Origin of the sequence: Streptomyces sp. NPDC096046, assembly GCF_040303285.1 — a bacterium.
GTDB lineage: Bacteria > Actinomycetota > Actinomycetes > Streptomycetales > Streptomycetaceae > Streptomyces.
On sequence record NZ_JBEOSZ010000044.1, the window covers coordinates 1 to 47,663 of the forward strand.

A 47,663-nucleotide genomic window follows, 5' to 3' on the forward strand; every position below is an offset into this window, starting at 1 on the left:
GCACGTGGTCTGGTGCCGTGCATCGCAAGGCGCCGGGAAGCCCTCGTAGCGGAGCTACTAGGGCGTTTCGGCAACGCGGCGAGGTGCGGTGCCAGACCACGCGACCCGGACGGGCATAGTGAAAGGACCCCTTAGGCTGCGGATGTGCGCCTGCTCCTCATGTCCGATACTCACCTGCCCAAGCGGGCCCGGGAACTGCCCGCCCCCCTGCTGTCCGAACTGCCGCAGGCCGACGTCGTGTTCCACGCCGGGGACTGGGTCGACACGGCCACGCTCGATCTGCTGGAGGCCCGCTGCCGCAGGCTCGTCGGGGTGTACGGCAACAACGACGGGCCGGACCTGCGCGCCCGGCTGCCCGAGGTGGCCTACGCCGACCTGGGCGGGGTGCGCTTCGGCGTGATCCACGAGACGGGTCCCAGGCAGGGCCGGGAGCAGCGGTGCGCCGCCCGCTTCCCCGACCTGGACGTGCTGGTCTTCGGCCACAGCCACATCCCTTGGGACACCACGGCCCCCACCGGACTGCGTCTGCTGAATCCGGGCTCCCCGACGGACCGCCGCGCACAGCCCCACTGCACCTACATGACCGCCACCGTCGCCGAGGGGCTGCTCTCGGACGTGGAACTGCACCGGCTGGCGCCCCGTCCACGGCGCTGAACGTCCCGTCCGGGCCGTGGCGTGATCCCCGGCTGGACCAGGACGAGGGGTACCTCCTGGACAACCGGCAGGACGAGGCCGGTACGCGCTTCGACGCGCTGTCGGCCCTCTTCGACGCCTCGACGTTCCGGCACGTCGAGGAGGCCGGGATCGGCGAGGGGTGGCGGTGCTGGGAGGCCGGTGCCGGCGGGCCGGGCGTGGCGGCGTGGCTGCGCGAGCGCGTCGGGCCGGCCGGGCGCGTGCTCGCCACCGACATCGACGTGTCCTGGACCGGGGCGGCCGCCGCCGACGGCGTCGAGGTGCTCCGGCACGACGTCGGCCGCGACGCCCCTCCACCCGGCCCCTTCCATCTGGTCCACGCCCGTCCCGTGCTGGTCTCCACGTCACCGAACGTGACGCCGCGCTGCGCGCCATGATCCGGGCATTGCGCCCCGGCGGGCTGCTGCTGGTCGAGGACGCCGACCCCGCCCTGCAGCCGCTGATCTGCCCCGACGAGTACGGCCCCGGGCAGGGAACGGGCCAACCGGCTCCGGGCCGGCTTCCGCGAACCGCTGCGCCGGCGCGGCGCCGATCTGTCCTACGGGCGCAGACTTCCCCGGCTGCTGCGCGAGGCCGGTCTGGTGGACGTGGAGGCCGACGCCTGCTTCCCGGTCACATCGCCCGCCTGCGACGTCCTGGAGGCGGCCACCGTCCGGCAGGTGCGTGACCAGCTCGTCGCCGCGGGTCTCCCCACGGACGAGGAGATCGAGGGGCACCTCGCCGCCGTCGAGGCGGGACGCCTGGACCTCGCCACCTCACCGATGATCTCGGCCTGGGGCCGCAGACCGTCGGACGAGGGCACGTAGCGACGCATCCGCAGCCGGTCTCATGACGGAGGATCGCCAGCGACACCGACTCCGGCCCTTGACCCGCGGCGCGCGATCCCGTGCCGCGTGGGCCGCCCTCACCTGCCGTGTGTCTCCCCCTCCGCGAAGCCGGTGCTGTAGAAGCCGGACTCCAGTTCCACCCCGGTGGCATTCAGGAAGAACGCCAGCATCTGGTACTGGCCGACCAGCATGACGATCTCGATGAGTTCGGCGTCGCCGAAGTGTCCGGCCAGACCTTCCCAGGTCCCGTCGGACATCGTGGCATCGCCGTGCAGCTCGTCCGCAGCGCGGATCAGGAGCCTCTGGAGGTCCGCCCAGCCGGGTGCCTCAGGCCCTTCGCCGATACGGTCGATGTCCGCGTCCGTCACCCCCGCGGCCCTGGCCAGGGGGAGGTGCCGCCCCCACTCGTACCGCGCGCCGGTGTTCCACGCGGTGCGCAGGATCAGCAACTCGCGCACGTTCCCCGGCAGTCGGCCCCTGGCGAGCAACTGGCCGCCGAACGGCATGAACTGCTCGTAGAGATCGGGATGGCGCACGAGGGTGGTGAAGATGTTCGGGATCCCGCCCCCGGGGTCGTGGGGAGCGACGGCCAGCAGTTCCCGGGTCCGTGGGTCCCACTGTTCCTCGGGGAGCGGCTTCAGTCGCGGACGGGCGGGGCGGGCGGGGTGGGGCTGTGACATGGCGGCCTCCGGTTTCCGGGGGACTCACCCTAGGAGACCGGCCCGGCGCCTGGCAGTGAACGGCCGGGGTCGGTCAGCCCGTCGGGTCGAGAACGATCTTGCGGACGCCGTCGGAGCGGCCCGCGAACAGTTCGTACGCCGCCGGTCCTGCGGAGAGGGCGAAGCGGTGGGAGACCACGACCTCGGGCTTGATCCGTCCGGCACGGGTGAGGGCGAGCAGGGGAGGGAGTTCGTAGTGGACCGAGCACAGCCCGATGGCGAACTCCAGTTCCTTGACCTGCGCCAGTCCCATGTGGAACGGGAAGGCCCTGCTCTGGCTGACCCCGACGACACTGACCCGGCCGGCCTGCCGGACGGCCTTGAGGGCGAGCTCGATGGTGGCGTCGGAGCCCACGGCCTCCACTACGGCGTCCGGCCCGCGACCGGCGGTCATGTCCCGGACGGCGGTCCGTGCGTCGTCGCCCTCGACCGGCTCTACGCCCAGGCCGGCGGCGAAGGCGCGGCGCTCCGCGACCAGGTCCACGCCCAGCACCCGTGCCGCGCCCATCGCGAAGGCGGACTGCGCGGCCATGAGGCCGACCGGGCCGAGGCCGACGACCAGGACGGTCTCACCGGGCTGGATGCGGGCACGACGGCAGCCGTACCAGGCGGTGGGGGCGTTGTCCGTGAGGACGACGGCGGCCTCGTCGGAGATGTCCTCGGGCAGGTGCACCAGATTGACATCCGCGCAGGGCACCGCCAGGGCCTGGGCCTGGCTGCCGGGGAGCTTCGGGCCGACGCCGTAGCAGAGCTCCGTGCTCGACGTGGCGCGCTCGCATCGGGCGGTGAACCCGGCCGCGCACTGCCGGCACCGCGCACAGCCGACGGAGGCGGGCACCAGGACCCGGTCGCCGGGCTTGAAGCGGGTGACCTGGTCGCCGGTGTCGACGACCACGCCGACGCACTCGTGCCCCGGGGTGTAACCCAGTTCCGGGCTGAACGCGTTGCCGCCGTAGAGGTGCAGGTCGCTGCCGCAGATGCCGGCCGCGGTCACCTGCACCACCGCGTCGGTGGGGCTGGTGACGGCCGGGTCGGGGACGTCCCCGTAGCGGATGTCGTGACGGCCGTGGTAGGTCAGTGCCTTCATCGGATCTCCCCTCCCCTCGGTCCGGTCAGTCCGCGATCTTCAGCACCAGCTTGCCGTGGTTGTCACCACGGAACAGGCGCATCAGGGTCTCCGGGAACGCCGCGACCGAGCCGGACACCACGTCCTCCAAGGACTTCAGCCGCCCCTCCGCCCGCCAGGCGGCCATCCGCGCCATGCCCTCCCCGTACCGTTCGGCGTAGTCGAACACCACGATGCCCGTCATGGAGGCACGGTTCACCAGCAGCGACAGGTAGTTGGCGGGGCCTTGCGGCTTGGTGCTGTTGTACTGGGAGATCGCGCCGCAGACCACGACGCGGGCGCCGCGCGCCAGCCGCAGCAGCACGGCGTCCAGCACGTCGCCGCCGACGTTGTCGAAGTACACGTCGACGCCGTCGGGAGCGTGCTCGCGCAGAGCCTTGCGCACGTCCTCGCTCTGGTAGTCGATCGCGGCGTCGAACCCGAACTCGTCCACCACCAGGCGGCACTTGGCCTCGCCTCCGGCGATGCCGACGACCCGGCATCCGAGGATCTTGGCGATCTGCCCGACGACGCTGCCGACGGCCCCGGCCGCTCCGGAGACCACGACGGTCTGCCCCGGCTCGGGACGCCCGACCTCGATCAGGCCGAAGTAGGCCGTCAGGCCCGACATGCCGAGCGTGCCGAGGTAGGTCGGCAGGGGAGCAGCCGCGGGGTCGACCTTGGTCACGCCGCGCCCGTCCGACACGCAGTACTCCTGCACGCCGAACGTGCCCGACACATGGTCGCCGACCGCGAACCCGGAATGCCGGGAGGCGACCACCCTCCCCACGGCGCCGGCGCGCATCACCTCGCCGATCTCCACCGGGCGGATGTAGGACCTGCCGGCGTTCATCCAGCCGCGCATCGCCGGGTCGATCGACAGGCAGAGCACCTGTACCAGGAACTCCCCGTCGCCCGGCTGCCCCGCCGGCTCCTCGACATGCTCCCAGTCGGTGGGGCGCGGCTCTCCCACGGGACGTGCGGCCAGGCGTATCTGGCGGTTGATCGTGCTCATCAGCGGCACCTCTCCTCGGCTGCATACCGTCCAGTCGGTACGGCGGTGAGCGTACGGGTGGCCTCCGTCCGAGGCAAGAGCCGGTTCGCCACGACTCACGGCTCACGCACGCGGCCGGTCACGGCTCATGCGAGCGGCCGGCCGCGCGGGCAGCCGCCTTTTCCTGTCCCGGCAGCCACCTATTCCTGTCGCGGCACGGCCATCTCTCCGAGGAGTGACCAGTCGTCCTGCGGGACGTTCGCGTTCACGATGCGCGGCGTCTCGGCCAGATGGGGAGGCAGCGTCTGCTGCGCGGTCTTGAAGTGCGCGGACTGTACGTGCGCGGCTCCGGCCTCGTCGTCGCGGAAGGCCTCGACGAGGACGTACTCCGACGGCTCGTCCACGCTGCGCGACCAGTCGAACCACAGGCAGCCGGGTTCGGCGCGCGTCGCCCGGGTGAAGTCGGCGGCGATCTCGGGCCAGCGGTCGGCGTGCTCGGGGCGGACTCGGAACTTGGCGGTGATGAAGATCATGGGGATTCCCGTCGGCGAGGTGCTGAGGTCGGTTTACGGGACCCGTTGTACCGAGTCCGATGTCCGATGTACTGATGTCCGATGTGCTGCCGGCGACACGTTCGTACGAACCCCGCTCGACGGCGACATCACCGGAGCGCTCCGGTGATCAGGAGGATCGGTGTGGGTGCACCGCCCCCTCCGTCGCGGTGAGCGGCGCACCGGTGCCGCCCCAGCGCAGCGCCACGACCTCGGCGGCCACGGACACCGCCACCTCCTCGGGCGTACGGGCCCCGAGGTCCAGGCCGACCGGTGAGCGCAGCCGGGACAGCTCGCGGTCCGTCAGACCGGCCTCGGCCAGCCGCCGCGCCCGGTCGGTGTGGGTGCGGCGGCTGCCCATCGCCCCGATGTAGGCGGCCGGGCGGCGCAGCGCCTCGGTCAGCAGCGGAACGTCGAACTTGGGATCATGTGTCAGGACGCAGATGACCGTGCGCTCGTCGGTGTCCGTGTTCCGCAGATAGCGGTGCGGCCATTGCGCGACCACCTCGACACCGTCGGGGAAGCGCCGGGGCGTGGCGAAGACCGGGCGGGCGTCGCAGACGGTGACGCGGTAGCCGAGGAAGTCCCCGATGCGGGCCACCGCCGCCGCGTAGTCGATCGCGCCGAAGACCAGCATCCGCGGCGGCGGCGCGAACGACTGCAGGAACACGCTCACGGAGTCCTCGCGGCGCTGCCCCTCGGGCCCGTAGTGCCGCAGGCCGGTGGCGCCGAGAGCGAGTTCGCCGCGGGCGTCGGAGGTCACGGCCGCGTCCAGGCCGCTCGCGCCGAGCGTGCCGGCGGTCCCGTCCGGCCGGACCACGAGCGCCGCGCCGCGCCGGGCCGGGCCGTCGGTGACGGTCGCCAGGATGACCGGCTCGCCCGCCGCGACCGAGTCCACGAGCACGCCGAAACCGGGATCCCGCTCGGGCGTGACCGCGCGCACCAGCAGCGTGATCTCGCCGCCGCAGGTCAGACCGACGGCGAAGGCGTCCTCGTCGCTGTAGCCGAAGGTCTCCAGCCGGGCCTCGCCCTCCGCGGCCGCCTCCTGCGCCAGCTCGAACACCGCGCCCTCGACACAGCCCCCTGACACACTGCCGACGACCTGGTCGTCCGGGCCCACCGCCATCGCCGCGCCCGGGTCGCGCGGCGCGCTGCGGCTGACCTGGACGACGGTCGCGAGACCGAACGGGGCCCCGGCCGCGTACCAGCGGCCCAGCACCGGGAGAACGTCACGCATGAGCCGCTCCCTTCCCTGTACGCGCGCCCCGCCGGGTACCCCGGCGGCGGCTAATTGCGTTGTCACCCTCCGTACCGATCTGCTGCACTGGAGGCGACGTCACCGAATCCGAAGGAGCTCCAGATGCGCGCAACGTCCATGTCCCCCCAGCCAGGAACGGACCTCTCTGTGAAGGACATGACGCTTCGTGCACCTGCTCAACCTTGGAATCCTCGCCCATGTCGACGCGGGTAAGACCAGCCTGACCGAGCGGCTGCTCCATTCGGCCGGGGTGATCGACGAGATCGGCAGCGTCGACGACGGGAACACCCGCACTGACACCCTCGACCTGGAACGGCGGCGCGGCATCACCATCAAGTCCGCCGTCGTCTCGTTCCCGCTCGACGGCGTGACCGTCAACCTCATCGACACTCCCGGCCACCCCGACTTCATCGCCGAGGTCGAGCGGGTGCTCGGCGTGCTGGACGGCGTCGTCCTCGTGATCTCCGCCGTCGAAGGGGTGCAGGCCCAGACGCGCGTGCTGATGCGGGCCCTCCAGCGGCTGCGCATCCCGACCCTGCTCTTCGTCAACAAGATCGACCGGAGCGGAGCACGCCACGATGAGGTGCTGCGGGAGATCTCGGCCCGTCTGACACCGGCGATCGTGCCGATGGGGACCGCCTGCGGTCTCGGCACCCGGTCGGCCCGCTTCGAGCCCCGCACCGCACCGGCCGCCGCCCTCGCCGCCGTCGACGTTCTCGCCGACCACGACGACGACCTGCTGTCCGCGTATGCCGGGAACACCGTTACGGACGCTCTGCTGCGGCGGTCCCTCGTCGCGCGGACCCGGGAGGCGCTCGTCCACCCGGTCTACTTCGGTTCAGCCGCCACGGGCGCGGGCCTGGAAGCGCTCCTGTCAGGCATCGGGGAACTGCTCCCGACGGCCCACGGGGATGCGGACGGGCCGGTGTCCGCCCGTGTGTTCAAGGTCGAGCGGGGGCCGGCGGGGGAGAAGCTCGCCTACGCCCGGATGTTCTCCGGGACCCTGCGCGTCCGCGACCGGGTCCCCTTCGGGGCGGACGGAGCCGAAGGCCGGATCACCGGCATCAGCGTCTTCGGCGACGGCACGGACACCCGCCGGGACACCGTCGCCGCCGGCCGGATCGCCCGCCTCACCGGGCTGGGCGACATCCGGATCGGTGACGCGATCGGCGAACCCCGCAAGGCCTGGGAGCACTTCTTCGCCCCGCCCACCCTGGAGACGGTCGTCGTTCCCGGCCCGGGCGTGCACCGGGGAACGCTCCACCTCGCACTCACCCGGCTCGCCGAACAGGACCCGCTGATCGGCCTGCGTCACGACGAACGCCGCCGGGAGACCTCCGTCTCCCTCTACGGCGAGGTGCAGAAGGAGGTCCTCCAGGCCACCCTCGCCGACGAGTTCGGCGTGGACGTCACCTTCCGCGAGACCACCCCGCTGTGCGTCGAACGGCTCGTCGGGACCGGGCAGGCCGTCGAGTTCGACAAGAAGGACCCGAACCCGTTCCTCGCGACGGTCGGCCTGCGCGTCGAGCCCGCGCCGGTCGGCTCGGGCGTCGCCTTCCGGCTGGAGGTGGAGCTCGGCTCCATGCCGTACGCGTTCTTCAAGGCCGTGGAGGACACCGTGCGCGAGACGCTCCTGCAGGGGCTGCACGGCTGGCAGGTCCCCGACTGCACGGTCACGATGACCCACAGCGGCTACTCGCCCCGTCAGAGCCATGCCCACCAGGGCTTCGACAAGAGCATGTCGAGCACGGGCGCCGACTTCCGCGGCGTGACCCCGCTGGTGCTGATGGAGGCGCTGCGGCGGGCGGGGACGCGCGTCCACGAGCCGATGCACCGTTTCCGCATCGAGGCTCCGGCCGACACGCTCGGCGCCCTGCTGCCGGTCCTCGCCGGGCTCACGGCCGTGCCCGAGACGACACTGAACCGGGACGACCGCTGCGTCCTGGAGGGCACGGTGCCGGCCGCCCGGGTGCACGCCCTCGAACAGCGACTGCCGGGACTCACCCGGGGCGAGGGCGAGCTGGAGAGCTCCTTCGCCCACTACGCGCCGGTCACCCACGGCACGATCCCCGAGCGCCCGCGCACCGATCACAACCCCCTGAACAGGAAGGAGTACATGGTGAACGTGACACGAAGGGTGGGCGGCTGAGGCGCTCACACCGGCCGCACCGAAACTTACTCCGGAGTCAGGGGTGTTGACGGTGTCCTGATATGGCCTGACTGTAGTGGACATGCCGACTATCCGAGCGCGTCTGCTGGTCGTCCTGGCTGTCCTCTTCGGTTCCGTGTCGGTGGCGGGTGTTCCGCCGGCCGCCGCCGAGTCCCCTCCCGGCTCCCTCTGGTTCGACGACCCCACCGTCACCGTGCGGAACGGCCGCTTCACCGATGTTCACGGCCGCGAGGTCGTACTGCGCGGCTACAACGTCTCGGGTGAGACCAAGCTCGCGGAGAACGAGGGCCTGCCCTTCGCCTCGGTCGCCGACGCCCGTACGTCGGCGACCGCGCTGCGCGCCCTCGGCGGCGGCAACACCGTCCGCTTCCTGCTCTCCTGGGCGTACGCCGAGCCCGAGCGCGGCCGGGTGGACACGGCCTACCTGGCCGCCGCCACCGGCCAGATGAAGGCGTTCCTCGACGCCGGCATCCGCGTCTACCCCGACTTCCACCAGGACCTGTACTCGCGCCACCTCTTCGACCACGACAGCTGGTACACCGGCGACGGCGCGCCCAAGTGGGCGGTGGACGCCGGGAACTACCCGGACGAGTCCTGCGGGATCTGCCTCTTCTGGGGGCAGAACATCACCCAGAACGAGGCCGTGAAGCGCGCCACGTACGACTTCTGGCACAACGCGCACGGCGTGCAGGACGCGTTCCTCACCACCGCCGAGAAGGCCATGGCCTACGTGCGGCAGCACCTGAGCGCCGACCAGTTCGAGGGCATCGTGGGTTTCGACCCCTACAACGAGCCGCACGCGGGCAGCTACGACTCCGGGCAGACCAGCCGCGCCTGGGAGAAGGACGTGCTCTGGCCGTTCTACGAGAAGTTCCGGACCCGCATGGACGCGGCCGGGTGGCGCGACAAGCCCGTCTTCGCGGAGCCCAACCTCTTCTGGAACGCCAACCTGGACTTCCAGAAGCAGGAGGGCGGTCTGCTCGACGCCGGGAAACTCGGGCCGCGCTACGTCTTCAACACCCACTTCTACGACCAGAAGGCCATCTCCGGCGTCTTCATGTGGGGCAAGGCGGCCGACGGCCAGTACACGGGCGACTTCCGCACCGTCCGGGACCGGGCCGCCGCCGCGCAGACGGCAGCGGTGGTCAGCGAGTTCGGGCACCCCCTGGCCGGCCACGTCTCCGACAAGGCGCCGACCGTCCTCAAGGCGATGTACCAGGCTCTCGACTCCCGCCTGAAGGGCGCCGACTGGTGGTCCGACCCGGCCGCCTCGGGACCCCCGCTCTCCGGCACGCAGTGGCAGTGGGACATCTACAACGGCCGCCACCGCGAGCTGATGAACGGCAACCCCGACAAGGTCCTCGCCGCCGGTGACGCCTGGAACGACGAGGACCTGTCCGCCGTACGCCTGGACGACGCGGGCAAGCCCGTGCTGCGCCAGGACGCCCGGCTCCTGGACCGCCTCTACCCGAGCGCCACGGCCGGTGAGACCGTCGGCTTCACCTACGAGGACCGCTCCCGGGACGGCTCGACGACCCTGACCTGGAACCCGGTGCCCGGTGCGCTGCCGAACGTGCAACGGCTCGTGGGGTCCGGCCAGTACGGGCTGCTGCTGTGGCGCTCGGACGGCGGCCCGGCCCCCACCGAACTGCACCTCCCGGCGAGCTTCCCGACCGCGTCCACCACGGTCGTCTCCGACCTGGGCACGGTCCACGCCCCGCCGGCCTACACCTCGGCAACCCCGGTCGGCGTGGCCCAGGAGCCCGGCGGCACGGGAAGCCGCCGCCTGCTGCTCCGCGCGCCGGACTCGGGGGTCCTGCACTACGCGCTGGTCACCAACGGGGCGACGGCTCCCTCGGGGGAACTGCTCGCCGCGGCTCGCTCCGAACTGGCGGCGTGGGCGGCGAAGGAGGTCACCTAGCGGACGGGCTCGTCCAGTCGGCCGTCACCTGGCCGAGCCGGACGCGCTGCGGGTGGTCACCCACCGGCACGGACACGACCTTCTTCCCGGTGGCGAAGTCGATGGCCGTGACCTGGTCGGTGCCGCTCTCGGAGACCACGCAGGACCTGCCGTCACCGCTGACCGTGGCCCAGTAGGGCTTGGAGGCGGTGACGAGCGGGCCCTGCTGGAGGGTGGCGCGGTCGACGACGGTGGCGTAGTCGTCCATGGTGCCCGCGACGCACAGCTTGCGTCCGTCCGGGCTCATCGAGATGCCGTGGTGACGCGAGTCGTTGACGAAGGACGTGCGGTCGTCGCTGGTGGCCGCGTTCTTCGGCAGGGTCTTGGTGCGGGTGATCTTTTCGGCTGCCATGTCGTACTCGAAGAAGCCGTTGAAGAACGAGACCTGGAAGTACAGCTTCGACTCGTCCGGGGAGAAGACGGCCGGGCGCACCGCGTCGGAGTGGTCCTTGAGGCCGAGGGCGTCGAGGTGCGGGCGCATGTCGATGACCTTGACCTGCTTGAACGTCGTGGCGTCGACGACGGTGATGCGCCGGTCGCCCTTCGTCCAGTCCAGCCACGGGGCGTCGGTCTGGGTGTTCACGTCGCCGATCGCCATGTTGTAGATGTACTTGCCGTCCTGGCTGAAGATGTTCTCGTGCGGCTTGTCGCCGGTGCCGAACCTGCCCAGTTCCCGGCCGGAGACGATGTCCAGCACGTGCACGGTGTTGGAGGTCGACGCCGACACCGCGACCCGCTTGCCGTCGGGGGAGACCGCCATGTGGTCGGAGCGGTAACCGGACACCGGGAAGCGCCAGTTGATGCGCCCGGACGCGAGGTCGATCGACACGACGTCGGCGAAGCTCGGCCGGGAGACGACCACCGACTTCCCGTCCGGCGTGGAATACATGTCGTCGACGAGCTGGTCGTGTCCCTCGCCGACGCTGTTGCGGATCGTCATGAAGGCGATCCATCTGATCGGATCGGCGTTGATCTCCGCCATCCGCTCGGCCTTGTCGGGGACGACGTCGATACGGCCGATCTTCGCGAAGTCGCCCGTGGAGCGGATGACATCGGCGGTGCCTTCCCAGTTGTTGCCCACGAACAGCACCTCGCGCAAGGCGGCGGAGGAGCCCGGGGAGGCCGCGGTGGCGGCGGTCGTGGGAGCGGTGACGGTCAGGGCGAGAGCTGCGGCTACGGAGCACAGGTGCCGGCGTCGGACGACGGGCATGACTGCTCCCCTCTCTGCTGTGGGGTGAGCTCTGTGAGTGGAACATGCCAAAACTGAGGGCGTGGAATCTGAACACGTGTGATTTCAGACTGAACTTACTGCAAAGTAAGGAAGGGGCGGCCTTCTCCACAAGACCGCGTGCACGACAAAATCAGTGTTCGAACCACGAAGGGAGAGCCGGTGCCGGGCAGACTCAGAGCGCCGACCGGCCGCTACGGCGGTAGAACCGCCGAGGAGCGGCAGGCCGAGCGGCGCCGGCGGTTTCTCGACGCCGCGCTCCGGCTGTTCGGCGACACGCCCGGCTTCCGCTCCACCACGGTCGCGGCGCTCAGCGAGACGGCCGGGCTGTCCACGCGGCAGTTCTACGAGGAGTTCCGGACGATCGAGGACGTGCTGGCCGCCCTGCACCTCGAGGTCAACGGCTGGGCCGAGGCGGCCGTGCTGGAGGCGGCCGCGGACGCCGCGGACCTGCCGCTCGTCGAACGCGTCACGGCGATCTTCGGCGCCTACGCCGGCAGTCTCGCCGCCGATCCGCGCCGGATCCGCATCACCTTCGTCGAGATCATCGGCGTCAGCCCGCGTCTGGAGGAGCAGCGGCTCGCCCGCCGGGCCGGCTGGGTCGACCTCATCTGCGCCGAGGCCGACGCGGCCGCCGCACGCGGAGAGGCCGCGCCCCGCGACTACCGCCTCGCCGCGACGGGCTTCATCGGCAGTGTCAACGGCCTGCTGCACGACTGGAGCGCCGGCTGGGTCGACGCGACACTCGACGAGGTCGTCGACGAACTGGTCCGGCAACTGCTGGGCATCCTGTGGCCACCGGGATGGAAGCCGGAGGCGTGACGGCGGGCGCCGGGTGCGGGGGAGCCCCGCACCCGGGCCCGCATCCGCGCCCCCGTCCGGGCCCGCATCCGCGCCCCCGTCCGGGCCCGCACCCGGGCCCCCATCCGGGCCCGCACCCGGGCCCGCACCCGGGCCCGCACCCGGGCCCTCATCCGGGCCCCCATCCGGGCCCGCACCCGGGCCCGCATCCGCACCCCCATCCGGGCCCGCATCCGGGCCCGGCCCCGGGCCCCGCCCGGGGCCCGGGGCCGGTGATGCGACCGGGAGGGCCCGATCTCCGGGCGTCTGCCGGATCCGGGCGACCAACTGTCCGGGCCCCTCGGGGCGGGACGGGGCGGCTCTCCCGTCGTCTGCGGGACCGGTGGGGCCTGCCTTCCGGTCGTCGGCGGGCCGGTGGGGCCTGCCTTCCGGCCGCCTGAGGGACCGCCTGCTGCCAGGCGCCGGTCTGCCTTCCGGTCGTCTGACGGACCGGCGGGACTGGATCGGACGTGCCCGCCGAGCTGGCGCGACGTCCCGCCTCAGCCGCCCCCGCCGCACGACCCGGCCTGGCTGGGTGCCTGTCTCATGGGGCCCGGTTCGCCGACGCCCGCTGACCATGTCCGAGCGGCTGGACGCCACGGCGACGCTGCCGGACCACTGGACGCTCGGAGCGCGCGAGCGCGCGGCGCATGGCCGCGCCGAGGGGTTGTGACCGGTGGGCGGGGGACCGACCGGCTGGGCCGGGGTGGCCAGGCCCATGTGAACGATGCGCGGGTCTCCACGTGATCATGGACCCGGCCACCGGTGCCGTCCTCGGGCTGGAGAGCACCATCATGGAGCCGGAACCCGCGTTCGGCGTCGAGGAGGGCGGCGTCATGTGACGGGCGGCGGCCCGCACCGCCCGTTCCGGCAGGATGCGACCTGCTACTCGTCCCAGGCCTGGACCAGGGTCTGCTCAGCGATCTTTCCGTCGCGCAGCCCGATCATGGACTCGGACAGGACACGCACCCCGTCCGCGTACTGGCAGCTTTCGCTGTAGGCGGCCTCGTCGCCCTGGATGACGCACTGCTCCAGCTTGTGCGACATGTCGCGGCTGTAGACGTCCTCCAGCATCCGGCCGATCTCGTCCCGGCCGTGCAGGACCTTGGGATGGCTGGGCTGGGTCGTGCGGTCCACGATGCGCAGCTCGGCATCGTCGGCATACAGGGAGAGAAGGATGTCCGGATTCTGTCCTTCCACGGCCTGGCGCAGGGTCTCTCGGTCGAAGGCGGGGTCTGCCGCGGTTCCCATGATGACCTCCTTCGAAGGGCCGCGGCCCGGCGGACGCGAGCCGCGGACGGCCTCTCCTGTCGAGCGTCCCCCCGCCGGGCGGACTCGGCAAGCGCAACCGGAACGCTGGGCCTGACGGGTGAGCGGCACCGCCCGCCGGTGTCCGCCGGGGACTCGTTCGCGTTGCGCCAGGCCTGATCTCAACACGGCGTATCGTCGCCGCCGTTGGTCTCGCCGCCGGGGTCACCGGACTCGCCGCGCCGATGGCGAACGCGGCCGACGCGGAAGCCAAGAGCCCGCTCAGCCCGATGGCCATGCTCGACTCGCTGACCGTCAGCGACATCCCCGCCGAGCACAAGGACGGGATCCCGCGGCCCTCTTCGCGACTGGCCGGGCTCAACCGCCTCAACGGCCTCGACCGGCTGGACCAGGTCGTCGGCCTGGTCTCCCCGGTCTTCGGCTTCCTTCCGAACGTGCGCTGACCCGGCTGCGTGAGCGTGAGGGCCGCCCGGATCAGGGCGGCCCTCCGCGTCGTGCCCGGGCTCAGTCCGCCGTCGCCAGGAACTGCGTCGCCGCCAGCTCGGCGTAGAGCGGGTCGGTCGTCACGAGTTCACGATGGGTGCCGACGGCCCGGACCCGTCCCGCGTCCATCACCACGATCCGGTCCGCCATCGTCACCGTGGACAGCCGGTGCGCCACGACGAGCACCGTCGTCGTCCGGGCCACGTCCGCGACGGTGTCGCGCAGTGCCGCCTCGTTCACCGCGTCCAGCTGCGAGGTCGCCTCGTCGAGCAGCAGCAGCCGGGGGCGGCGCAGCAGCGCGCGGGCGATGGCGACGCGCTGCCGCTCACCGCCCGACAGCTTGGTGCCGCGGTGCCCGACGAGCGTGTCGAGGCCACCGGGCAACCTGGAGATCAGGTCGTCGAGACGGGTCGTCTTGAGCACCCGGGCGAGGGCGTCCTCGTCCGCCTCCGGATCGCCCAGCAGCAGGTTGTCCCGCAGGGAGCCCGACAGGACCGGCGCGTCCTGCTCCACATAGCCGATCGCGGCGCGCAGCCGGGTCAGCTCCCAGTCGTTCAGGTCCCGCCCGTCCAGCGTGATCACGCCCGACTCGGGGTCGTAGAACCGCTCGATCAGGGAGAAGACGGTGGTCTTGCCGGCGCCGGACGGGCCGACGAACGCCGTCATGCCCTGCGCGGGCACGGTGAACGTCACCTCGTGATGGACGGGCGGCAGGTCGTCCGCGTAGCGGAAGCGGACGTCGTCGAAGGCGAGGGCGGCGGGCTCGGCGCCGGGGGAGGGCAGCGGCGCCGCCCCGGCGGCCGGTTCGGCGGGCAGGCGCAGCGCCTCCTCGATGCGGGTGAGGGCCGCGGCGCCCGTCTGGTACTGGGTGATGGCGCCGACGACCTGCTGTATCGGGGACATCAGATAGAAGACGTACAGCAGGAACGCCACCAGCGTGCCCACGTCGACCGCGCCGGTCGCGACCCGCGCCCCACCCACGGCGAGCACCGTGATGAAGGCGATCTGCATGGCGAGCCCCGCCGTGTTGCCCGCGGCGGCCGACCACTTGGCGGCCCGTACGCTCTGCCGCCACGACTCCTGCGCCGCCTCGTGCAGCGTCCGCTCCTCGCGGTGCTCCGCGCCGGACGCCTTCACCGTGCGCAGGGCGCCGAGGATCCGCTCCAGTGAGGCACCCATGACGCCCACCGCGTCCTGCGCCTGCCGGCTCGCCTTGTTGATGCGCGGCACGATCAGCCCGAGCACCACGCCCGCGCCCAGGATCACGGCCAGGGTGACGCCGAGCAGCACGACGTCCACCACTCCCATCATCACCACCGTGGCGACGAGCGTCAGCCCGCCCGTGCCCAGGCCGACCAGCGAGTCGGTGGTGACCGCCCGCAGCAGGGTCGTGTCGGAGGTGATGCGGGCCATCAGGTCCCCGGGTTCACTGCGGTCCACGGCCGCGACGCGCAGCCGCAGCAGATACGACGACAGGGCGCGCCGCGCGCCGAGCACCACCGACTCGGCGGTACGGGTCAGCACGTACGAACCCAGCGCGCCCAGCGCCGCGTTGGCCACGACCAGCGCCGACATCGCCAGCAGGGCGCCGGTGATGGCCCGGTCGTGCGACAGGTCGTCGATCAGGCCCCGCGCCACCAGCGGCAACAGCAGCCCGGTCGCCCCGGTGACCAGCGAGAGCAGCGCGCCTGCGAACAGGGACCAGCGGTGTGGCCGTACGTATCCCAGGAGCTGCCGCCACGCGGGGGTGGCCCTCTGGGTCTCTGCGATGCTCACGGCGCTCCTTCGGCGTCGGCGGAGCGTTCAGGCTACGTCGCCGCCGGCCCGTGCGGCCTGCCCTTTCCACGCGCCGGGTGGCCGATCCGCGCCCCCTGTCGATCACTCGCGCGTAGGGTCGGAAAGGAACGAACCCGGCCGACGAAGGAGTCAGCACCATGGCCCAGGAAGTACGCGGCGTGATCGCACCCGGCAAGGACGAGCCGGTGCGGATCGAGACGGTCGTGGTGCCCGATCCGGGCCCCGGCGAGGCCGTGGTGCGGGTGCAGGCCTGCGGGGTGTGCCACACCGACCTGCACTACAAGCAGGGCGGCATCAACGACGACTTCCCGTTCCTGCTCGGCCACGAGGCCGCGGGTGTGGTCGAGACGGTCGGCGCCGGCGTCACCGATGTCGAGCCCGGCGACTTCGTGATCCTCAACTGGCGTGCCGTGTGCGGGAAGTGCCGGGCCTGTCTGCGCGGGCGGCCCTGGTACTGCTTCGACACCCACAACGCCGAACGGAAGATGACCCTCGCCTCGACCGGCCAGGAACTGTCCCCGGCCCTCGGCATCGGCGCCTTCGCCGAGAAGACCCTGGTCGCCGCCGGGCAGTGCACCAAGGTCGACCCGGGCGTCGCCCCGCAGGTGGCCGGGCTGCTGGGCTGCGGCGTGATGGCCGGCATCGGTGCCGCGATCAACACCGGGAACGTCGGCCGGGGCGACTCGGTCGCCGTCATCGGCTGCGGCGGCGTCGGCGACGCGGCCGTCGCCGGATCGCACCTGGCCGGAGCGGCGACGATCATCGCCGTCGACATCGACGACCGCAAGCTGGAGACCGCCCGCTCCATGGGCGCCACCCACACCGTCAACTCGCGCGAGACCGACCCGGTCGAGGCGATCCGCGAGCTCACCGGCGGCTTCGGCGCCGACGTCGTCATCGAGGCCGTCGGCCGCCCGGAGACGTACAAACAGGCCTTCTACGCCCGCGACCTCGCCGGCACGGTCGTCCTCGTCGGCGTCCCCACGCCCGAGATGAAACTCGAACTGCCCCTGCTCGACGTCTTCGGCCGCGGCGGAGCACTGAAGTCGAGCTGGTACGGCGACTGTCTGCCCTCCCGTGACTTCCCGATGCTGATCGACCTGCATCTGCAGGGGCGCCTGGACCTCGGCGCGTTCGTCACCGAGACGATCCAGCTCGACGAGGTGGAGAAGGCGTTCGAGCGGATGCACCAGGGCGACGTGCTGCGCTCGGTGGTGGTGCTGTGATGACCACGCGCATCCAGCATCTCGTCACCTCCGGGCAGTTCAGCCTCGACGGCGGCACCTGGGACGTCGACAACAACGTGTGGATCGTCGGCGACGACCACGAGGTGATCGTCATCGACGCCGCCCACGACGCCGACGCCATCGCCGAGGCCGTCGGGGACCGCCGGCTCACGGCCATCGTGTGCACGCACGCCCACAACGACCACATCGACGCCGCCCCCGCCCTCGCCGAGCGCACCGGTGCCGCCATCTGGCTCCACCACGACGACCTGCCGCTGTGGAAGCAGACCCACCCGGACCGCGAACCCGACGCCTGGCTGGCCGACGGCCAGGTGATCGAGGCCGGTGGCGCCGACCTGCGGGTGATGCACACCCCGGGACACGCGCCCGGCGCGGTCTGCCTCTACGACCCGGGGCTGGGCACCGTCTTCACCGGCGACACCCTCTTCCAAGGTGGCCCCGGTGCCACCGGCCGTTCCTTCTCGCACTTCCCGACGATCATCGACTCGATCCGCGACCGGCTGCTGACGCTGCCGCCCGGGACGACGGTCCGCACCGGACACGGCGAGTCCACCACCATCGGCGCCGAGGCCCCGCAACTGGAGGAATGGATCGCCCGGGGTCACTGATCGCGTGTCGCCGGTGAAAGGCGACAGAAGATGTCCGGTTTACCCGTCACGCTGAAGGCGGCAAGCAGTCAGCTCAAGGGAGGTCGGACATGTCAGCTCCGTTGCAGGGCAAGGTCGCACTCGTCGCCGGTGCGACCCGGGGCGCCGGACGGGGAATCGCCGTCGAACTCGGCGCGGCCGGCGCCACGGTCTACGTCACCGGCCGCAGTACCCGGGCCCGCCGCTCGGAGTACGACCGCCCCGAGACCATCGAGGACACCGCCGACCTGGTCACCGCCGCCGGCGGCCGGGGCATCGCGGTCCCCGCCGACCACCTCGACCCGGCGCAGGTCCGGGCCCTGGTGGACCGGATCGCGGCCGAGCAGGGCCGCCTCGACGTCCTCGTCAACGACATCTGGGGCGCCGAGAAGCTCTTCGAGTGGGAGAGCCCGCTCTGGGAGCACGACCTCGACAACGGCCTGCGCCTGCTCAGACTCGCCGTCGAGACGCACGCCATCACCAGCCACCACGCCCTGCCCCTGCTGCTGCGCAACCCCGGCGGCCTGGTCGTCGAGGTCACCGACGGCACCGCCGACTACAACGGCGAGAACTACCGGGTGAACTTCTTCTACGACCTCGCCAAGACCTCCGTCCTGCGCATGGCCTTCGCCCTCGGCCGCGAACTCGGCCCGCGCGGTGCCACAGCCGTCGCCCTCACCCCCGGCTGGCTGCGCTCGGAACTGATGCTGGACACCTACGGCGTGCGGGAGGAGAACTGGCGCGACGCCCTGGAGCGCGTCCCCCACTTCGCCATCTCCGAGACCCCGCACTACGTGGGCCGGGCCGTGGCCGCACTGGCCGCCGACGCCGACGTGGCGCGCTGGAACGGCCGGTCCCTCTCCAGTGGCGGACTCGCCCGGGAGTACGGCTTCACCGACCTCGACGGCAGCCGCCCGGACGCCTGGCGCTACGTGGTGGAGGTCCAGGACGCGGGCAAGCCGGCGGACACGGCCGGCTACCGCTGACGCCGAGGACTCGACCGACGTAATCAACCGCTCTGCAGAGATATGCCCCACCTCGTACCGGTGGGGTATGTCACTGTTCCGTCGCAGCGCGGCCGACAGTACAACCGGAGTCCGACTCCGCCCGTCTAGCTGGCAGACATCGCACACTCACTTCCGCGAAAGGGCATGGCCAGCCATGGGGGACGTACGCAGACGGAGTGCCGTCGCACTGGGAATCACCGGACTGGTGGCACCGCTCACGCTCGTGCTCGGCGCCACGCCGGCCGCCGCCGCGAGCTGCACCACGCAGACCGGCCCGCACCAGAAGAAGGTGGAGAAGTTCCTCGGCCGTCCGGTCGACGGCAAGCAGTCCGCCGCCGACTGCAAGGCCATCAAGGCCTTCCAGACCAAGCACGGCATCTCCCCGAACATCGGCTACGCCGGTTCCATCACCTGGGGTGTGATGGACCTGATGCAGAAGCAGAAGGCCGTCGGGAAGAACCCCGGCAAGGACGGCAAGTGCCCGGTGAACAAGGGCCGGATCGCCTGTGTGAACCTGACGCTCCAGCTGAGCTGGATCCAGGACGGCGAGAAGCTCGTCTACGGCCCGGTCCCGGTGCGCACCGGTCGCAACGGCGACGAGACGCGCACCGGCCTGAAGAAGATCTACTGGCGCAACATCGACCACGTCTCGTCCCTCTACGACGTGCCGATGCCCTACGCCCAGTTCTTCGACGGCGGCCAGGCCTTCCACCAGGCGAACGTCAGCATGTGGAACCCGCCGGGCTCCCGCGGCTGCGTCAACATGACCAAGACCGACGCCAAGAAGTACTGGTCGATGCTGAAGAAGGGCGACGACGTCTTCGTCTACGGCCGCAAGCCGGGCACCTGATACCGGGCACCCGGCCCGCACCGACGTCCCCTACCGCGGGGCGTCCCCGAAGTCCGGGATCTCCAGCCTGACCCCGCCCCGCTGCGCCGACTCGTGCGCGATGATGCCCGGCAGGGTGTAGCGGGCGGCCACCCAGGCGTTCACCGACGGCAGTGTGCGGTCGTTGACGGCGGGTGACGCAGTCGTCCACCAGGAAGTGGTGGCTGCCCTCGTGGCCGTTGTGGAGGTGGTCGAACTCCCGCGGCAGCCGCGCCCGGTCGTGCACGGGAGCCGACCCGGAGGTGAAGGCGGCCCGCAACTCCGGCGCGATGCTCTGGAGTGACGGATCGTCAGAAGGCAGGGGTGAGCTTGGGTTGGGAGAGGATCAGGTTGATCTGTTCATTGGTCTGGTCGAGGCTGCTCACGGGCTTACCGTTGCCGCAGATGTCCTCCATCACGGGCGACATCAGCGCCGTCATGTCCGGCCGGCACTGGATCGTGGATCCCCACGGGCCGCTCACCCCGGACGGCAGGCGGGGCAGCGCCGTGTCGCTGCTGACCATCCCCAGCATCCGCTACCAGATCCGGGCCGCCACCGGCGGCGACCGGGCCTACGAGGAGATCCTCGCCCTGGCCGCGGCCGGGGACCCGATGTCCGCCCGGGTCGTCGAGGAGGCCGCGCGGGCCCTGGGCACGCTCGTCGCGCAGATCTCCGACTTCGTGATGCCGCAGAGGATCCTGCTCGCGGGGGAGGGGGTGGGGCTGATGGACGTGGCCCGCGCGACGGTCGAGGAGACGGTCCGCGAGCACCGGCATCCGCTGGCCGCCCCGGTCGACCTGGAGACGAAGGCGTCGGACTTCCACGACCGGGCCCGTGGTGCCGCCGTGTTGGCCATCAAGGTGCTGGTGCTCGGATCGGCCGAAGCCTGAACGACGGTGAACGGGCTCGGCGGCGAAAGGTACCCGCAGGTGGCGGATGTGAACAGGCTCACGTTTACCGGGAGATGGACGTGATCAGTAACACTGTCCGAAATGCCCCATTGGTTCACGATGGCTCACATCGCCTTCACGTCCCGCGCCGTATGCTTCACAGCATGTCCACCACCGTTGAAACATCATCCGAGCGATCGGCTGACGAGGTCAACGAGGAGATCCGTGCGCTGTGGCGCCGGTCGGGCGGGACGCTGAGCGTCGAGCAGCGCGAGGAGTACCAGCGGCTCGTCCTGGAGTGGGCCTCCGCGGCCCCGCAGTAGGAGACCGCGGCCCGACCTCGTCCCGGCCCGCATCGGACCCTCGTCGAAGGGCACCCCTGATCCGTGGGTGCCCTTCTCGCACTTTCCTCGGCCGTCGTCTACGGCATCTTCACCGGCGGTCTCCTGTCCCGCCGCGTCCCTCACACCGCCGTCACCTTCCTCGGTCAGCTCGGCGGGCTGCTGCTCGCCCGCGCCGCCGCCCTCCTCCGGACCGGCCGCCGTCAGGCGGCGGGGCTGCTGGGGGCGGGCGTCGCGACCGTCCTGCTCACCCCGGGCCGAGGGAAGCAACCGGCCGTCGCGGGCCGCCGAACGTTCATCCCCAAGTGGCCGAGTAGTGCTGCCGGTACGCCTTGCGGTCCTGCTCCGCGCGGATCCACCGGGTCGCCACCAGGGCGACGAGGCTGCCCGCGATGACGAGCATCCCGGGTCCTACATTGCGCGGGTCGGTGAGGCGGCTCAGCAGCGTCGACACGTCGGTGCCCGTGATCGGCGCCGTCGAGCCCGGGGAGGCGGCACCCGGTGAGGCCGACGGTGCCGGTGCGGCGCCCGTGCCACCTTCCGACTGGGCCACGATCAGCTTGACTCCCAGCTCGGTCAGCGCCTTGGTCACCGGCTGGAAGAACGTCGTGCCGCCCGCCCTGCAGTCGCCGCTGCCGCCCGACGTCACGCCGAGCGCGACGCCGTCGGCGAACATCGGACCTCCGCTGTCGCCCGGTTCGGCGCACACGTTCGTCTCGATGAGCCCCGTGACGGTGCCCTCGGGGTAGTTGACCGTCGCGTTGAGCGCGGTCACCTCTCCCTCGCGCAGTCCACTGGTGCTGCCGCTGCGGAAGATCTTCTGCCCGACCTCCGCGTCGGCGACGCCCGTGATCCGCACACCCTTGCCGTCACCGACCGCCACGATGTCCGCGCCCTTGCCCGCGCGGCCGCCGTCGTACTTCACCAGGGAGTAGTCGTCGCCGGGAAAGCTGCCCTTGAGTGACGTGCCGACCTGGCTCCGGCCGCCGTCGTCGGCGAACCAGACGGACCCGTCGGGCCCGCAGTGCCCGGCCGTGAGGATGAAGTCGCTCGTCCCGTCGGTCACGTTGAACCCCGCCGAACAGCGCCCGGCGGTCGACAGGATGGGTTGCGCGCCGTTGATCCGCGTCGTGAACGTGCCCTCGGTGCGCTCCATGCGCACGAAGGAGCCGATGCCCTCGGCGACCTCGGTCATCCGGGACCAGTCGGAGGCGGAGACGGTGCTGTCGCCCCGCACCACCACCTGATTGCTCTTGTAGTCCAGGGCCCACGAGGTTCCGGAGACCCTGGGGGCCGAACGCAAGGCCGCCGTGGCGGACTTGAGGTCGCTCATGCTGTGGCCGACCATCTTGGCCCGCGCGCCGGCGCGCTGCACCTCGGCGGCCGCCTTCTCGTCGGTGACCGCGACGACCGGCCGTCCCGCCGAGTCCACCCAGCTGCCGGCCGTGCGGGAGTTCCCGAGCCGGGACATCAGGTCGGTGCCCTCACCGGTCGCCGGCGGCGCGGTGAACGGGACGCCGATGGACGGGGCCGGGGGCTCGCTCGCCACGGCGGTGGTGACCATCGCTCCTCCGAGGAGGAGTCCGCCGACGGCCGCCAGCCGTGTCACTCGCCGGACGACCCGTCGTCGTGCGTGCCTCATGCATGGCTCCCGAACCCGAACATCACGGTGCGAACACCGCGGAGCCCTCCTTGAGTTGAGTGCCCCTCACCCATACGGGGCGGAGCCGCGCCGCGTTCAGCGCCCCGGTGATCTCTTCGGCCTCACCCGGCCGCCGGGGCCGCGAGCAGGGCCCCGCTGCGCGCGTCTCCCCACACCGAGTCCGGATCGACATAGGGCCGCAGCAAGGCGGTGAGCGCCGGGTCGCCGCGGCCGTTCAGCTCGTCGGAGGCGATCTTGCGGGCGATTCCGGCGAGGAAGTCCGCGACCTGCACCCGCGCGTCGTCGCGTGCGACGACGAGCCGCACCCCGGCCAGGCCGATCCCGGCCCGCCGGGCCGTCCCCTCGATCCACGCGATGCGGTCCGGCGTCAGCATGTTCTGCCGGTCGTGCACCAGCCGGAGCGGCCGTCCGTCCCCGTTCCAGAGCGCGGCCGTCCGCACGATCGCCGGGAGCAGCGGATTGAGCGGCGGGATCAGGGGCGGCCCGGACAGCAACCCGTCCCGGTAGGACACCGCGCGGGGCCGGGTCGCGGCGAGCCGCTCCAGGATCCCCGCCGCGTCCGTCCGCGGATGCGCGCGGCGCAGGGCGTCGACCGTGCCGTAGAAGGCGTCCACCGGGTCCCCGTCGTGCCGCACCCGCAGCAGTCGGTTGGCGGCCTCCAGGAACGCCCGCCAGCCGTCCTCCCCGAAGGCCGGGCGCCCCCCGCGGAACAGGGCGACCGCCTCGGCCGGGTCGCCCAGCAGCAGGCCGACGGCCCGGTCCACCACGAAGAAGCTCTTCTCCATGAGGTGCAGCCGCGCCTGGCCGTGGATCGGCCCCTCCGGCGCGAGCAGCCAGTCCAGCACCGCGCGGTGCTTCTCCCGCAACAGGTGGTTCGCCTTGTACTCCTCGGCCGGTGAGCGGATCCGGTCCCGGATCTCTCCCACCGTCGCCGCGGCCGACGCCACGGACAGCGAGACACCGGCATGCGCGAACACGTCCGTGTTCCCGCCGGTGAGGTTCTCACCGTCCGACCCCGACTCGTCGCACGCGATCTCCAGGACCGCGCCCGCCGCCCCGCCCCGCTCCCGGTCCGCATGATTCCCGCTCACCGCACAGCCCCCTATCGTGTGCCCATGACCAGGATCCCGCACGAGTCGTCCGGTGAACCGAATCCCCTCCAGGCCCTCCCGGTGGACCGCCTCCGCAGGCGCACCAGCATGAAGTGGCGCACGTATCCCGAGGACGTGCTGCCGCTGTGGGTGGCCGAGATGGACGTTCCGCTCGCGGAACCCGTCGTGCGGGCCGTCACCGACGCGCTGCACCTCGGCGACACCGGCTACCCCGCGGGCACCGCCTACGCGGAGGCCCTGGCCGCCTTCGCCGGGAAACGCTGGGGCTGGCACGGGCTCGCCGTGGAGCGCGCCGCGATCGTGCCCGACGTCATGCTGGGCGTCGTCGAGATGCTCAAACTGGTCACCGGCCCCGGCGACACGGTGATCGTCAACCCGCCCGTGTACCCGCCGTTCTACCCCTTCGTGGAGCACCTGGACCGGCGGGTGGCCGAGGCCCCGCTCGGCGCCGACGGGCGGATCGACCTCGATGTCCTGGAGGAGGCCTTCCGGCAGGCCGTGGCGGGTGGGCGACGCGCCGCCCACCTGCTGTGCAGCCCCCACAACCCGACCGGCACCGTGCACACCGCCGAGGAGTTGTCCGCCGTCGCCGGGCTCGCCGAGCGGTACGGCGTGCGCGTCGTCGCCGACGAGATCCACGCCCCGCTCGTGATCGGCGGAACCGGTTTCGTGCCGTACCTGAGCGTGCCGGGCGCCGAGCGCGGCCTGTCCCTGATGTCGGCCTCGAAGGGCTGGAACCTGCCCGGGCTCAAGGCCGCCCTCGCGATCGCCGGGCCCGGAGCCGCCGCCGACCTGGACCGGATGCCCGAGGAGGTGGGACACGGCCCCAGTCACGTCGCCGTCATCGCCCACACCGCCGCCCTGCGCGACGGCGTCACCTGGTTGGACGCCCTGCTGGCAGGCCTCGACGACAACCGGCGGCTGCTCGCGGACCTGCTGGCCGAGCACCTGCCCGCGATCCGCTACCGGCCCGGCGACGCCACCTACCTGGCCTGGCTCGACTGTCGCGCCCTCGGGCTCGGCGACGACCCGGCCGACGTCTTCCTGCGCCGCGGCCGCGTCGCCCTCAACTCCGGCCTCCCCTTCGGCACCGGCGGCACCGGTCACGTCCGCCTCAACCTCGCCACCTCGACGGAGGTGCTCACGGAGGCGGTGGGCAGAATGACGGCGGCGCTGCGCTGAGACCGGGGACGCGCTCGTACACTTCCCGCCATGGACGACAGGACGCTGGACCGACTCGGCGCGGGCAAGTACCTGCTGATCACCAGCTACCGCAAGAACGGTACGCCGGTGGCCACCCCGGTCTGGGTGGTGCGCGACGGGGACGCGCTCGGGGCGTGGACGTCGGCCGAGTCCTGGAAGGTGAAGCGGATCCGCAACCGCGCCGACGTGCTGGTGGGCCCTTGCGACCTGCGCGGCAAGCCCACCGGCGACCAGGTGCCCGCGACGGCGGAGATCTGCGACCCGGCCACCACCGCCCGCTACCGGAAACTGATCGCCCGCAAGTACGGCCTGACGGGCCGGCTGACCCTGCTCGGCAGCCGGCTGCGCCGGGGCGTGGACGGCACCGTGGGGATCCGCGTCACCCTCTGACACCCGGCAAGCGCTCACGGCCGCGGGGGAGTGGACGCCCCGTGCGCGGGAAAGGGCACCTGCCATGAGCCGAACTCCCGTCCTGCGCGCAGCCGTCGTCGGCACCGGCCAGCGGGCCCAGCTGTTCACCCGCGGGCTCGCCGAACGTCCCGGCCATCTCGTGGCCGCGCTGTGCGACCCGAGCCCGACCCGGATGGCCTTCCACAACCGGCTGCTGGCCTCGACCGGCGCACCGGCCGCCACCCCGTGGGAGCCGGGCCGCTTCACCGGCATGCTCACCGAGGAGGGTATCGACGAGGTCGTCGTCACCACCGTCGACGCCGAGCACGACCGCTACATCGTCCCCGCCCTGAAGGCGGGCTGCCGGGTCGTCACCGAGAAGCCGATGACCGTCGACGCCGGGCGCTGCGCACGCATCCTCGACACCGTCCGCGAGACCGGCAACTCCCTGACGGTCGCCTTCAACTACCGTTTCAACCCCGTACACGAGAAGGTCCGCGCCCTGCTCGCCGACGGCGCGGTCGGCGAGGTGCTGTCGGTTCACTTCGAGTGGCTGCTCGACGTACGGCACGGCGCCGACTACTTCCGCCGCTGGCACCGCGAGAAGCAGCACAGCGGCGGCCTGATGGTGCACAAGTCCTCGCACCACTTCGACCTGGTGAACTGGTGGCTCGCCGACGAGCCCCGGGAGGCCTTCGGCTACGGGCGGCTCGGCTTCTACGGCCGTGAGGCGGGGGAGCGGCACGGACTGCGCCGGGACTACGACCGCGCCCACGGGGCGGAACCGGCCGCCGACGACCCCTTCGCCCTGGACCTCGCGGCCGACGACACCCTGCGCGCCCTCTACCTCGACGCCGAACACGAGGACGGCTATGTGCGCGACCGCAATGTCTTCGACGGGCCGGTCACCATCGAGGACGACATGTCCGTCCTCGTGCGCTACGCGCGCGGCGCGACCATGACGTACCACCTGACCGCCTACTCCCCGTGGGAGGGCTACCGGGTGATGTTCAACGGCAGCGCGGGCCGGCTGGAGCTGGAGGTCGAGGAGAGCCGCTGGCAGTCACCGCGGACCCGGCTCACCTCGGCGCCCGGGTCGGTGCACGGGGACACGGCGGCCGGGCACGCGGGCGGCGCCCGCCTGACCCTGCGCCCGCTGTGGCGGCCCCCGGTGGACGTGCCGCTCGCGGTCGCCCACGAGGCCCACGGCGGCGGGGATCCGCGCATGCTCGACGCGCTGTTCGGCCCCGTCGGCCCCACCCGCCCGGCGGACGCGGCCGCCGCCACCCATCCGACGGCCACCGAACGCGACGGCGCGCTGGCCCTGGCGGTCGGACTGGCGGCCAACCGGAGTTTCGAGACGGGCCGGCCGGTGCGCGCCGACGAGCTGATCACCGGCTGAGCGAGGCTCAGCTCCACGCCCGGTACGGCTCGTCGAGCAGCTGGAAGACCGGCTCGCCCCGTACCGGGTCCTTGGCCGTGGACAGCCGCACCCGGTCCCCGCTGTGGATGCCGATCGGCGGGCCCATCACCCGGCCGCGCACCACGAACCCCTCGGCCATCTCGATCTGCGACACATTCCGTGCCGCCGGGGTGTTGCGGTGCACCACCGTGGAGTGGCGGACGGTGCCCGTGCCCTCGGCGCGCTCCGTGCGCAGATCGCTGCCCCGGCAGACCGGGCACAGCAGCCGGTGGTACATGGCGGTGCCGCACCAGGTGCAGCGCTGGAAGAGGATGGCCTCCGCGTTCCGGCCTCTCGAATCGAGCAGACCCGTCGCGGAGCCGGCTGCCTGCTGAGCGACGCTTCCTGAGTGGTACACGTTGGTCAACTCCCTGCACTCGGCCGGAATCCGCGCGCGCGATCACCCGCGCACACGTGTGCGCGGTTCGCCGTGCCACCGTGCACGCAGCACAGAGTATGGCACTCAGTGCCACTCGTAAAGGCACTCCGTACCCTCAATGTGCGGGGTCTCAGTCCCGCCCCAGCGTCGTCTCGATCTCCTGCACGACCCGCCACAGGGGCGCCCCGCGCCGTGACACGACGACCACCACGTCCTCCGGCCGCTCCACGGCCGGCGGCACCGGCCCGCCGCCGAACGCCGATTGCACCAAGGCCATCGCGTGGTCGACCGCCGCGCTCGCCTCGCCCTGTCCGTCCGAGCGCAGCCAGGAGCGCAGCGCGTTGTTGTGGGCCGCGACCACCGCCGCCGCGATCACGTCGGCCCGCAGGGTGCCGTCCCGGCGGGCGGCGAAGCGCCGGCGCAGGTACTCGGCCAGGGCCCGCTCGTAGCGCCACACCACCGACAGCTCATAGGCGCGCAGCCCGGGCACCCGCTTGGTGAGGCGGTAGCGCTGTACCGAGAACGTCGGGTTCTCGGCGTACATCCGCAGCACCAGCCGGGCCGCGTCGCAGACCCGTCCCACGGGTTCGTCGTCGTCGGAGCCGTCGGCGAGGAAGGCCGTCATGTCGGCCAGGCACCGCTCGTGGTCCGGGAAGACCACGTCCTCCTTGGAGGGGAAGTAGCGGAAGAACGAGCGCCGTCCGACACCGGCGAGGGCCACGATCTCGTCGACGGTGGTCTGCTCGTACCCCCGCTCCAGAAACAGCTGGAAGGCCGCCGCCACCAGGGCGTCCCGCATGGGCGGCTTTCCGGCGCCGGCGTCGGCCTTCTCGGAGCTCATGAGCGGGAACGTAGCACCCATAAGACCCTTCATGGCACTCAGTGCACTCCTGGGGAGGTACCGAGTGCTCTGCTCGCCGGGCCGATCGGCCTCTGAACCGGAGGCGCGGAAGCCGCGTATCTAGCGGCAGGACGATCCTCGAAGCCGGGAGCCCTGGGCCCGGACGAAGGAGAGCAGCGTGTCGACACCGTCCGAGCCCCGGCCGCCGCACGACGGCCCGGCCCTCGAACCCATCCGCGTCCTGCGGCCCCGCCGCACCGACGCCCTCGCGGAACTGATGCGGGAGTTCCGCGAGGACACCGGCCAGGAGGACAGCGGCTACGAGTCCGTAGCGCTTCCGGGGAGACGGCCGACCGGTTCCGAGGCCCTGACCCAGGAACTCCCGCCCGTCGCCCGCGCGACCCGCCCGCGTACGGACACCGCACCGCCGGGGGCCGCACCGCCGAGGGCCGGACTGCCGGGGGCCGGACTGCGCCGCGCCGCCGTCGCGGTGGCCGTCCTCGCCGCCGCCGTGATCGGCTTCGGCGGCGCACTCCTGCTCCGCGGCGAGCCCGACGACGCCGGCGCGGCGCCCGCGCCCCACCCGCCCCGGTCCGCCGCCGCCCCCACGCCCGACCTCACCCCCACCCCCACCCCCACACCGCCCGCCACGGCAGCCGTGGACCCCGACGGCGCGGGCACCCTGCGCGAGGGCGCGAGCGGCCCCGAGGTGACCGAACTCCAGCAGCGCCTCCTGCGCGTCCCGGACGTCTACCGGGACGGCTCGACCAGCGGCCGCTACGACCCCACCCTCACCGCGGCGGTCGCCCGCTTCCAGCTCTGGTACGGCATCCGCGGCGACGAGACCGGCGTCTACGGCGATGACACCCGGGCCGCGCTGGAGTCCCGCACTCCTGCGGGTACGGGCTGATGTGTGACCATGGCCGGCATGGACGAGTTCATCGATCGGCTGAACCCCGACATGGTGGTGGTCACGGCCGCCGCGGGCGGTGAACGGGCGGGCTGCCTCGTCGGGTTCGCCTCGCAGTGCTCGCTGCGGCCCGTGCGGTTCGCGGTGTGGCTGTCCGAGCTCAACCACACCTTCCGGGTGGCCCGGAACGCCGAAGTCCTCGCCGTGCACCTGCTCGGCCGCGAACAGCACGGCCTCGCCGAGCTGTTCGGCGGGCAGACCGGCGACCGGACCGACAAATTCCAGGATGTCCGCCTGCGGGAGGCGTACGGCGGGGCCCTCGTCCTGGAGGACGCGCCGGCCTGGTTCGTGGGACGCACAGTGACGCGAGTCGGCGGCGGCGACCACATCGGCTTCATCCTCGACCCGGTCGAGTGGGGCGGACCCGAGGACGGTGACGGGCCGTTGCTGCGCCTTTCCGACGCCCTCACCATCCACCCCGGTCACCCGGTCGACTGACGCCGCCGCCCGTTCCTCGAACGCAGGGCAAGGGCTGGGTAAAACAGCGGACAGCGGGGCCGCCCGGCGTCACCCTGGGCCGGGGGCGACGCAACGAGGCGCCCGAACCGCCGCGAACCGAAGGCCACGCCCATGAACGGCTCCCGCATCCCCGGCCTGGTGCTGCCCACCCTGTTCCTGCTGGCCCTGCTCGTGGGCCTGTGGTGGTACTGGAGGCACCGCGGGGACTCGTGAGGCGGCCCTGGCCCTACCGGCCCGCCCTACCGGCCCTCCTCCTCCGGCCCTCCTCCTCCGGCCCTCCTCCTCCGGTCCTGCTCTTACCAACCCTGTCCCCTACTGGTCCTGACCCCCGGGGACCCGGACGTCCACCACGCACACGTCGTCCCGCCGCTCGTCCGGCAGCATCCGCGCGAGCAGCGGCCCCAGCGATCCGGGCCCGTCGCCGTGCGGAGCCGCCACCGCCTCGGCGAGCTGCTCCAGACCCCGGTCGATGCTGTCCGGGGGGTGCTCGACCAGGCCGTCGGTGTAGAGGATGAGCCGGTCGCCCGGGTCGAGACGGCACTCCGCCTCCTGGTAGACCGACGTGGCGGCCGCCCCGAGCAGCGTGCCGGCGGGGCGCCGCAGATACCGCGCCTCGCCGTCGCGCAGCAGCAGCGGCGGGGGATGACCCGCCTGGGCCCAGACCAGGCGCCCGCGGCGGGGGTTGTAGCGGGCCAGCACCATCGTGGCGCTGGCGTGGGAGTCGCGCGAGTGCAGCAGCAGCGTGTTCAGCCGGGCGAGCGCGCCGGTCAGCGACGAGCCGGTGATGATCATGCCCTTCGCGGTGAACCGGAGCTGGGCCATCGTGGCCACGGCGTCGACCCCGTGCCCGGCGACGTCGCCGACCACCAGCAGCGCGTCCCCGTCGGGCAGTTCGATGGCACTGAACCAGTCACCGCCGAGGTGCACCCCCGACTGGGCCGGCAGATAGGCGACCTCGACGCGCAGCCCGGCCAGGTGCACGGGCCGGTTGGCCAACGGCAGCAGCGCGTGCTGGAGCCGGGTGGCCAGGGTCCGCTCGGCCTGGAGCACGTCGTGCTGCGTCAGGATCGCCCGCTCGCTCTCGACCAGCGCCAGCTCCGCCCGCCGCCGGGCGGTCATGTCCTGTACGAAGCCGTGCACCTCGACGGGCGTGCCGTGCCGGTCGGCCACCGCCTCGGCCGCCAACCGCAGATGCCGGATGCCGCCGCTGTTCCGGATCCGGAACGGCACGTCGAACGGACGCCCCTGGTGGAGAAGTTCGTCGACGGCGCGGGTCAGCGCGGGTGTGTCCTCCGGCAACGCGAGCTCCGGCACTTCGGAGAGGCCCACCGGACCGTGCGCGGGATCCCGGCCGACGAGGGAGAACACCTGGGTCGACCAGGAGGCCTCCTGCGTGACCAGGTTCCAGTTCGCCCAGCCGAGATTGCCCAGCCGCTGCAGGTCCGCCAGCCGCTGCTCCTGCCGGTCGGAGGGACCGTGCCGGATCCACGAGACGACGAGGGCGTCGCCCAGCGGCGCGGCCCGGGCCGTGTACAGCGACAACTCGGCGACGCCCGCCACGACCTCTTCGTGCGCGAACGGCTCGCCCTCGTACGCCTGCCCGGTGGCCAGCACCCGGAGGCAGCCCCGCCACAGCGGCTCGGCGGCCAGGGCCGGCCGCAGTTCCAGCAGCCGCCGCCCTGCCGGCTCCTCACCGGTCCGGCCCAGCAGATCGCCCACCTGGCCGGTCGCGGCCTGCACCCGGAAGTCCTCGACCTCACCCGGCGCTGCCCGCAGCGGCGTGAGCAGCATCGCCGCGACCGGCAGCGCCTCGAACAGCGCCTGCACCGCGTCCGTGGCGGCGTCGGCGCTCCGTTCGGGCGGGGTGTCGAAGGCGCGCAGCCGGCCGGCGCACAGCCTGGCGACGCCCCGCAGATGGGCGCGATCACGGGCGGTGAACACCCCGGCACGGCCGCGCAGCACGCCGATGCAGACCTCGGGTACGGCCGGGCCCGCGGCGAGTACCGGAAGCCAGGCACGTGAGCGCCACCGGTCGGGAGGGTCGCCGATGAGCAGGTACCGCCGCTCGTCCGTGGCGAAGTCCTCCAGCCAGCGCGGCTCGCCCGCTCGCAGCGCGTCCAGCGCGGCCATGCCGCTCAGCGGCGGCACCTGGCCCCACTGGGCCGCGAGGGTGTCGTCGACACCCGCGTGACCGATCAGTCCGAGGCCGCCGTCGGGCCTGCGCGCGTAGATCAGGACCGCGTCCGCCGACATGTCGGGGCCGAGATGCTCCAGCAGACACCGGGCGAGGTCGTGCGGTGTCATCACCCGAACGAGGGCCTTGCCGAGGCGGGCCAGAGCGGCGGTGACGTCGTCCGGCACGGCCGACTGCTCCAGCGCGGTCGCCTCGGAACAGGGAACCCCGATGCCGACGGCCTCGCGCGCCCCGCTCCGGCCGGCCGGCGCCGGAGCGAGACCGCCCAGCGTGATCCAGCACTCCTCCAGCAGGGTGTGACGGGCGGCCTTGGCCCGCTGGAGCAACTGTTCGCCCGCCGCGTCGGCGGTACAGCCGGTCAGCGCCATCACCGCCCCCTTGGCGCGTTCCACGACAGCCGAGGTGGCCGCCTGGTCGCGCAGCCGGTCCAGTTCGGCGCGCTGCCGGGCGACGATCTTGGCCAGTTCGGCCAGGTCCGGTGCGCCACCGGGCTGCGCCGACGTCACGGGCTCGCTCGTCACGCGTTGAGCATTGCACACCTGGGCCGAGGGGAAGAACGCCCTGTGCGCACGTATGGATCGCCCGCCTCAGGCACCCCGTCGGTCACATGGACCTCGTGGCGCCGTCCGTGGCCGTGCAGTTCCAGCGTGCGGATACGGCCACAGCCGCAGCAGCCGGCTGAGCCCCCCGGCATCACCTGGTAGGCCGGTACCGGAAGCGGGACCATCGGGAAGACGGCGGCCCGCAGCGGCAGCGGTCGGCCGGTGGTGTGGGGTTCGCCGCGCCGGACCTTGGTGCTCCGTCACCCACGGGTGCGCGCGACGGGCGGGTCATGCCCGCGCGCTCAGGGCTGGCGGTTGGCCTCCACCAGGGCCTGGGTGACCGCCCGGACGCTGCGCGCGATGTGCTGGAGCTGCATGACCTCGGCCGCGTACAGCTTGATCGTGTGCTCGATGACGCCCTCGTGCAGGCCGAGTCCGGGCAGGTCGGCGCGGGCGGTCTGGAGGGCGGTGCGGGCGACCCGGATCTCCTGCTGGACCTGGATCTGGGCATGCCGCGCGAGGAGGACGGGGTGCCGGATGAACACCGGGTATCCGGCGTAGCGCGTGGGCACCAGCTCGCGCAGCCACTTGGCCGCCGAGCGCTCCCAGTCGTAGCTGCCTGGCATCTTGACCTGGCAGGGCCAGTCAGGGCTGATGCGCGTGGTCGTCAGGGGCATGATCATCGCTCTCGGGTGTGCGGCGTCGCGAGGGTGGACGACGAGTCGGGGCGGCCCCGGCCTAGGGGATGACCGGGGCCGCCACGAACACCCGGGACGCCGGAGTGGGTAGGACCCGGCTCCACGGGTGCGGAACGGATCCGGGACGACCGGGTCGCGATCCGTGAGCAGTATTTATATATGCCAATCGGTTTGCAAGGAGCATGAAAACATTCATGCGCGCTTTGTTGCGTATGGTCCCCTGTGGGATCGGCGGCGTGCCCCTCAGTCCCGGAGGAAGAACTGGTGCTGGTCGGCGACCTGCTCGTACTCCTCCAGCCGGGCCTGCGTCCGCTCCGGATCCGCGTCCGTCATGGCCTGCAGCAGCGCCGAGCACATCACGCCCGGAGCCGCGTAGGAGTCGAAGACCAGTCGCGAACCGGTTCCCAGGGCGAAGACGACGTCCGCCTCGTCCGCGAGCGGCCCGAGCGCCAGGTCGGTGATCAAGGCCACCTTGAGCCCGGCGCCCCGCGCGACCCGCACGGCCGTCAGGGTCTCCTGGGCGTGCCGGGGCATGGAGAACGCCAGCACCCATGTACCGCCCGCCTCACGCGATTGCAGCAGCGCGTCGTAGGCGACGCTGCCGCCCCGCGTCACCAGCCGGACGTCCGGATGGATCCGGCGGGCGGCGTAGGCGAAGTACTCCGCCAGGGAAACGGAGATGCGCAGGCCGAGGACCGTCAGGGGGGCCGACGAGGAGAGCTTGCGGCCGACGTCGATGACCACGTTCGGGTCGGCGAGGTCGCGCCGCAGATTCTCCAGGTTCTCCATCTCGGCGTCGACGGCCGCCTGCAGTTCGTTGCCCCGGTTCTCGTCGGCCGCACCGACGGCGAGGGTGCCCAGCGCGATCGACTGGAGCTTCTCCCGCAGTGCCGGGTATCCACTGAAGCCGACCGCCGAGGCGAACCGCGTCACCGAGGGCTGGCTGACACCGACCCGGTCCGCGAGATCCGTGATCGACAGGAACGCCGCCTCGGTGATGTGCTCGATCAGGTACTGCGCGATACGCCGCTGCCCGGGGGACAGCCGGGGCCGGTCGAACAGGGCCCGGAGCTGGGCGGACGGGGAGACCTCCGCTTCGGGGGCGGCCTTCCCCGAGGTGATCGCGGATGCCTGTGCGCGTGCCTGCTGCGGCGATGGCACCGGTGCGCCTCCTTCGTCTCCCACGGACGTTCAACATAGCTCACGGACCGTGGTGACCAGGGCTTCTTCCGGGCGCATGAGCCGCCCCGCACGGGGTTACCCGTACGCCGGGCGGGAACCCGCCGCCGCACACGATCACGAGAGGAGTCACCGAATGACCGTCCCCGAGGAGAACCGTCCCAAGACGGAGACCACCGACGAGCTGCTGGAACACCGCGACGAGGACCGTTCCCGGGCGCAGGGCGGGACCGGCCGCACGATGCGCGAGGCCCTGGAGGAGGCCGAGGTCCGCCCTGGTGACTACGACGACCGGTAGGGCATCCCCGGCATCCCGATCCGACCGACGACGTTTCCGGCAGGAGAGACGGCATGGGTGCGCTGAGCGCGCTGGAACAGGCCCTGGAGAACCGATGGGACGCGCTGTGGGCGCGGCTCGTGGACAAGGAACCGGTCGAGATCCTCGGCGCGCTGCGACGCGAGTGCGACGACAACGCCGTCGTGTGCGGTGAGGGCCGCGTCATGGTCCCCAACGCCTACGACGTGGAACTGCCCGACGACGTGCACGACTGCCTGACCCGCGCCGGCACGGACGTGGGTCAGGTCCTCACCGACAGCCTGTCCCGCCACGCCGAACGCCGCGGCTACGAGTTCGCCGGGCCGCTGGCGGTCCACGTGGCGAGGTGCGCCGACGTGCCCAACGGCCGTTACCGGGTGGCAGGCCGGGTCATGCGGTATGTCAGCGCGGACGGGTTCTTCCACGCGACCCACTGATCCACGCGTTCCTCGCGCACTCACCGGCGATAGACCGTGATCGAGTGCCCGACGTCGTCGACGGGGCGGCTGCCGCGGAGCAACCCGGCCAGCCGTCCCGTGGCCTTCGCGGCGGCGGAATCGGACACGACCAGCAGCCCCCGCACCTCACGCGCCGGCACCCGCAGGGGGTCCGAGGCGCGGATGCCGTAGAAGGACGGCACCCCGCTGCCCTTGTACACGAGCCAGACCCGCTCACCCGGGTACCGGTCGCGGAGCCGTTCCGCGAGCCGCCCCAGATCCTGCCCCCAGTCCACGTTCGAGTCGTGCAACCACTCCCGGGTCCTGCCCGGCCCCCCGAACGCCTCGTTGGAGTACGGCAGATAGTAGGGGTACGCCCGCACCGAACTGACGGCGGCGAACGCCACCAGCACGGCCACTCCCACGGACACCCACCGCCGTCGCACCACCAGCGCGCAGCCCGCAGCGACCGCCAGGAACAGCGGCAGGAACACGGCGTACCGGGTCCCCAGGTCCCGCGCCGCCTGCATGGCCGCCACCAGCAGCACCAGCGGAGCCGCCAGCACGTACGGTGCGGCGGGCCGCAGCCGCCGGACCGCGACGACGGCTCCGACGCCCCCGGCCCACAGCGCGAGCACCCCCAGCGGGGTCTTCACCAGCAGCGCGGCCGGCAGGTAGTACCAGAGTGAGCCGTCGTAGCGCCGCCCGAACAGAAAGCCCTGCCAGGGCCGGTTCTCCAGACCGAACTGCACGCGCATCCCGTCGCGGTAGGCCTCCGGAAACGGCATCGATCCGACCAGCAGTCCCCGCAGTCCGCGCACCACCGGCACATGCTGCTCCGGAGTCCAGCGCAACCGCGGATCGACCACCAGATACGTGGCCCACACGAGCGCGATCGCGGCCAGGGCCACCAGGCCCGCGGCGGCGACCGCCCGCGGAAGTCGCCGGCCTCCCGCGGACGCGTGCCACGCCGACACCCCGGCGAGCACCATCAGCACCGGCACAGCGGGCAACGCACTCATCTTCGTGGCCAGCGCGGCACCCAACGCCACTCCCGCGAGCGGCACATACAGCCGTGGCCTCCGGCGCGCCCGCCACAGCAGCCACGCCGACGTCAGGACGAACCCGGCGGCCGGCACGTCCAGCGTGGCGAGCGAGCCGTGGGCGATGACGTCGGGGGAGAAGCAGTACAGCGCCAGTGCGGCAGACCCCCCGGCGAGCCCGGCCAGTTCCCGGGCGAAGGCGAACACCACCAGCCCGAACGACAGAGTCAGCGCGATCACCGGAAGGCGGGCCCACAGCATCAGCCGCCAGGGGTCGTTGCCCGACTCGTACAGCAGCCGCCGGCCCGCCTCCCCCTGGTCCCCCGCGACATCAGGGCCGGCCTTCGGATCCGCGAGGGCGACGCCCGCGCCGATGACCAGCTTGCCCAGCGGGGGATGCTCGGGGTTGTGTCGCAGCCGGTGTTCGCGCACGTACTGCGCGGCGGCGCCCACGTACACCGGTTCGTCGATCGTCGGGGTCTGCCGCACGGCGGTCGTGACCATCGCGAAGGCCATCTGGGCGAGCAGCAGGGCCACCAGGAGCGGCACCGGCCACCGTCCGGCGGGCCGGCGCGCGGGGCGGGCAGGGGGTGAGGGCGACACGGGCCGGGGAACGGCGGGAGCGATCCAGAGGTCCCTCATGGACCCACTCTGCATCAGCCCCCGCCGTGGAAAGCGCTACCGCCTCACGAGTCGTACCGACAGACCGTCAGCGGTGTGGACGGGCACGGCCCGCAGCGTCCGCGAGTCCAGCTCCACACGGTCGAACCGGCCGCGCACCCGCGAAGCGGACAGCACCGGGACGGTGGTCCCCACGACCGGCGGCCGCTCGGCGTCCAGCCGCAGCGACAGCACACTGCCCCGGCCCAGCAGGACCCGCCGGCCCACCCTGAGCGCCGGGCCGTGGTTCCGGCGCAGCGGCAACTCCAGCGTGGACTCGCACTCCTGGACGTACGAGCCGCGCACCCGCAGTACCTTGTCCGCGCGCAGGGTGCCGCCCGTGACCCGGACGTCGCCCTCTCCCAGGGCGTTCGGCGAGGCGGCGACCAGTGTGCCGGCCTCGACGGCGGTCCCGCCGCGGTAGCGGTTGTGGCCCGCGAGCGTGAGCGTGCCCGTGCCGCGCTTGGTCAGCCCGCCGTCTCCCTCGATGTCGTTGCGCCAGCTGTCGGCCGCGTGGAAGCCCCCGGCCGCCGCGTCCAGCGTCACGATGACGTCCCGGTCGAAGGCGCCGTAACCGTCCGCCGCGGCGAACAGGTTGAGCCGGCCCCACTGCTCGAAGCCGTCCAGCAGGACGTACCCGGAGGGCAGCGCGGTCGTCCGCAGCACCTCGCGCCGCTGGGCCGCGGTCAGGTACGGCAGCCGTGTCTCCAGCAGCACCTCCGCGCCCTGGGGCACGGTGGTGAGCGGGTCCTTGCGGCCGCGGCGCGGCAGGACGTACGTCAACCGGGACTCGACCGCACGGGCGTTGGCCTCGCGGTCGGCGTAGGCGTCCCCGGCGCCCGGGTGGGCGTGGTCGTACAGCGTGTCCGCCGTCGTACCGGTCCGCTGCGTGAAATAGGCGAGGGCCTGGGCGCGGGCCGCGGCCTTGAGCTCCGCGTTCGCCGGGTCCGCCAGCGCCGCGGCGGTCAGGGCGGTGGCCATGATCCGGCCGCCGATGACGTCGACGGTGGAGTGCATGCCCGCCATGATCCGGGTGTGGCTGAGCTCGAACGCCCGCGTCACGAGCTCCTGGAACCGCTCGGGCACCGCGTACGCCAGGGCCAGACCGGCCAGGTGGAAGGCGTTGGTGTGGCCGCTGGGGAAACCGCCGTCCTCCGCCGCGTTCTCGGAGCGCTGGCGCAGCAACTGCGGGGCGACGACCACGTCCGAGTCGTACACCGGGTAGCCGAGGGCGTCCTTCCTGCCGGTGTCGACGACCTCGCTGTCCTCGTTCATCCGCCACGGGCGCGGGTACTGGAAGGTGTACTTGGCCGGGTTGCTCGAGGCGAACGGCCCGCGCACGGTGTCCACCAGCCTGGCCACCCGGCCGAGGTCCGAGTCGTACGAGCCGGCCCCGAGCGCGGACCCGGCCGGGGCGTCGGCGGGCAGGGTGTCGCTGATCTTCCCGGGGGGCGTGCCGTCCGGGGCGGTGGTGATCGACGTGACCGCCTTGGCGCCCGCCTTGTACAGCCCGGCCAGCGGGCCGAGACCGCCGATCATGGCGTAGCTCTGGTGCTGACGGTCGTAGAGGAAGGCCTCCTTCGCCTGCGCCTCGGTGCGGGCCTGGGTGATGCGGGCGCAGTAGCGCATGTTGGCGCGCAGCACCTCGCGGTCCAGGACCCGGCCGGTGTCCCAGGCGTCGCCGGTCTTCCACACCTTCGCCATGCCGCCCAGGATCCGGACGACGGCGTTGGTCTCGGGGCTCTGGTTCGTGACGACGTTCGACTTGTAGTCGTCGACGAACGCGGCGAAGCCCGTGGCGGCCTTGGCGTCCGCCGCGCCGAGCCACGACACGGCGGTGGGTGCGGCGAGCAGGCCCGCCGAGGCGCCGAGGGAGGTCCTGAGGAAGCCCCGCCTGTCGACGGTGGCGGCGGGGGAGCGGTGCCCGGCTGATGACGGCATGGGTGTGCCTCTCTGCGATTCTGCGAGGAAGGTGTCATGGCGTGGAGCGACGGAGCTTCGGCCGTGCGGCCGGGTGGTGCTGCATGTGCTGCTTTTGGTGCGTCCGGTGGTTTCTGTGGCACCTGTTGCGTACGAGCGAAGATCTACGGCCGTGCGGTGGCCCTTCGGCGAGGGTTCGGCCACCAGGCCGTGTCCGGATGGTGAACGGCGGCGGCCGGCTCACAGAAGCGAACGGGCCAGGGCCAGCGCGCCCTCGACCGGCGGCACGCGCAACGGCTGCGGCCGGGCCCCGGGCAGGGACTCGGCGAGCGCGGCGGTGAACGCCTCGTACAGGGCGGGCTGGGCGAGCACGGTGCCGCCCGCCACCACCACGTCGTCCACCCGGACGCCGCGTGCGGCCAGCCGTACGACCAGCCCGGCGAGCGCCCGTCCGCCCTCGGCGATCACGGCCCGGGCGAGCGGTGAGCCCGCCGCTGCGGCGGCGAACACGGCGGGGGAGCGGCGGCCCCACTCCGCGGACACGTCCGCGGCGGCCTCCAGGGCGGCTCCGAGCGCGGGCACCTCGGCCACCCCGAACGCGGCGACCAGCCCGGTCGCCAGGGCGTCGGACTCCTCCCCGCGGTCGTGTGCGGCCCAGACGGCCCGTGCGGCCTCGCGGACCAGGCCGGCCGCGCCGCCCTCGTCGCCGAGTACCGCGCCCCAGCCGCCGACCTGGACCGGAGCACCGTCGGACCGTCGCCCCACGGCGACCGAACCGGTGCCGGCGACCAGGCCGACGCCCTGGTCCAGCCCCGCGGCGGGGACGAGCAGCTCGGCGTCGCCCACGACCAGGGCGGGGACCCCCAGCCTGTCCTGAAGCGCGGCCCGGATCCCCGCGCACTGGCGTGGTGTCTCACAGGCGTGGCCGCCCACGGCGAGCGCGGACGGCCGTACGCCGGGAGGCAGGGCGTCGGTGAGCAGAGCGGCCAGCCAGTCGGCGGCGGCCCCGGAGTCGTGCGGCCGCCATCCGTTACTGCTGCGGACGCGGTCGACGAGGTCCTCGCCGTCCGCGAAGGCGCGCAGATGCGTCTTGGTGCCGCCCACGTCTATACCGACCGCGTAAGGCGTGGAGTCCTGCACGGGTCCTCTTTCGTCGTTGCGCGGACACGGCGAGCGGCAGGCGAACCACCCGTCGGACCACGGCAGTTGAAGAGGTCGGGAAGCCCCGGGACGGGCTTCTGTCGAACACGGCAGGCGAGTACCGTGAAGTTCGTTAGGAAGTTAACTAACGAAGTAGGGTGCGCGTCAAGAGGCACGGAATTCCCGGTGCCGCGCGACCTTCGCGGCCGCCTGCTCGGCCGCAGCACGACCTGGGGAGACCATGCACCTGAGTGAGAGTGCCCGTGTGGTGTTCGACGTACTGGCGGGGACGGGGACGGCCACCCGCCCCCAGCTGGCGGCCGGTGCGGGTCTTTCCAAGCCGACCGTCTCCACCGCCGTGGCCGAGCTCGAGGCCGCTGAGCTCGCCGCTCACTCCGGGCGGGCCTCCGGCGGCACCGGCCGCAGCGCCGCCGTCTACCGGCTCGGCCCGGCCGCCGGGGCCGTGCTCGCGGTCGATCTGGGGCCCGCCAAGACGCGGGTGCGCGGGTGCGCGCTGGACGGCACGCTGCTCGCCGAGGGCACCGGATCCCGATCCGAGGCGGCGGGCACCGTCGCCGGGGTGCTCGACGCGCTGCCCGCCGGGGCCCCGCTGCGGGCCGTCGTCGTGGCCGTCGGCGACGTCACCACCCGGGACGACGAGGGTGCCGGGGAGCGCCCCGCGACCGCCAAGGCCGGCCCGGCCTTCGACGCCATGGCCGTCGCACTGCCCGAGGGTGTGCCCGTCCACCTGGAGAACAACGTCAACTGCGCCGCCCTCGCCGAACTGCACGAAGGCGCCGCCGTCGGCCGTGACACCTTCGGCTACCTGCGCATCGGCGTCGGCATCGGTCTCGCCGTCGTCATCGGCGGCCGGGTGCTGCGGGGGGCGAACGGCGCCGCCGGTGAGGTGGCCCGCCTGCCCTACCCCTGGGACGAGAGCCGCGCCCCGCGCCATGAGGGCCTGGAGCAGCGCATGGGCTCGCGCACGCTGCTGCGCCGGGCGGCCGATGCCTGGCAGGAGGCCGACGGGCCCCGCCCGCGCACCGCCGAGCGGCTCCTCGCCCTGGCCGGGCAGGGGCACGCCATGGCCCGGTCGGTGGTCGACGCGCACGCCGCCGACGTGGGCCGGCTGGCCGCCGCCGTCGCCGCCGTGCTGGACCCCGGCCTGATCGTCCTCGGCGGTGACACCGGCGCGGACCCGCAGCTCCTGCCGGGAGTGCGGGCCGAGCTGGCCCGCCTGAGCTGGCCCACCGAGGTGGTCAGCAGTGTGGTGGGCGACACCGGCACCGTGGCGGGCGCCGGCAGGCTCGCCGTCGCCCATGGAATTCAAACCGTGACCGGAGCTGTGCGGGCGAAGCATTGACGGCTGCGCCATCGGTCTGCCAATGTCCGGACAAGCGCTTTCTGAGTTGGCCGGGACGCCGACTCCGGGTGAGCCTCCCGCTCGTACGCGAAGTACGGCAGCCGCACGAGGGCGTGCTTGTGCGACGTCGGCCGTCATGGCCGGGGACCCCACCCGTCAGGACGACGCGGCCGGGCGAGGCCGTGCCCCCGGAAAGCGAAATCTCCCGCGAAACGCACCTGTGCCGCCTCGGCTGGCGCCGTGCTTCTTCCGCTACGACGAAAAGGGATTGAAGATGACCAGTCTGGGTGTGCGGCGCTCGCGCCGGCTCGGCCGCGGCGGCATACGCCGCGTTGTTCCCCTCGCTGCCGTGGCAACGGCAGGTGCCCTCCTGCTCTCCGCCTGTGGTGGGTCGGACTCCGGCTCGGGTGGGACCTCCAAGTCGCTGACGTTCTGGATCTCCACGGTTCCGGGGCAGGACGCGGGCTGGAAGAAGATGGTGGCGCAGTACAAGAAGGAAACCGGCGTCACGGTCAAGCTCGTCAACATCCCCTATGACGGCTACGACGCGAAGCTGCGCAACGCCGCGCAGGCGAACTCCCTGCCCGACGTGGCGGCCGTGCCGAAGCTGGACCCGATCTGGGCGAACAAGCTGATCGACCTCGGCTCCATCGCCAACAACAAGAACAACAAGATCAACAAGAACTTCATCGCCAAGGACTCGTCCGGGAAGGTGCTGTCCATCCCCTCGGACGTCACCGCGTCCGGCCTGTTCATCAACAAGTCGCTCTTCGAGAAGGCCGGCGTCTCCTTCCCGTCCTCGCCCCAGAAGACCTGGACCTGGACCGAATTCGTCAAGGCGGCGGACAAGGTCCGGGAGAAGACCGGCGCCAAGTACTCCCTCACGTTCGACCAGTCGCCCTCCCGGCTCCGCGCCATGGTGTACGAGCTCGGAGGGAAGTACGTCCACGCGGACTCCTCCGGCACGTTCTCGGTGGACGCCGCGACCAAGAAGGCCGTGAAGCGCTTCGTCGAGATGAACGACGACAAGACCATGCCGAAGTCGGTGTGGACCAGCGGCGCCGACCCGTCGGCCATGTTCCAGAGCGGTGACGTGGTCGCCTACTGGTCCGGCGTGTGGCAGGTTCCCGCCTTCGCGGAGAGCATCAAGAAGTTCGAGTGGGCGAGCGTCCCGACGCCCGCCGAGCCGGTGCAGGCCAGCGACGTCAACAGCGGCGGCATGACGGTGGGCTTCAACAACAACGGTGACGCGGCCGCCGCCGCGACGAAGTTCCTGTCCTGGCTGTACGAGCCGGCCCACTACCAGGCGCTGTGCGAGGCGTCCGGGTTCCTGCCCGTCGAGAGCGGCCTGAACCCGAAGTACCCCTTCAAGTCCGAGGCGGCGCAGGCGGCGTTCAAGCTGTACAACGAGTCGATCCCGCTGTACGCCCCGATCTCCGGCTACTTCAACACCGCGCAGACGAACTGGGTGCTGAAGGGCAAGAGCCTCACCGAGGACCCGACCAAGACGGAGCTCGGCAAGGCGATCAACGGCCAGCAGTCGGTCGACAAGGCGCTGGACAACATCGTGGCCGGCTACAACCAGCAGGTCGGCGGCTGAGCGCAGGCCGACAGGCCCGGGCGGCGGGTCGAGACACCGCCGCCCGGCCTCGGGACCCACGCGATGCCGGGCTCATGGCCTGAGCCCACAGGAACCCATTCCACCAGCACGGAGTCAGGAAGATGACAAAACGCGCCCCGGACGTGTCCGCGAGCCCGCCCAGGAGACGCAGCAAGTACACCGTCGCGCCGCTCGTCCTCATCGCGGCCAACGTCGTGCTCTTCGCGCTGTTCTTCGTCTGGCCGGCGGTGATCGGGTTCGTCTACTCCTTCACGAACTACACGGGCGTGGGGGCGTTCCAGTTCATCGGACTGGACAACTACCAGCACTTGTTCGGGGACTCCACCTTCTTCGACGCGCTGACCCGGACGCTGCTGTACACCGTGCTCTTCGTCCCGCTGAACTTCGTGTTCTCGCTGCTCATCGCCAACGTGCTGGTGAGCAGGCACGCCAAGGGGGTGTCGGTCGCCCGCGTCTTCTTCTTCATCCCGTGGCTTCTGTCGCCCATCGTCGTGGGTGTCCTGTGGCGGTGGCTGTTCGGTGAGAACTTCGGACTGGTCAACTACCTCATCGAGAAGCTCGGCGGAAGTGCCGTTCCGTGGCAGTCGAACGCGGACCTGTCGCTGCTGGTGGTGGTGGTGGCGGCGTCCTGGGCCTGGACGGGCTTCTCGATGCTGCTGTTCATCGCGGCGATCAAGAACGTACCGGTGTCGTACTACGAGGCGGCATCGCTCGACGGCGCCGGTCCGTGGCGCCAGTTCGTCAGCATCACCCTGCCGAGCATCGCGCCCACTTCCTTCATCGTCATCCTGCTGAACACGATCCACGCGATGAAGGAATATCCGCTGTTCGCCGCCCTCAACAACGGCGGACCCGGAACGTCGAACAACCTGCTTGTTCAGTACATCTACCAGACCGGCTTCAAATCGGGCCAGATCGGCTACGCGAGCGCCGCGTCGTTCGTCCTCATGCTCATCCTGATGGCCGTCGCGATCATCCAGCTGGTCGTCAACCGGCGGGTGGAGAACCGATGACAACCACAGACATGCCACGCCCCGTCGACACCAAGGCCGGACGGGCTGTCGGCAAGAAGCGGCCCCGCGGCACGGCCGGCGGCGGGCTTCGGCGCGCGGTGCCCGCGACGACACTGCTGTGGGTCCTGGCGGCCCTCTACGGGCTGCCGGTGCTGTGGTTCGTCCTCAGCTCCTTCAAACCGGCGGGAGACCTGTTCTCCCTTCCGCTGACGCTGCTTCCGCACGACCCCACCCTGTCGGGTTACAAGGCGGCGTGGGACAGCGCCAACTTCTCCGGATACTTCGTCAACACGGCCATCGTGTGTGTGATCGCGACGATCCTCACGGTGGGAGTCAGCTGCTGCACCGGGTACGCGCTGGCCAAGTACGACAACAGGTGGCTCAAGGTCTTCTTCGTGGGCATTCTGGCCACCACGATGCTGCCCTCCGAGGTCATGCTCGCCCCGCAGTTCCTGGTGGTCCGTGACCTCGGCCTCTACAACTCGCTCGCCGGCATCATCCTTCCGGCCGTGCTCACCGCGACCGGGTGCTTCATGTTCCGCCAGTTCTTCCTGACGGTCCCCGACGAGCTCATCGAGGCCGCTCGCATCGACGGTGCCCGCGAACTGTCGATCTTCCTGCGGATCATGGTGCCGATCTCCCGGCCCATCATGCTGACGCTCGCCATCCTGTCGTTCCAGTGGCGGTGGAACGACTACATCTGGCCGCTGCTGATGCTCAACGACCCCGACAAGTTCACCGTGCAGATCGGCATCCAGAGCCTCGTCGGGGCGCAGAACATCAACTGGTCGGTGGTGCTCGGCGGATCGGTCATCTCCATGATCCCGCTGATCGTCGTCTTCCTGGTGTTCCAGCGTTACGTCATGAACGCCGACATCAACGCCGGACTGAAGGACTGACCGTGCCCGCGGCATGGCCGTCCCAGGCATGAAGGGCTGATCCACCCGTGCACCTCCCTCACCAGCGCGGCCCGTTGCACGACCTCCCGGACACCCCGGAGGCGTACGACGCCGTCCTCGCCGACGTCACCGAGCAGGCCTTGGCCCGCATGACGCCGGAGGGCAACCTCGAGCACCCCGACTGCGTCGACGACATCGGCGATACGTCCCTCGGCATCACCTCCCTGCTGGCCCTGGCCTGGCAGCGCGGCAAGGACGCCCGGCTGCCGGACGCGGTGCGCCGCAGCCTCGCCTTCCACCTGGACGAACGGGTCTACACCGAGGACAACCCCGGCTACCCCAATCTGCGGGTGCGCGACTCCGGCCTGCCGTACGCCCGTTACACCCTGGCATCCGGCGCCCACCCCATCGGTGACTGGCCGAGCACGGTGTGGGCGCTGCTTCAGGCGGTCAACGTCCTGGACACCGCCGACGGCCTCGTCGACGAGTGGCAGCGCACCCGGCTCGTCGAGGTGGCGCACGGCTACTGGCGCTGGCTGACGGAGGCCACGTTCTTCAACCCGCAGGAGGCCGGCAACCAGGCGATCGGCTGTGTCGTCGCCGGCCTGATGCTGGCCCGGCACCTGCCCTCCCCGCAGGACGGCGACTCGGTGCGGCGCGAGGCCCTGCGGCTGTACGAGGACGAGATCCGCGCCCACCGGGTCGCCGACCGGGGCGCGCTGCTGCCGTCCGAGCACGGCGGTGCCTATGACAACAACTACGGTCCGATCTCCCTGTCCTTCCTGGCCCAGGCCCACCGGGTCAGCGGTGAGGAGAAGTTCGCCGAGGACGGCGAGGCGCTCGCCCGCTACCTCGACGCCCGCCTCACCTGCGGCGGCTTCGACAACGGCGGCCCCCGCTACAGCGAGCAGCACTCCGCGTTCGAATCGGTGCTGGGCCTGCGCTACTTCGGCGCCCGCATCGGCTCCGACCTGGGCCGTTACCGGGGCGACAGCCGCTGGGCCCGGCACGCCCGCAAGGATGACGGCGGCGTCGACGGCCACTTCGCGTGGATGCTGGTCTGGCAGATCCAGGACACCACGCGCTGGCACCGCACCCCGTCGACGACGCCGGTCCGCCACCAACTGCGCGCGGGCACGGTGTCGGTGGCCTTCGACACCCGCATGACCCCCTCGCTGGTGGAGGCCGCGGGCGTCTACTACCTGCCCGCCGCCGTCCAGCGCCAGCACGGCTTCGGGCCGGTGACCGACGGGTTCCTGCTGAGCCGCCCGATGGGCGAGGTCCGCGTGCGGGACGTGGTGGCACAGGGCCTGAGGGCGAAGCTGGTCACGAAACCGGTGGTCGGCCGCGACCATGTCCTCCGCCATGTCCAGTCCCTGTACGTCACCGACGGCACAACCCTGTGGATGACGGTCGCGGTCGAACGCCTCCCCGGCACGCCGTACCTGCTGGCCGGTCTGCCCTACGCCGCCGACGACGGCGACCGGGTCCGCAGGACCGCCGAGCCCCGGGTGACATCGGCGGGGGATCTGCGCCTGACCCACCCCACCCCGGACGATCCGCACCACTTCGACGCCCGCGCGCCCGTCACCCAGGAACAGGCCGCCTTCGCGCTGGCCGCCGACCCCCGCGGTTACGGCAACCCCGACGAGGGCTGGAGCCACCTGGTCGCCTCGACGGCCCTGGAGGCGCAGCCGGCCCCCGGCGCCCCCGAGGACCTGCACGTCTTCGCCGTCCGCTACGGCCCGGGCGCCGACGCCTTCACGCCGGTCTTCGCGCGCGTCGGGACGGCCCTCCGGGTCCGCACCGAGGCGTTCACGGCGGTGATCGGCGAGGCCGCAGGCGACGCGAGCGGGGAACCGGAACTGACGCTGTCCGCCTGAGAACGGCTCACCCCTCGCCGGCCGGGTCCGCGACCCGCGGTGCCTGAGCGGCGAGTTCCCCGAGGGGCTCGCCGCTGAGCCGGCACACCTTCCACTCGTCCAGCAGTTCCACCCCGAGCGACGTGTAGAAGTCGATGGTCGGCGTGTTCCAGGCCAGGAACCACCACTCGAAGCGGTCGTAGCCGGTGCGCCGGCAGGTCGCGGCGAGGGCCGCGAGGAGGGCCTTGCCGTGCCCCGTGCCGCGCGCCTGCGGCCGTACGTAAAGGTCCTCCAGGTGCATGCCGCGCGTGCCCGTCCAGGTCGAGAAGCGCGGGAACCACAGGACGAAGCCCACGGTCCCACCCGTGTCGTCGTCCTCGGCGATGAGCGCGTGGGCGGCCGGATACGCACCGAACAGGGCCTCGCGCAGCTGCTCCTCGGTCGCCCGGGCCTGCTCGGCGGCCCTCTCGTAGGCGGCGAGTTCACGGATCATCGCCCGTATCTCGGGGATGTCGTCCGGGGTGGCGTGTCTGATCATGGCGAGATCATGCCTCGCCCCGCCCCGGCCACGCCTGCACGCGAGGCAGCGCCGGCTCCGGGACGACCAGGTCCGCCCGCCCCCGGGTCGCGGCCACCAGCTCGGCATTGCGCGCGTCCGAGCGGGACACCCAGGCCACCGCCTCCTCGTGCGTCTTGCCGAACCGCTCGTGCCGGGCGACCAGCCGGCGGGTGCGCTCGTGCTCGGGCGGCTCGCAGAACCACACCTCGTCGAGGAGGGGACGGACACGGCTCCAGGCGCCGGTGTCCAGGAGCAGGTAGTTGCCCTCGGTGATGACCAGACGGGCCGTCGCCGGCACCGGGATCGCGCCCGCGACCGGCTGCTCCAGGACACGTTCGAAGCCCGGGGCGTAGACGACGTCGTCGCCGGGCTCGTCGCGCAGCCGCCGCAGCAGGGCCGCGTAGCCGGCCGCGTCGAACGTGTCGGGGGCGCCCTTGCGGTCCCGGCGGCCGAGGCGCTCCAGTTCGGCGTCGGCGAGGTGGAAGCCGTCCATGGGGACGTGCGCGACCCAGGGGTCGCCGGTGCCGTTCAGCTCCCGCACCAGGTGCTCGGCGAGCGTCGACTTGCCGGAGCCGGGGCTGCCCGCGATACCGAGGATCGCGCGCCGGCCGCCCCGCGGGAGGGCCCGGGCGCGGTGAACGAGGTCGTCGAAGGTGAGCGGCACGGGGAGAGTCTGCCATCCGCCCCCGGACCGGAGCACCCAGCGTCCCGGGCGCCTTCGCCTCGCGGGCGTCCTTCGCGCCCCGGCCCCTCGCGTCCCCGGCATCCTCGCGTCCTGGGCGGCCTTCGTGTCGCGGGCGTCCTTGCGTTCCTGTGCCTTGGGCGCTCGGGCAGTGCGGCATCTTCGCGTCCTGGGCGGCCTTC

The 47,663-nt window shown here is 72.1% G+C and carries 42 protein-coding genes and 3 pseudogenes; 24 read left to right on the forward strand and 21 right to left on the reverse strand.

From position 1 onward, the window contains the following. Window positions 1–144: 144 nt before the first annotated feature. Window positions 145–654, forward strand: a complete 510-nt coding sequence (locus ABTX62_RS29345; protein ID WP_352119001.1) for a metallophosphoesterase family protein — start codon at window positions 145–147, stop codon at window positions 652–654. Window positions 655–686: 32 nt separating this feature from the next. After that, window positions 687–1,499 (forward strand): annotated as a pseudogene (locus ABTX62_RS29350) (methyltransferase domain-containing protein). Between the two features lie 98 nt (window positions 1,500–1,597). Here the strand turns inward: ABTX62_RS29350 and ABTX62_RS29355 are convergent. From ABTX62_RS29355 to ABTX62_RS29375, 5 genes are all read right to left on the reverse strand, one after another. Further along, window positions 1,598–2,200, reverse strand: a complete 603-nt coding sequence (locus tag ABTX62_RS29355; protein ID WP_352119002.1) for a carboxymuconolactone decarboxylase family protein — start codon at window positions 2,198–2,200, stop codon at window positions 1,598–1,600. 73 nt (window positions 2,201–2,273) lie between these two features. Further along, on the reverse strand, window positions 2,274–3,326 hold the full coding sequence (locus tag ABTX62_RS29360; protein ID WP_352119003.1) for an alcohol dehydrogenase catalytic domain-containing protein: 1,053 nt from the start codon (window positions 3,324–3,326) through the stop codon (window positions 2,274–2,276). A gap of 25 nt (window positions 3,327–3,351) precedes the next feature. Beyond that, window positions 3,352–4,359, reverse strand: a complete 1,008-nt coding sequence (locus tag ABTX62_RS29365; protein WP_352119004.1) for an NADP-dependent oxidoreductase — start codon at window positions 4,357–4,359, stop codon at window positions 3,352–3,354. A gap of 179 nt (window positions 4,360–4,538) precedes the next feature. Continuing rightward, a complete protein-coding gene (locus tag ABTX62_RS29370) occupies window positions 4,539–4,871 on the reverse strand; it encodes a putative quinol monooxygenase (protein ID WP_352119005.1) in 333 nt (110 codons plus the stop codon). Window positions 4,872–5,019: 148 nt separating this feature from the next. Further along, a complete protein-coding gene (locus ABTX62_RS29375; protein WP_352119006.1) occupies window positions 5,020–6,126 on the reverse strand; it encodes an XdhC family protein in 1,107 nt (368 codons plus the stop codon). Window positions 6,127–6,313: 187 nt separating this feature from the next. Between ABTX62_RS29375 and ABTX62_RS29380 the strand changes: the two genes are divergently transcribed. Then, entirely contained in the window at window positions 6,314–8,296 is a 1,983-nt protein-coding gene (locus ABTX62_RS29380; protein ID WP_352119007.1) for a GTP-binding protein, read from the forward strand. An 82-nt stretch (window positions 8,297–8,378) separates the two neighbouring features. After that, entirely contained in the window at window positions 8,379–10,238 is a 1,860-nt protein-coding gene (locus ABTX62_RS29385) for a glycoside hydrolase family 5 protein (RefSeq protein WP_352119008.1), read from the forward strand. Here the strand turns inward: ABTX62_RS29385 and ABTX62_RS29390 are convergent. After that, window positions 10,231–11,487 (reverse strand): YncE family protein, encoded by a 1,257-nt coding sequence (locus tag ABTX62_RS29390; RefSeq protein WP_352119009.1) that lies wholly within the window; start codon window positions 11,485–11,487, stop codon window positions 10,231–10,233. The two genes, ABTX62_RS29385 and ABTX62_RS29390, sit on opposite strands and share 8 nt — an antisense overlap. Window positions 11,488–11,667: 180 nt before the next feature. Here ABTX62_RS29390 and ABTX62_RS29395 point away from each other — a divergent pair, with 180 nt between their 5' ends. After that, window positions 11,668–12,327: a TetR/AcrR family transcriptional regulator gene (locus ABTX62_RS29395; RefSeq protein ID WP_352119010.1), complete on the forward strand. Its 660-nt coding sequence runs from the start codon at window positions 11,668–11,670 to the stop codon at window positions 12,325–12,327. Between the two features lie 903 nt (window positions 12,328–13,230). Here the strand turns inward: ABTX62_RS29395 and ABTX62_RS29400 are convergent. Continuing rightward, on the reverse strand, window positions 13,231–13,596 hold the full coding sequence (locus ABTX62_RS29400) for a nuclear transport factor 2 family protein (RefSeq protein ID WP_352119011.1): 366 nt from the start codon (window positions 13,594–13,596) through the stop codon (window positions 13,231–13,233). A 173-nt stretch (window positions 13,597–13,769) separates the two neighbouring features. Here ABTX62_RS29400 and ABTX62_RS29405 point away from each other — a divergent pair, with 173 nt between their 5' ends. After that, window positions 13,770–14,057 (forward strand): hypothetical protein, encoded by a 288-nt coding sequence (locus ABTX62_RS29405; protein WP_352119053.1) that lies wholly within the window; start codon window positions 13,770–13,772, stop codon window positions 14,055–14,057. Between the two features lie 61 nt (window positions 14,058–14,118). Here ABTX62_RS29405 and ABTX62_RS29410 read toward each other — a convergent pair whose 3' ends face one another. After that, window positions 14,119–15,873, reverse strand: a complete 1,755-nt coding sequence (locus ABTX62_RS29410) for an ABC transporter ATP-binding protein (RefSeq protein ID WP_352119012.1) — start codon at window positions 15,871–15,873, stop codon at window positions 14,119–14,121. 158 nt (window positions 15,874–16,031) lie between these two features. On the opposite strand from ABTX62_RS29410, the gene ABTX62_RS29415 reads away from it, so the two are divergent. From ABTX62_RS29415 to ABTX62_RS29430, 4 genes are all read left to right on the forward strand, one after another. After that, on the forward strand, window positions 16,032–17,120 hold the full coding sequence (locus tag ABTX62_RS29415; protein WP_352119013.1) for an S-(hydroxymethyl)mycothiol dehydrogenase: 1,089 nt from the start codon (window positions 16,032–16,034) through the stop codon (window positions 17,118–17,120). Then, window positions 17,120–17,749, forward strand: a complete 630-nt coding sequence (locus tag ABTX62_RS29420; RefSeq protein WP_352119014.1) for an MBL fold metallo-hydrolase — start codon at window positions 17,120–17,122, stop codon at window positions 17,747–17,749. The genes ABTX62_RS29415 and ABTX62_RS29420 overlap by 1 nt, the downstream gene beginning before the upstream one ends. An 89-nt stretch (window positions 17,750–17,838) precedes the next feature. Further along, window positions 17,839–18,753 carry an SDR family oxidoreductase gene (locus ABTX62_RS29425; protein WP_352119015.1) on the forward strand — a complete coding sequence of 305 codons (915 nt, stop codon included), beginning with the start codon at window positions 17,839–17,841 and terminating at the stop codon, window positions 18,751–18,753. A gap of 175 nt (window positions 18,754–18,928) precedes the next feature. Further along, window positions 18,929–19,624: a L,D-transpeptidase family protein gene (locus ABTX62_RS29430; protein WP_352119016.1), complete on the forward strand. Its 696-nt coding sequence runs from the start codon at window positions 18,929–18,931 to the stop codon at window positions 19,622–19,624. 30 nt (window positions 19,625–19,654) lie between these two features. Here the strand turns inward: ABTX62_RS29430 and ABTX62_RS29435 are convergent. Beyond that, a pseudogene (locus ABTX62_RS29435) lies at window positions 19,655–19,958 on the reverse strand (gfo/Idh/MocA family oxidoreductase); the annotation flags it as partial. 128 nt (window positions 19,959–20,086) lie between these two features. On the opposite strand from ABTX62_RS29435, the pseudogene ABTX62_RS29440 reads away from it, so the two are divergent. Together ABTX62_RS29440 and ABTX62_RS29445 are read left to right on the forward strand one after the other, a co-directional pair. Beyond that, window positions 20,087–20,533 (forward strand): annotated as a pseudogene (locus ABTX62_RS29440) (ROK family protein); the annotation flags it as partial. A 164-nt stretch (window positions 20,534–20,697) separates the two neighbouring features. Next, window positions 20,698–20,856 carry a hypothetical protein gene (locus ABTX62_RS29445; protein ID WP_180989589.1) on the forward strand — a complete coding sequence of 53 codons (159 nt, stop codon included), beginning with the start codon at window positions 20,698–20,700 and terminating at the stop codon, window positions 20,854–20,856. A gap of 313 nt (window positions 20,857–21,169) precedes the next feature. Here the strand turns inward: ABTX62_RS29445 and ABTX62_RS29450 are convergent, their stop codons facing one another. Next, entirely contained in the window at window positions 21,170–22,516 is a 1,347-nt protein-coding gene (locus ABTX62_RS29450; protein ID WP_352119017.1) for a S1 family peptidase, read from the reverse strand. A 122-nt stretch (window positions 22,517–22,638) separates the two neighbouring features. Continuing rightward, the gene (locus ABTX62_RS29455) at window positions 22,639–23,628 is read right to left on the reverse strand and encodes a hypothetical protein (protein WP_352119018.1); all 990 of its coding nucleotides are present in this window, start codon (window positions 23,626–23,628) and stop codon (window positions 22,639–22,641) included. Between the two features lie 24 nt (window positions 23,629–23,652). On the opposite strand from ABTX62_RS29455, the gene ABTX62_RS29460 reads away from it, so the two are divergent. The 3 genes from ABTX62_RS29460 to ABTX62_RS29470 all read left to right on the forward strand — a co-directional run bounded on the left by ABTX62_RS29460 (window position 23,653) and on the right by ABTX62_RS29470 (window position 26,644). Next, entirely contained in the window at window positions 23,653–24,831 is a 1,179-nt protein-coding gene (locus ABTX62_RS29460) for a MalY/PatB family protein (RefSeq protein ID WP_352119019.1), read from the forward strand. Window positions 24,832–24,861: 30 nt separating this feature from the next. Next, entirely contained in the window at window positions 24,862–25,242 is a 381-nt protein-coding gene (locus ABTX62_RS29465) for a PPOX class F420-dependent oxidoreductase (protein ID WP_352119020.1), read from the forward strand. A gap of 64 nt (window positions 25,243–25,306) precedes the next feature. Continuing rightward, window positions 25,307–26,644: a Gfo/Idh/MocA family protein gene (locus tag ABTX62_RS29470; protein WP_352119021.1), complete on the forward strand. Its 1,338-nt coding sequence runs from the start codon at window positions 25,307–25,309 to the stop codon at window positions 26,642–26,644. 7 nt (window positions 26,645–26,651) lie between these two features. Here ABTX62_RS29470 and ABTX62_RS29475 read toward each other — a convergent pair whose 3' ends face one another. Together ABTX62_RS29475 and ABTX62_RS29480 are read right to left on the reverse strand one after the other, a co-directional pair. Next, window positions 26,652–27,062: a Zn-ribbon domain-containing OB-fold protein gene (locus ABTX62_RS29475; protein WP_352119022.1), complete on the reverse strand. Its 411-nt coding sequence runs from the start codon at window positions 27,060–27,062 to the stop codon at window positions 26,652–26,654. Between the two features lie 151 nt (window positions 27,063–27,213). Next, complete coding sequence (locus tag ABTX62_RS29480) at window positions 27,214–27,882, reverse strand: TetR family transcriptional regulator (protein ID WP_352119054.1); 669 nt, start codon at window positions 27,880–27,882, stop codon at window positions 27,214–27,216. Between the two features lie 220 nt (window positions 27,883–28,102). Here ABTX62_RS29480 and ABTX62_RS29485 point away from each other — a divergent pair, with 220 nt between their 5' ends. Next, the gene (locus tag ABTX62_RS29485) at window positions 28,103–28,834 is read left to right on the forward strand and encodes a peptidoglycan-binding domain-containing protein (RefSeq protein WP_352119023.1); all 732 of its coding nucleotides are present in this window, start codon (window positions 28,103–28,105) and stop codon (window positions 28,832–28,834) included. A 9-nt stretch (window positions 28,835–28,843) separates the two neighbouring features. After that, window positions 28,844–29,332 carry a flavin reductase family protein gene (locus ABTX62_RS29490; protein WP_352119024.1) on the forward strand — a complete coding sequence of 163 codons (489 nt, stop codon included), beginning with the start codon at window positions 28,844–28,846 and terminating at the stop codon, window positions 29,330–29,332. Between the two features lie 333 nt (window positions 29,333–29,665). Here the strand turns inward: ABTX62_RS29490 and ABTX62_RS29495 are convergent, their stop codons facing one another. The 3 genes from ABTX62_RS29495 to ABTX62_RS29505 form a co-directional block, all read right to left on the reverse strand. Then, entirely contained in the window at window positions 29,666–32,068 is a 2,403-nt protein-coding gene (locus ABTX62_RS29495; protein ID WP_352119025.1) for a SpoIIE family protein phosphatase, read from the reverse strand. A 323-nt stretch (window positions 32,069–32,391) separates the two neighbouring features. Next, window positions 32,392–32,772, reverse strand: a complete 381-nt coding sequence (locus tag ABTX62_RS29500) for a hypothetical protein (protein WP_352119026.1) — start codon at window positions 32,770–32,772, stop codon at window positions 32,392–32,394. A 258-nt stretch (window positions 32,773–33,030) separates the two neighbouring features. Beyond that, complete coding sequence (locus tag ABTX62_RS29505) at window positions 33,031–33,948, reverse strand: MurR/RpiR family transcriptional regulator (RefSeq protein WP_352119027.1); 918 nt, start codon at window positions 33,946–33,948, stop codon at window positions 33,031–33,033. A gap of 154 nt (window positions 33,949–34,102) precedes the next feature. On the opposite strand from ABTX62_RS29505, the gene ABTX62_RS29510 reads away from it, so the two are divergent. Continuing rightward, on the forward strand, window positions 34,103–34,264 hold the full coding sequence (locus ABTX62_RS29510) for a hypothetical protein (RefSeq protein WP_352119028.1): 162 nt from the start codon (window positions 34,103–34,105) through the stop codon (window positions 34,262–34,264). 53 nt (window positions 34,265–34,317) lie between these two features. Then, window positions 34,318–34,719, forward strand: coding sequence for a DUF3662 domain-containing protein (locus ABTX62_RS29515; RefSeq protein WP_352119029.1), 402 nt, complete (start codon window positions 34,318–34,320; stop codon window positions 34,717–34,719). Window positions 34,720–34,739: 20 nt separating this feature from the next. Here the strand turns inward: ABTX62_RS29515 and ABTX62_RS29520 are convergent, their stop codons facing one another. The 3 genes from ABTX62_RS29520 to ABTX62_RS29530 all read right to left on the reverse strand — a co-directional run bounded on the left by ABTX62_RS29520 (window position 34,740) and on the right by ABTX62_RS29530 (window position 39,482). Then, window positions 34,740–36,404 (reverse strand): phospholipid carrier-dependent glycosyltransferase, encoded by a 1,665-nt coding sequence (locus tag ABTX62_RS29520; RefSeq protein WP_502998031.1) that lies wholly within the window; start codon window positions 36,402–36,404, stop codon window positions 34,740–34,742. A 36-nt stretch (window positions 36,405–36,440) separates the two neighbouring features. Beyond that, the gene (locus ABTX62_RS29525) at window positions 36,441–38,363 is read right to left on the reverse strand and encodes a phosphatase PAP2 family protein (protein WP_352119030.1); all 1,923 of its coding nucleotides are present in this window, start codon (window positions 38,361–38,363) and stop codon (window positions 36,441–36,443) included. Window positions 38,364–38,582: 219 nt separating this feature from the next. Continuing rightward, window positions 38,583–39,482: an N-acetylglucosamine kinase gene (locus ABTX62_RS29530; RefSeq protein WP_352119031.1), complete on the reverse strand. Its 900-nt coding sequence runs from the start codon at window positions 39,480–39,482 to the stop codon at window positions 38,583–38,585. A 241-nt stretch (window positions 39,483–39,723) separates the two neighbouring features. On the opposite strand from ABTX62_RS29530, the gene ABTX62_RS29535 reads away from it, so the two are divergent. From ABTX62_RS29535 to ABTX62_RS29555, 5 genes are all read left to right on the forward strand, one after another. Beyond that, on the forward strand, window positions 39,724–40,845 hold the full coding sequence (locus tag ABTX62_RS29535) for an ROK family protein (protein ID WP_352119032.1): 1,122 nt from the start codon (window positions 39,724–39,726) through the stop codon (window positions 40,843–40,845). A 274-nt stretch (window positions 40,846–41,119) separates the two neighbouring features. Further along, a complete protein-coding gene (locus ABTX62_RS29540) occupies window positions 41,120–42,445 on the forward strand; it encodes an ABC transporter substrate-binding protein (protein ID WP_352119033.1) in 1,326 nt (441 codons plus the stop codon). A gap of 122 nt (window positions 42,446–42,567) precedes the next feature. Then, window positions 42,568–43,479: a carbohydrate ABC transporter permease gene (locus ABTX62_RS29545; protein ID WP_352119034.1), complete on the forward strand. Its 912-nt coding sequence runs from the start codon at window positions 42,568–42,570 to the stop codon at window positions 43,477–43,479. Beyond that, on the forward strand, window positions 43,476–44,378 hold the full coding sequence (locus ABTX62_RS29550; RefSeq protein WP_352119035.1) for a carbohydrate ABC transporter permease: 903 nt from the start codon (window positions 43,476–43,478) through the stop codon (window positions 44,376–44,378). Before ABTX62_RS29545 ends, ABTX62_RS29550 begins: the two co-directional genes overlap by 4 nt. Before the next feature lie 47 nt (window positions 44,379–44,425). Then, on the forward strand, window positions 44,426–46,261 hold the full coding sequence (locus ABTX62_RS29555; RefSeq protein WP_352119036.1) for a hypothetical protein: 1,836 nt from the start codon (window positions 44,426–44,428) through the stop codon (window positions 46,259–46,261). Window positions 46,262–46,268: 7 nt separating this feature from the next. Here the strand turns inward: ABTX62_RS29555 and ABTX62_RS29560 are convergent, their stop codons facing one another. Together ABTX62_RS29560 and ABTX62_RS29565 are read right to left on the reverse strand one after the other, a co-directional pair. Next, window positions 46,269–46,778, reverse strand: a complete 510-nt coding sequence (locus tag ABTX62_RS29560) for a GNAT family N-acetyltransferase (RefSeq protein WP_352119037.1) — start codon at window positions 46,776–46,778, stop codon at window positions 46,269–46,271. Window positions 46,779–46,785: 7 nt separating this feature from the next. Then, window positions 46,786–47,463 carry a nucleoside/nucleotide kinase family protein gene (locus ABTX62_RS29565; protein ID WP_352119038.1) on the reverse strand — a complete coding sequence of 226 codons (678 nt, stop codon included), beginning with the start codon at window positions 47,461–47,463 and terminating at the stop codon, window positions 46,786–46,788. Window positions 47,464–47,663: the final 200 nt, after the last annotated feature.

Coding starts and splice junctions, on each gene's coding strand:
- ABTX62_RS29375 (WP_352119006.1), bottom strand. CDS start 6,126: ATGCGTGACGTTCTCCCGGTGCTGGGCCGCTGGTACGCGGCCGGGGCC.
- ABTX62_RS29515 (WP_352119029.1), top strand. CDS start 34,318: ATGGGTGCGCTGAGCGCGCTGGAACAGGCCCTGGAGAACCGATGGGAC.
- ABTX62_RS29545 (WP_352119034.1), top strand. CDS start 42,568: ATGACAAAACGCGCCCCGGACGTGTCCGCGAGCCCGCCCAGGAGACGC.
- ABTX62_RS29470 (WP_352119021.1), top strand. CDS start 25,307: ATGAGCCGAACTCCCGTCCTGCGCGCAGCCGTCGTCGGCACCGGCCAG.
- ABTX62_RS29425 (WP_352119015.1), top strand. CDS start 17,839: ATGTCAGCTCCGTTGCAGGGCAAGGTCGCACTCGTCGCCGGTGCGACC.
- ABTX62_RS29430 (WP_352119016.1), top strand. CDS start 18,929: ATGGGGGACGTACGCAGACGGAGTGCCGTCGCACTGGGAATCACCGGA.
- ABTX62_RS29400 (WP_352119011.1), bottom strand. CDS start 13,596: ATGGGAACCGCGGCAGACCCCGCCTTCGACCGAGAGACCCTGCGCCAG.
- ABTX62_RS29490 (WP_352119024.1), top strand. CDS start 28,844: ATGGCCGGCATGGACGAGTTCATCGATCGGCTGAACCCCGACATGGTG.
- ABTX62_RS29525 (WP_352119030.1), bottom strand. CDS start 38,363: ATGCCGTCATCAGCCGGGCACCGCTCCCCCGCCGCCACCGTCGACAGG.
- ABTX62_RS29560 (WP_352119037.1), bottom strand. CDS start 46,778: ATGATCAGACACGCCACCCCGGACGACATCCCCGAGATACGGGCGATG.
- ABTX62_RS29385 (WP_352119008.1), top strand. CDS start 8,379: ATGCCGACTATCCGAGCGCGTCTGCTGGTCGTCCTGGCTGTCCTCTTC.
- ABTX62_RS29365 (WP_352119004.1), bottom strand. CDS start 4,359: ATGAGCACGATCAACCGCCAGATACGCCTGGCCGCACGTCCCGTGGGA.
- ABTX62_RS29390 (WP_352119009.1), bottom strand. CDS start 11,487: ATGCCCGTCGTCCGACGCCGGCACCTGTGCTCCGTAGCCGCAGCTCTC.
- ABTX62_RS29500 (WP_352119026.1), bottom strand. CDS start 32,772: ATGATCATGCCCCTGACGACCACGCGCATCAGCCCTGACTGGCCCTGC.
- ABTX62_RS29520 (WP_502998031.1), bottom strand. CDS start 36,404: ATGAGGGACCTCTGGATCGCTCCCGCCGTTCCCCGGCCCGTGTCGCCC.
- ABTX62_RS29480 (WP_352119054.1), bottom strand. CDS start 27,882: ATGCGGGACGCCCTGGTGGCGGCGGCCTTCCAGCTGTTTCTGGAGCGG.
- ABTX62_RS29360 (WP_352119003.1), bottom strand. CDS start 3,326: ATGAAGGCACTGACCTACCACGGCCGTCACGACATCCGCTACGGGGAC.
- ABTX62_RS29445 (WP_180989589.1), top strand. CDS start 20,698: ATGTCCACCACCGTTGAAACATCATCCGAGCGATCGGCTGACGAGGTC.
- ABTX62_RS29465 (WP_352119020.1), top strand. CDS start 24,862: ATGGACGACAGGACGCTGGACCGACTCGGCGCGGGCAAGTACCTGCTG.
- ABTX62_RS29450 (WP_352119017.1), bottom strand. CDS start 22,516: ATGAGGCACGCACGACGACGGGTCGTCCGGCGAGTGACACGGCTGGCG.
- ABTX62_RS29415 (WP_352119013.1), top strand. CDS start 16,032: ATGGCCCAGGAAGTACGCGGCGTGATCGCACCCGGCAAGGACGAGCCG.
- ABTX62_RS29540 (WP_352119033.1), top strand. CDS start 41,120: ATGACCAGTCTGGGTGTGCGGCGCTCGCGCCGGCTCGGCCGCGGCGGC.
- ABTX62_RS29355 (WP_352119002.1), bottom strand. CDS start 2,200: ATGTCACAGCCCCACCCCGCCCGCCCCGCCCGTCCGCGACTGAAGCCG.
- ABTX62_RS29370 (WP_352119005.1), bottom strand. CDS start 4,871: ATGATCTTCATCACCGCCAAGTTCCGAGTCCGCCCCGAGCACGCCGAC.
- ABTX62_RS29550 (WP_352119035.1), top strand. CDS start 43,476: ATGACAACCACAGACATGCCACGCCCCGTCGACACCAAGGCCGGACGG.
- ABTX62_RS29460 (WP_352119019.1), top strand. CDS start 23,653: ATGACCAGGATCCCGCACGAGTCGTCCGGTGAACCGAATCCCCTCCAG.
- ABTX62_RS29420 (WP_352119014.1), top strand. CDS start 17,120: ATGACCACGCGCATCCAGCATCTCGTCACCTCCGGGCAGTTCAGCCTC.
- ABTX62_RS29510 (WP_352119028.1), top strand. CDS start 34,103: ATGACCGTCCCCGAGGAGAACCGTCCCAAGACGGAGACCACCGACGAG.
- ABTX62_RS29535 (WP_352119032.1), top strand. CDS start 39,724: ATGCACCTGAGTGAGAGTGCCCGTGTGGTGTTCGACGTACTGGCGGGG.